A 57,671-nucleotide genomic window follows, 5' to 3' on the forward strand; every position below is an offset into this window, starting at 1 on the left:
GACGCGATGTCGGGCCAGGTCACCGAGAGCACCGAGTCCGGTGCGTGCTGCACGCCCGTGCCGAGCCGCACCTCCAGGAAGTCCGCGTCGGCGCGTCCGCGTTCCCACATGCGGGGGCCGCCGATGATGGCGCCCAGGCCGCGCGGGTCGGAGTGCACCGAGTTCTGCCATTCACGCTGCGCGCACACCGCGGACTGGATTTCGTCGCGGTTGCCGTCGAGGTCGCGCAGGTAGCGGCGACGGCCCTTTTCCATTTCGCCCCAGGTGATCTTGCGGGCTCGGCCGAAACGGCCGGAGAACGCCAGCATGCTGAACGCGCCGATGCCCATCAGCGGGAAGAAGCCGGTGGTCAGGCTGCGGACGCCGGAGACGTAGAGCATGACGATGGTGCCGATGAGCGCGACGATCAGCGCCGGCACACCGATCATCACCCAGATGTTGCGCGGCTCGCGTTCCGGCAGCGCGATCGGCGCGCTGGGTGCCACCCGAACCGGTTTCGGTGGCTCGATCCTGACGCGGTTGATGGGGAACGCTTTCTTGGACATTCTCTAGCCTCCCGGCTTCGCCGATGTCGTCACCACAGCCACCTTGCCCAGCGCCGGCACGGTGTCACGCTCCAAAAGCGCTGCCTCCCTGGACAACGCGGGCCCCGATGCGAAAGTCCGCAGCAGCGGCCAGGGCGCCTGCACCGCCGACCCCGGGTCAAGCCCGAGCGCCCGCAGCGTCGTCTCGTCGTTGGCGATCCCGAACCGAACCCCGTTGTCGGACACCCAGAACAACGATTCGCGGGAGTCCGAGGTGACCACGCCGCTGGTCGATGTCACGAAGTTCGCCGCGCCCGGCAACACCAGCACCTGGTTGGCGACCACCGATGCCGGGTCGCGGTCGTCACGCACCAAATGAACGATTCTGTTGTCCAGGTAGGACGGCGTCGGCAGGCCGCGCCCGTTATAGACGACGACGCGGGCCCGCGGATCCGTCGAGGCCTTCTCCCAGCCGACGCAGGTGGTCGGATCGGCCGCGGTGTCAATGAAATTCAAGCGTTTGGTCGGGTAGTAGTCGACGGCCAGCGAGGTCACCTCGGGGATGTTGACCAACACGTCGGGGGTCACCACGCGCGGCGCCGTCGACCCGTAGGAGTTGGCGCTGCGCAACAGGTCGGCCACGAAGCTGGTGACCTTTTGCACTCCCTCGGGCAGCAGGACGTAGAACTGCTTTCCGCCGCTGGCGGTTTGGGCCTGCAGCACCGCTCCCACCTGTGAGCCCGAGACCCACGTCGACGGGGTGCCCGCCAGGGGTACTTGCGGGACGTCGAGCGGTTCGGTCGCGGGCAGCGCGTCATACAGGGCGCGCGAAATCTCCACCGGCAGCGTCACTCCCGGGTCGAGCCCCAGACTGAGCGTGACCGCCCGGTTGACCGGATCGATCTGGGATCGTTTGCCGCCCCAGATGACGTAGGTGTTGCCCTCGAACGTGACCAGCAGCCCGGCGTCGTCGCGCAGCGGTGTGGCGCGGTCATAGGCGTCGAGCTGGCCGGCGATCGAGGTCACCACCGGCCGTTCGGGGCTGCGCGGACGTCCCGCGGTGTCGCACACCGCCCAGGCCGAGGTCGCACCCCGATGCACCGGCATCGCCGCCGGCGCCCCCGGGATACCGACCAGCGGCCCGGTCGGATACTTCGCTATCTCGGCGGGTTTCACCCACGTCGGCTGATTCGCCGTCCCCGTCGCCAACCGTGCGGACGTCAAATTCAGCGCCGGGTAGAGCCGGCCGTCGATCTTGGCGTAGATCGCCCCGGAATCACGGTCGCCGATGATCGCCGAATCACCCACGATGCCAGTGGGTTTCAGCACATTCAGCAGCAGCATCCAGCCCGACGCGATAGCCACGAGGAGCACTGAGAGCACAAGCGCGGCCGTCTGCTTGCGGTCATCGTGTTTCATGCGCACCGAGAAGCGGGTGGTCGCCGCCCGCAGCCGCCGGTTGTAGAACAGGTGCCCAGAGTTCTGGTCGCGATTAGACAAACTCAGCGGCATGCTCAGTACCCCTTGGGTGCTCGGTGAGGATCGGCCTGCTGAATCCGATCGGCGAGGTTCGACGCGTCGGCGGCAACCCCGTAACGGCCCATCGCATAGTTGATGAACGCGCACGCCTGCGCCACCAGGTTGTGAATGTCGCGAGAGGTGCCCGGCTGGTGATAGGCCGCGAACGTCGGCGCGATGAATTGCCAGGCGCCCTTGCTGGGGGTTCCCCGCGCCGCGTTGGAATCCCAGTTGTTGACGGCGCTGGCGTTGTAGTTGGACTCGCGGCGGGCCACCAGATCCATGCCGCGTTCCCAACGGGCGCGCGCCGCCGGGTTATGAATGCCTTTGATATCCAAAGCTTTACGGATGGCCGCCAAAACCGCCGCGCGTCCGCCGGCGTGATTTCTGTGCATCGACCGCCTCTGCGGGTAGTGCAGGCGTCGCAGCCGCCGCGCGAGCAGCCTTGCCCGCCGTCGTGATGTGGTGATGTGGCGGTGCTGGGACCGCAGCCGTTTCGCCGTGCGCGCCATGGCCTCACGTCGCCCCATCGGCGTATCGGCGGCCGGAGTTACGTCCGATTCGGCGGCCTCCAACACCGTGCGCGTCGCCGCCCGTCCGTGCGCGTGATCGGCTCGCGCGGCCGCGAGGATGGCTCCCAGCGTGCGGTCGGCGTGGCGTGAGTGGCTTAGCAGCTTTATCGAGGCGCCCGACCGTGCAAACGCTGCCTCCGGTAGCCCCGCGTGGTGCGATGTCGCGTCCGTCTGCTCGGCGACGTCACCGATGCGCGGACTGACGGGAGTGCCCGCGAACAGGTTGTGGGCGCGGGCCAGCGCCGCGACAGCTTGCATTCTCAGGGGATCGGTCATCGACCTCCCCGCCCCAATCCACCTGTGCGCCGCCACGGCGCCGCATCCTTGCCGGACACTCGAGCTAGTACTCCCACACCCTCCTGGCCGCGGATTCCGCGGTCGCTGCAGACGTACCTCATAGCATGCACGTATCGACAGTTCTGCTGTCAATAACGGGCAATCCAATATGACTTGGGATCGGCCGGCCGCGATTACGTAGCGACACTACTGCCGGGCGATCTACCCGACCACTCACCTCTTGGCGGACTGGGGTTAGTCCTTCGGCTCGTCCTCGGACGGCATGATCACGATCCGCCGGTTGGGCCTGTTGGTGACCACCGTGGGCTTGGCCTCGCCGGATTTGCTGCCCGGCGCGCTGGGCGGGACCGTCAGGCGGCCCTTGACCGGCTGGCCGTTGGGCACGCCCGGAGCGGTCACCCGCTTCTCGACAGGCTTGGCCTTGTTGCCGCCTTCGCCACCGGCGCCCATCGCGCCCGGCGGCATCATCGGCATCCCGGTCATTCCCGTCTGTCCGGGCATGGCGGGCATGCCGCCGGTGGCCGGCATTATCGGAGCCTTGGCGCCTGCGGGGGTGGTCGGTGGCGACGATGTCGGCACCGGCGGCGGGCCCAGCGAGCTGGCCGGAACCGTGCCGCCACCGCCGAGGCCGGCGCCACCGCCGGAACCGCCGCCGAGGCCGGCGCCGCCGGCTCCGACACTGTCGACCAGGTGCGCGCTGTCGGCGAGGGACGCCGCGCCGTGAGCGCCCTGAACCGCGCTCATCAGGGGCTGGAGGGCGCTCTGGCCGGCCTGCATCGCCTGCTGGGGAAGCTGGGTCATCGGCCCCATGACGCCGCCCATCGCGCCGCCCATCGCGCCCGTAACGCTGGACAGCATTTGCTGGATCATCTGCATCTCTTGCTGCCCGTTTGCTTCATTGGCCGGGAACTTCGCCGCGGCGTCGGCGGCATGTGCGCGCCGGTCCGCATCGGCTGCTTCGGCGTCTGCGGCGTCTTGCGGGACGCCGGCGTTGCCGGCTGCTCCGACTACGCCCTGCATACCGCCGACGGGCGATGGGTCACCTGGCGCAGCAGGACCCGGCCTCGGGATCGACGCTGGCGGCCCGCTGCCCAGCCCCAAGGTAGTTGGCAAATCAGATCGGATGGATCCGCCGGGACCGCCCACGATCGCACCTCCGCCCCATTCGCAGCGCCCGCAACCGTCCGGTGCCTATTCAGGCAGTTTCGATTGCTCGTACCGTCATTTTGGCATAAGACGCCGCGAACGGTATTCACCCGACATTGGGGCGCGCTACGAACCACCGCGGTGGCTGATCGCCTCGAACCAGGCCAGGTGGTAATTCGTGAGGTACTCGTGGCCGTCGATCAACGCCTCGATCGAGGCTAAAAGCATCCAATCGCCGACGGCCGCTGGATCGTGATTGGGATATGCGGTCATTACCGAGTGCTGAATGTCGGCGACGCATTCGCGCAACATCTCGATTTCGCTTTCCAGCACACCCGTCTTTCGCACCGCCGGCGCGGCGACGGCCTGCGCAATCCGCGGCAGACCGTCTCGCCGGCGCACCGCTTCGACCAACGTCGGGCCGAGCTCATCGACGTGCGGCGCGGCCGAGCGAGCCGGCCGATCGCCGCTGAGCGCGGGTTCGTCGGAACCCGGCTCTGCGACATAGGTGTTGGCGTGGTGGGCGGCCGCGACCGTGATGGCGCCGAGCAGGTCGACGACGTTGGCGTCATGCCGTCGCGCCGACGGCTCGAGCAGCGTGACGTGGGCGGGCAACCGGACATGGGGCGGAATCCAGCCACCGGCGAGGTCGGTGACCAGCAGCGTGGTGGTGCCGTCATCGCGGAGGCCGGCCGCCCATGACAGTCGCGGCTCCTGACGAGCGACCGCATCGACGAGCCGCTGGAGCCGCTGCTGTTCGGCGTTCCTTGCGGACGCCGCGCCGGCGGTCGCGCCCGTTGCCGCGGACGCTGCCGATGCGCTGACCATCGCAGACGAGCCCGTGCCGGCCTGCGCGGCGGCCCCGGACGCAGTCCGCTCCACCGGCGAGACCAGCGGCCCACCCGCCGACGGGGTCGACGCCGGCGACGGCGCTACCGGCGCACCCGAAATCGGACCAGCGGGGGCGGACGGCATGGATGGCGGCGCCACAACAGGTGGACGTAGGTCAGATCCGTAGGCGGGCAACGATCCCGACGGAATGGACGGGCCGCCACCGACGGTCGCGGCGGGCGACGACCACGAACCTCCGGTCATGACCGCCGGCGCTACCGAAGTGGCTCCGCCAGTTGTCATCGGCGCGGGCGCTGCGGGCGGCGGTGCGTCCGGAGGTGTCGCCGCGATGAATGCTCCGGCGCTGGGCACGGTCGGCGTAACTGCCGGTGCCCCCTGCGCGGTTTGCGGCGCCCCGCCATCGAAGGCATTCAGCGGACCGCCCGAAAGCGCTTGCCCACCAGGGCCTGTCGCTTGGCCGGTCGCGAAGCCGGACGTGAAGGATTGAGCCAGGTTGGGCTGACCGCCTGGGCCGAGGCCGGCTGGCGACATGGACATACCGCCGCTTTGAACACCTGGCATCCCTGGCGAGACCGTGCCGCCGCCGGCAGGCATATGCACACCGCCCGACGCTGCTGGCGATGCCGGCATAGGTCCACGACTATCCATAGCTCCTGGACTAATTACCGCAGAAGACGGCCCATGCGAACCGGCGGAATGAATATTTCCCGCTCCCTCGCGCCCCCCGGGGTTAAATGCTGCCGGCGCCGAGCCTGGCTGTGCATGTAAGGGGCCGCCGGGGCCGTCACTGGTGCCGTGTCCACCGGGGCTGAAGGCGGCTTTACCCAGGTCCTCTTCGGTGATCGGACTCGGTGATGCTGGTTCGTCGAGATTGAAACCGTTTGCACGCGCCCAACTTCGAGCTTCGCCGCCGTTTCCTTCAACATCGAGGATCTTTTGCGTCGCGGTCATCATCTTGTCGACAGCGTCGCGGCTAGCGTTCGCAGCATCTGCGTTGCAGCGAAGTTGAACCGCCTGTATTTCCGCTAATTGCTGCGGAGGCAGCTTCTTCGATGCCAGGATTTCGTTGATTTCTCTATTACCTGTATTCGCGATGTCTGACAATCGACTACGTAGATAGTCGGTCGCATCAGCCGCCGAACTGAAGGCCGATGCCTTTGTCTGGTACTTCTCCGCGAGGTCCAGGTGAAACTTCTCGCCCTGCTGGAATCGGTTTATCAGGTCGTCCGCAGTATGACCCTGATTGTGCGCAGCGAATAACGTCCACTGGGTGCGCAAGGTCTGCGAATAAAGCTGCTGCTCCGCACACGCTTCATTCCAATGTCCGGCGCCGGCGCGTAGAGCCGTCGAAGGCGCCGGCCACCACGGACCAATTAGTGCCGCCGTCCAGGTACCGGGAGGAAGGTCAACCGCCACCGCATGCCTTTTTCATTGCAGCATCCTTCGCGATGACGTCATCAAGCGCTGACTGAAACTCGGCGTCGGTCGCGACACCGTAAGTGCTCTTTGCCGTAACTGTCAGGTACGCAGACTCTAAGGCGCGTGCGGTGTCGCGGAGGCTCGCGTCAAGCGCCGGATTGCGCGCCGCCATATCGAGCATCAGGGCGCCATTAGTGGTAGCGATGCGAGCCAGCGCTTTGTCAGTACCAGCTGTGTCGACCTGGACCGACTGAGCGGCCAGCTTGTATGTATCGCATAGTTTCTGATGGGCGGTGGCGATCTCCGCAGGAGTATAGGTGGGCGTCGTAGTCGTGGTGACCGGCGGATGTGGAGGCGTCGGTCGCGTCAGCGCCACGACCAGTGCAGCGACAGCCAGCGCGGCTGCCAGCACTACCGCAAACGCCATCCATGGGTGTGAGCGCGTCGCGGGCTGCCTGACGACGTTTGGTGGCCAGTTCCCCACGGGCGGCTGCGCGGCTGGCCCCTGACCAAAGCCCGCGGACGGGTCTCCCACCATCTGTCCTCCTATCGTCAGCAAACACCTTGCGCCGCACCTTGCAATCCGTCACTGGCGTGTCAGCCCACGGTTGGCCCATGCCCTCCTTCACTAGTGGAGCAGGCAACCCGACGCGAGGGCAATTCACCGCGCATTACGATCCTCCATCCGCCGGATCACTTGATCCGGAGGACGATTATCCGACGCGCAGTTAGTTCAAGCAGCCGATGCAGAGTGTGGCAACTATCGAGCGCCGCCGTAGCGCCGACCACGACATTGTCTGACGCCGCGATCCCCGTAAGACGGCAACCGCGGCCAACGCGATCGCTGGCCATACCCGTCGTGGGACGGGGCGGTCGCTGCTTGGAAAAGGCGGTGCCCACTGCATTGAACTCGGCCGCGGACCGGTAATTAGGCCATCCCCAGCAGGTGGAGGGCAAATCCAGCGCCATGTGCCCTCCATAGTTGACAAGTAGCTATCCCAGACAGAAGCCTAATTGCGTGGTGCGCATCGCCAACCCAATGGACCAGCCAATCGAGCGAGGGCAATCATCCCGGCTCAGTGCGTTCGAAATCACTCGCCGCCGCATACCTCTTTCATCGCAGCGTCCTTTGCATTGGCATCATCTAATGCTGCCTGCCATCGTAAATTATCGTTCAAGCTAGCGACAGCTGCGACGTTGCTATATGCGTCAGCTAACGCCAGCGCGGTCGCGTGGTCACTAGGTGTAAGTGCAGGCGCTGCATTTACTACGCGTCTTAACATCATCGCCCCATTCACCTCTGCAATGCCTGCCCGCTCCGGGCTCGGCCCGTGCGTCTCTATTTGGACTGCGCGCGCAGCGAGCTTGTAAGCGTCACACAACTTTTGGTGTGCCGCGGACACTTCGGCGGCGCTGTAGGTAGGCACGGCCGTGGTAGGCAAGGAGTCAGAGGCCGGCGATCGGGTCGTAGCCATAACCAGTGCGGCGACGGCCACTATCGTCGCGACCACGGCCATAACAATCGCGCTCAGCGCGATTGTCGGCCAGAACCGGGAGCGCCGCGGCGTCGGAGGCGGATAGCCCGGCGCCCACTGCCCGAAAGGCGGACCTGCAACCGGATTAGAGGGGTGCTCTTCCGCCACGCGCCTTCCTCAGGCGTTCAGCGCCGACGGGCCCGAACTCGGCCGCACCGCCTTCAGCTCGGCAGCGTTGTGCTGATCCATATTGGTGAATCCGTTGGCCGCGTGGTGTGCCTTCGTCCCGACACTGGTGAGCGTCTCGCTGTGTCCCTGCAGATTTTTAACGTGCTGCCCGTGCGCGGCGGTCACAGCATTGTGGAAGGAGTCTGCCGCTTCGAAGTCGCCGAACATCCCTGATGCCAGAGTCCCGCCGGCGAGGTGATCGGCCCCCTCTTGGGCGTGCCCACCCGCGCGGTGAGACTGGTTGCCTCCCGAGTGCAATTGCTCCGTATTGACGAACATCAGCACTCCTTCCGAACTTCGACCGACACGGCCGCTAGTGGCCTCATAACCTTTTGACCAGCCTAAACGCCCGATAGCTAGCGGTCAATTCACCGGGTGTCGGTCCGGCGAATCGCCGCCTCGATCGCTCCTAGAACCCATGGCCGTTGGTGACGGTGCGCGCCGGGCGATCCCATTCCGGGTCGACGGATATGGGCATTCGAATCTCGACATGGGGCAGCGAAACAGTTCCCAAGGGAGTGTGGAGCTGACGAGGAATCGCGATCCGCGCCTGGGCCCGGTCGGCAGCCAACATGCCTTCGGCCGCCAGCCGATCGCCATGCCCGGTGACGATTTCGGTCACGTTGTGCAGCGCTTCGCTGCCGACGTCGTAATAGCGCGCGTGGTCGGTGAACCACGGGGTGAGGCTGTGCGAGCCGGCGACTTCGGCGCGGAAGCGCACCGCCCCGAAACCCTCATGAGCCGGGTCGGCGCCCAGTCCGGCCCACGGGCCCAGCGGTCCGCCGAGTGTCTCGTTGAGCCCATTCGGAAGCCCGCTGCCCGTCTCCCCGATCCAGCTGATCGCATCGGTCGACGCAGCGCCCACATACAACCTGCCGCCGTCGAGATGGAAGTCTGCGGCACGATGCGCCAAATCGGTTCCCGGGCAACCGGTTAGCACCGCATCGTTGGCGCGCATGCCGCTGTGGACGAACGCGTCGGCCACCGTCGTCGACCCGTAGGAATGCCCAAGGACGGTCACATGACTCGGTGCCGACGCGTCATGGGTTGACGCGAGACCGTTGACGTCGGCGGCCAGCAGCGCAGCGGCCTGCCGCGCCCTCCACGGAGTGCCGACCTGTTCCAGTTTGGCGGGGTCGGTGAGCGCCTGCTCCCAATGCGGATGATCGAATTCTGGTGCGTCATAGCCCATCCACGCCAGCACCGCGGTGGAGTGAAAGGGGTCAGCCTTCAACGACTGCTGGTAGAGGCTGATGGCGTCGTCGGGCCCATCGGACATCCACCCTCCCCTGACGCTGCTGTTGGTCCCTGGAACCATGACGGCCGTGTTGCGGGACTTGTCCGGGTTTCCGATCGCGATAGCCGCCCTGCCCTTGCCGCCGAACGCCAGCGGATCGTAAGCCCACAGCATGGGCGGGAGCCCCCGATCGAGCCCGGATCCCTTGTCGCGGGTGAGGAAATCGTTGGTCTTCGCCGCATTCTGGTATCTGGCGATGTCCGTGCCGCATAGACCGTATTCCCATGGGCGGGTGAACACATCGGCATCCCGGTTGTTGAGCGCGTTGTCGCGCAACGCGTCCGGCGCTAACCCGCGCTGCCGTGCGGCATCTTCGACCCTCTGCAAGTCGTCGTTCATTACAGCCCGATTCGCCACGTCACGCACGTCGGCCGGAATCCCGTTGAGGTTGCCCAACTCGCGCGGGTCTTGATCGGTCAAAAGGCGCTTCTGGTCGGTGCTCAACGAGTCCCACCAGCGTTTCACCAGGTCCGGGTTGGCATCCGACGGTGGGATCAGCAGCTCGTCGACGCCGCTGATGTCGATCGGGTCAGCGCCGTCCGCTCGCAAAGCGCCCAGCGCCGCCCGGAGCACCGTCGCATATCGGTCACGTATCTGGCCGAGCACGAACATGATTGCCTTCGTCTCGTCGACCGCCTCCCCGCGCAGATCATCGACGCCGCAGTGGTCTCCGTCTGCAAAGGCTTCGCAAATCTCGTCGTCGATGTCTTGCAGGTCGTGCTCCAGCGCGGTGATGTACCGCGCGGAGATTCGTTGGGCTTCGGCCAGGGTCGCGGCGATCTTCTCCAAATCGACTGCGATTTTCGGTAATTGCTCGGTCTGCAGGCCCAGCGACCGGGACACGCGTTGCACTTCGGCGGAGTCGTTGATGGGATGCTCGCCGTTTCGGTGATTCCACGCCGCCTCGAAGCGACGGCGGGCTGCCTCAAAGGCGGCGGCGGCCTCCTTTGTGCTGGCTCCGGCTGCACGGAATGCTCGCGCTAAATCCGAGATCCGCGCCGGACGACCAGATTGCAGGCCTGCGTTGGTCGACCACGGATCACCACCGGACTCAGCGACGAGGAACGGGATGCTGATGTAGCGCAGTTCCATCGCGGCGGCCCTGGGAACGAAATCGCTACGCTAGCAACCTCATAGGGAATTCGCGCCGTCGGCGAGACCGTCGCCGTCGGTGTCGGTCAGCCGGACGTTCCATTTGCCGTCGCCGTCGGTGTCGACGTATCCGGTCACACCGTTGTCGTCGGAGCGCAGCACCCGATCAGCCAGCCCGTTGCCGTCGGTATCGAGGAGCCGGTCATCGGAGCGCCCGTGGCCGTCGAGATCGACCAGCGGACCGCCGGTGTGCTCGACGCCGTCGAGGCCGAACCAGCGCAGTTGGCCGCCGCGGTCCACGGCCACCGCCCACGTTCCGGATCCGTCGTCGGTGAAGTAGGCCTCGGGAGTGCCGTCGTTGTCGAGGTCGAGCACCGCGTGATCGACGAGGCCGTCGCCGTCGAGATCGGCGAGCGCGTCGTCGCGCAGTCCGTCGTGGTCAAAGTCCATTCCGACCGATTCGAAGCGGCCATCGCCGTCAAGGTCGAGGTCGGGTTGCCCGTGCCAAATGGCGGCGCCGTTGTCGCCCGCGAGACAGTAATCCATGCGTATTCGGACGCGCGGGTGCCGCTAACCGTTCCCCCGAGACTGCCACCACACCAACAGTTCCGCGGTCGCCTCGTCGGTGTCCAACGGGCCGCGTTCCAGGCGCAACTCTTTCAAAAATCGCCACGCCTCCCCGACTTGCGGACCCGCCGGGATGCCGAGCAACTCCATGATCTGGTTGCCGTCCAGGTCGGGGCGCACCCGCGCCAAATCCTCCTGGGCGGCCAGTTCCGCGATCCGCGTCTCGAGTCGGTCGTAGCTGGCCTGCAGGCGGGCGGCCCGGCGTTTGTTGCGGGTCGTGCAGTCGGCGCGCACCAGTTTGTGCAGCCGCGGCAGCAGCGGCCCGGCGTCGGTGACATAGCGGCGCACCGCGGAGTCGGTCCACTTCCCATCGCCGTAGCCGTGGAACCGCAGATGCAGATAGACCAGCTGCGAGATGTCCTCGACCATCTGCTTGGAATACTTCAAGGCGCGCAACCGCTTTCGGACCATTTTGGCGCCGACGACCTCGTGGTGGTGGAAGCTCACCCCGCCGTTGGCTTCGTGGCGGCGGGTGGCGGGCTTGCCGATGTCGTGCAGTAGCGCGGCCCAGCGCAGCACCAGATCCGGGCCGTCGTCTTCAAGGGCAATCGCCTGGCGCAGCACGGTCAGCGAGTGCTGGTAGACGTCCTTGTGCTGGTGGTGTTCGTCGATGGCCATCTGCATGCCGCCGACCTCGGGCAGCACCACCTCACCCATACCGGTTTGCACCAGCAGGTCGATCCCGGCCGTCGGGTCATCGCCGAGGACCAGTTTGTCCAACTCGGCGGCCACCCGTTCGGCACTGATCCGGCCCAGCTGCGAAGCCATCTGTTCGATCGCCTCCCGCACCCGCGGCGCGACGGCGAAGCCGAGCTGCGAGACGAATCGCGCCGCCCGCAGCATGCGCAACGGGTCGTCACCGAACGACACCTCCGGCGCCGCCGGGGTGTCCAGCACCCGCTCGCGCAGCGCCGCCAAACCACCTAGCGGGTCCAGGAATTCGCCAGGACCTTCGGACGTGATGCGTACGGCCATCGCGTTGGCGGTGAAGTCGCGGCGCACCAGATCGTCCTCGAGGCGATCGCCGTACTGCACCTCGGGATTTCGCGACACCTGATCATAGGTGTCGGCGCGGAACGTGGTGATCTCCAGCCGATGGTCGCCCTTGCCGACTCCGACCGTGCCGAATTGGATGCCGGTGTCCCACAGGTTGTCGGCCCATCGCCGCAAGATGCTTTGCACCTGCTCGGGGCGCGCGTCGGTGGTGAAGTCGAGGTCGGGACTCAACCTGCCCAGCAAGGCATCCCGTACCGAACCGCCGACGAGATAGAGCTCGTGGCCCGCGGCGTCGAACGCGGAACCCAGCTCCCGCAGCATGGGCGCATGCCTATTGAGCGCGACCGCGGCGGCGGTCAGCAGCTCGGCATCCTGGGCGGCGTCAGGCACGTTCGATCAGCCTAGTCGGCCAGTCCCGAAAAGCCCGTGTGAGGAGCCTCGCACCTGCGCGGGCGATGTCTAGTGGGCATTGAAGGTGAGTTGACCTGGCCATTCGCGGTAGTAGCGTTACGCGCGACGAGAAGGGTGAGCGACGGGACGATGCGGTGCATCTCCGATACATAAGCAAGGCCGCGCTGATCATGTTCGCCGGCGGCGACCCGTGGAAGATCAACAGCACGTTGCAGAGCGGCCGGCCAGCACAGATCTCGAACCTTGCGAAAGCGTTTCATGACGCAGGCCAGTCGACGGCCGAAGCCGAAGCCGCATTCAGTCAGGCGCGGGACCGCTTCGCTCGGGCCTGGACGCACGAGAACGGTGAGAATCCCATCAACGATTCCGCCGAAGTCCAGCGCGCCAAAACTTCACTCGGGGTGCAAGCGGCACAGCTTCCCAAGATCGCGGCTGATCTGCAAAACATCGCGGCCGCTCTGGCCGAAGCCCAGCGATCCGGAAATGATGAAATTTCGGCGCTCGAAGGCGGGCTACAAGGTCTCGACGATCAGATTGGCGAGGCCATCGAGCTCGAGCAGGACCCCCGCTTAACGGACTCGGACAGGAAACTGCTCGATAACTACATCAACGGGCTCGAACAGCATGCGATCGACGACACCAAGGCGTCGATAACCAAGCTCACCGGCATTCGCAATCAATATTCGCGAAGCCTCCAGGCTTCAATGACCAATCTGCGAGCACAGGACGGATACGAGGCACCGATCCAGGCCCTCGATGGCGACATCCCGGAGGCGCCCCCGCGAGACGTGCCAGACGACCAACGCCGTCACAACCAGATCGAGGCATTTAAACAGGTCTTTGGTCGGGAACCGACATCGCGAGCTGATTGGGCGACCGCTGCGGCTCTGGACCCTCAGACCTACGACCCGAAGTTCAAAGGCGCCAAATCGCAGATCGCGGTAGTAAAGATTCGGCCAGTGCCCGGCCAGGGGGTCGTCCGTGTCTCGCAGTGGATCGAACAACGGGACGTGACAAGTTCTCCTTTTGGGAACCGGGATCTTGGGAACAATCGTGGAGCGAACATAAACTTTGACCCAGAGGACACCAAGGTAACGACTTATATCGACTACGAAAACGGTCTCGTGATCCTGCGTCAGAACCCCTCCGTCGAGGAGACTTCAACCGGCGCTCCAGGCGCCGTCAAGGTTGGCACACCAAAGGGCAGCGTTACCCAGCTCTCTGATGGATCGGTGCGTATCAAATACGATGCCGGGAATCCTTTCGCGCCTGGGTTCACAGCCGATCCAAACAGTCCGTTGGCTGGGCACACAATCACTGTCAATGGCGACCTCGTGTTCACGCCGGGACCGGAAGGCGTCCAAGTGAATGGCACACGCACTAACTACCCCTCCCTCGAGGCTTATCAAGACCTCCCAGGTGGCGGGACGCGCACACTGTTGATTGACCCCGCAAGGTCGGGTAGCTCAGCGGGTCCTGCTTTGAACCTATTCCGGCATCACGATGTAGGTCCCTTGGGCGGCAACGCGTTTGCGCCATTCGACAGTGGCGGATGGAATCAGCAATATGACGTGCCCACTCCTCTACCCGCCACGGAAGTTGGACCTACTACCAGCCCACCCTCAGTGCCACCGATAAACACGGGCAGCCTTGTCCCAGCATGACCGTCAAATGACAGAAAGCAAGGACATGGGGTCTTCTGCCCTGCAGCATTTCTTCGATGCTGGCGCCTGGCGCACGGCCACATGGTCAGCGCCGTTTGTCGTCCAACCCGTCTTAGGGATATTGCTGATCGTCATGTGGCTGCTGGGCAAGTGGCCGTTCGACTCTCATAGTGCGTACGGCGGTGAGCGCACTTGGATGTTCACGTCCACTGTCATCACGACTCTGGTGTCGCTGGGGGCGGGCGTCCTGTTGCTCCGGTCGCCGTCGTCGCGCAATCGCGGCCTTGGTCTCAGCCTCGCGAGCTGTTCAGTCGTTGTACTCGCGGGCGGAACGATTTTCGCCTATTTGGTGCTGCGCTGATGACCGACAAAGAAATAGTGGACACATCGACGGGCCTGTATGGTCCCCTGACTTTTGCAGTAGCCATGGCCCACGTTTTCGTAGTCGACCTTGCCACGTGGCTGTTCGTTCTGCCGATGTGGCCCTTCGTATTTATCGTTCTTCCCATAACGCTGGCGTACATCGGCGTCAGCGCGCTTATTGGTAGGGCACCAGGTACGTGGGGCCAGGTTGGCCGCGGAATGATGATTGGCGGCCTGTCCGGACCACTCTCACTCTTGGTCTTCATTCCTGCTTTCATCATCGCCGGGGCGATAGGCCCGCTCTGACGAGACGCATTCCGTTATGACCACCGCGCACTCACCCAGCGGCGAGTATGTCCAGGAGAGCATGCCGTGCCAGCTACTATCGCTTGGGTGTCGGACGGCGAACAAGGCAAACCACGTCGGCGCCGGGGGCGGCGCCGCGGTCGTGGCGCTGCGGCTTCGTCCGAGAAGCAGACCAACGGTCAAGTAACCGGCGATTCGACAGCCACCAAACCCCGCCGATCCCGTTCGTCTCGCCACGGGCCGGATCGGCTGCGCACCGTGCACGAGACGTCCGCCGGTGGGCTGGTCATCGACGGCCTGGACGGACCGCGCGACTCGCAGGTCGCCGCGCTGATCGGCCGCCTCGACCGCCGCGGACGGATGTTGTGGTCGCTGCCCAAGGGCCACATCGAACTGGGTGAGACCGCCGAACAGACCGCTATTAGAGAAGTCGCCGAAGAGACCGGAATCAGCGGCAGCGTGCTGGCAGCGCTCGGGCGCATCGACTACTGGTTCGTCACCGAAGGCCGCCGCGTGCACAAGACCGTGCACCACTACTTAATGCGTTTCTCCGGCGGAGAGCTCTCCGACGAGGACCTCGAGGTCGCCGAGGTGGCCTGGGTTCCGATGCGGGAACTGCCGTCGCGGCTGGCCTACGCCGACGAACGCCGCCTGGCCCGGGTGGCCGATGAGCTGATCGACAAGCTGCAAAGCGACGGCCCGGGCGCGCTTCCTCCGCTGCCGCCCAGCTCGCCGCGGCGCCGCCCGCAGACGCATTCGCGGACCCGGCATTCTGACAAACCGGCCACGGGCCGGAAGAACGGCCACGGACCGGGGCCGTGACGGCGCCACTTCTCTGGGCCGGCTTGTTGCGCATCGCGGCCGTGCTCGGCATCGTGGCCGGACTCGCGGTACTCGCCGGGCCGGTGGTTCCCCCCGCGGCCGCGGGCGAGCCGGGGGTGACGCCGTTCGTCCGGGTGCGCATCGATCAAGTCACCCCGGACATGGTCACCACGACCAGCCCGCCCGTCGTGACCGTCAGCGGCATGGTGATCAACATCGGCGACCGCCCCGTCCGCGACGTCATGGTCCGCCTCGAACACGCCGGCGCGATCACCAGCTCCGCGGGCTTGCGCACCACCCTGGACGGCGACACCGACCGGTACGAGGCGGCCGCCGATTTCCTCACCGTGGCTCCCGAACTGCAGCGCGGGCAAAAAGTCGGCTTCACCCTGTCAGCCCCGCTGCGCGCGCTGACCAAGCCGTCGCTGGGAGTGGAAAAGCCCGGCATCTATCCGGTCCTGGTCAACGTCAACGGCACGCCCGACTACGGCGCTCCGGCCCGGCTGGACAACGCGCGCTTCCTGCTGCCCGTCGTCGGGGTGCCGCCCGACCGCGCCGACGACGTGGGCTCCGCCGTCGCGCCCGACACCTCCAAACCCGTGTGGATCACCATGCTGTGGCCGCTGGCCGACCGGCCCCGGCTGGCGCCCGGCGTACCCGGGGGGACCATCCCGGTCCGGCTGGTCGACGACGACCTGGCCACCTCCCTGGCCAGCGGTGGCCGGCTCGACATCCTGCTGTCGGCGGCCGAGGTCGCGACCAGTCACGACGTCGACCCCGACGGCGCCGTCGGCCGCGCGCTCTGTTTGGCGATCGACCCCGACCTGCTGGTCACCGTCAACGCGATGACCGCCGGCTACGTCGTGTCCAATTCCCCCGACGGCCCGGCTCAACTCCCCGGCACCCCGACCCACCCCGGCACGGGACAGGCCACCGCGGCCGAATGGCTGAACCGCCTGCGCGCGCTCGCGCACCGGACCTGCGTGGCCCCGCTGCCCTACGCGCAAGCCGACCTGGACGCCCTGCAGCGCGTCAACGATCCCGGCCTCAGCGCCAGCGCCACCACCACCGGCAACAGCATCGTCGACAAAATCCTGGACATCTCGTCCGCCCGCGGCGCCACGCTGGTGCCCGACGCCCCGCTGACCAGCCGCACGGTCAAGCTGCTCAACGCCAACGAGGGCACGGTCGCGATCGCCGCCGCCGACCTGTCGGCCGCCGACGCGCAAGGCTCCACCGAGACCAGCGTCGACACCGCGCCCCGCCGGTTGTCCCCGCAAGTCACCGTCGCCCCGTTCGATCCGGCCGTCGGGGCCGCACTGGCCGGAGCGGGATCGAGCCCCGAAGCGCCCACCTACCTGGACCCCTCCCTGTCGGTCCGGTTGGCGCACGATTCGGTGACCGCGCGCCGCCAGGACGCCCTGGGCTCGATCTTCTGGCACGCGCTGCAGCACGACGAGCCGCGCACGCAGATCCTGGTCCCGCCGGCCACCTGGAACCTGCAGGCCGACGACGCGCAGGTCATGCTCACCGCGCTGAGCACCACCATCCGCTCCGGTCTGGCGGTGCCGCGCCCCCTGCCGGCGGTGGTCGCCGACGCCGCCACGCGCGCCGAACCCCCGGAGCAGCCCGGCGCCTCCACCGCCGCGCGCGGGCAATTCAACGACGACGTCACCACCGGGATCGCCGGGCAGGTCGGCCGGTTGTGGGGTTTGACCTCCGCGCTGATGACCGATGACCGCACCGGGCTGACCGGCATCCAATACACCGCGCCCCTGCGCGAGGACATGCTGCGCGCCCTGAGCCAGTCCGAACCGCCTGATTCGCGCAACGGGTTGGCGCAGGAACGGCTGGCCGTGGTCGGTAAGACGATCAACGACCTGTTCGGCGCCGTCACGATCGTCAACCCGGGCGGCTCGTACACGCTGGCCACCGAGCACAGCCCGCTGCCGTTGGCGCTGCACAACGGCCTGAGCGTTCCGATCCGGGTGCGGGTGCATGTGGACGCCCCGCCGGGGATGAACGTCACCGACGTCGGGCAGATCGAACTGCCGCCTGGTTACCTCCCGCTGCGGATTCCGATCGAAGTCAACTTCACCCAACGCGTCGCCGTCGACGTGACGCTGCGAACGCCGGACGGTCTGCGGCTGGGCGAGCCGGTGCGGTTGTCGGTGCATTCCAACGCCTACGGCAAGGTCCTGTTCGCGATCACACTGTCCGCCGCCGCGGTGCTGGTGCTGCTGGCGGGGCGGCGACTGTGGCACCGTTTCCGCGGCCAGCCCGACCCCGCCGATCTGGACCGCCCCGACCCGCCCCACCCCCGGCACGCCGCCGAATCCGGCGCCACGCACGACGGCGCCGACCACCGGGTCGAACAAGAGCACAGAGTATGACCCCCGCCTACCGGCAGGCCCCCTCCCACCACCACCGCCTGCCAGAGCCGCCGCGGCGTTCCCGGATGCAGGGCTCGCCACCCACCGGACCGCTGCCGCCCGTGCCCGCCGGGATCGATCGTCGGCGCCCGGAACTGTCCGATGCCGCGCTGGTCTCGCGGTCCTGGGCGATGGCCTTCGCGACCCTGATCAGCCGGCTCACCGGCTTCGCCCGGGTGGTGCTGCTCGCCGCGATCCTGGGCGCCGCGCTGTCCAGCGCGTTCTCCGTGGCCAATCAGCTGCCCAACCTGGTGGCGGCCCTCGTCCTGGAGGCGACGTTCACCGCGATCTTCGTGCCGGTGCTGGCGCGCGCCGAGCAGGGCGACCCCGACGGCGGCGCCGCGTTCGTGCGCCGCCTGGTCACGCTGACGACAGCGCTGCTGATCGTCGCCACCGCGGCCTCGGTGCTGGCCGCCCCGCTGCTGGTGCGGCTGATGCTGGGCCGCACCCCGCAGGTCAACGAGCCGCTGACCGTCGCGTTCGCCTACCTCCTTCTCCCCCAGGTCCTCGCCTACGGCCTCACCTCGGTGTTCATGGCAATCCTCAACACCCGCAACGTGTTTGGGCCCACCGCGTGGGCGCCCGTCGTCAACAACGTCGTCGCGCTGGTCACCCTGGCGATCTATGCGGCCGTCCCGGGCGAGCTGTCGGTCGATCCCGTCCGGATGGGCAACGCCAAGCTCCTGGTGCTCGCCATCGGCACCACGCTGGGCGTCTTCGTGCAAACCGGGGTGCTGCTGGTCGCGCTGCGCCGGCAACGGGTCGACCTGCGCCCGCTGTGGGGAATCGACGAGCGCCTCAAACGCTTCGGCACCATGGCCGCCGCCATGGTGCTCTACGTGCTGATCAGCCAGCTCGGCCTGGTGGTCGGCAACCAGATCGCCAGCACCGCGGCGGCATCCGGGCCCGCGATCTACAACTACACCTGGATGGTCCTGATGCTGCCGTTCGGCATGATCGGGGTGACGGTGTTGACGGTGGTGATGCCGCGGCTGAGCCGCAACGCGGCCGCCAACGACACCCAAGCCGTGCTCGCCGACTTGTCGCTGGCCACCCGGCTGACCTTGATCACGCTGATCCCGATCGTGGCGTTCATGACGGTCGGCGGCCCGGCGATGGGCAGCGCGCTGTTCGCCTACGGCCATTTCGGAAATGTCGACGCCGGATACCTGGGCGCCGCGATCGCACTCTCGGCGTTCACCCTGATCCCCTACGGCCTGGTGCTCTTGCAGCTGCGGGTGTTCTACGCGCGCGAACAGCCCTGGACGCCGATCGTGATCATCCTCGTCATCACCGCGGTCAAGATCCTCGGCTCGGTGCTGGCGCCCCACTTCACCGACGACCCCAAGCTGGTGGCCGGTTTCCTGGGCTCGGCCAACGGTGTCGGCTTCCTCGCCGGCGCGCTCATCGGCTACCTGTTGCTGCGACGCACGCTGCTGCCCGCGGGCGGCCACCTGATGGGCGTCGGCGAGCTGCGGACGATCCTGGTGACGCTCACCGCATCCATGCTGGCCGCCTTGATCGCGCACGTCGCCGATCGGTTGTTCGGGCTGGACCGGCTGACGGACCACGGCGGCGCCGGCTCCCTGCTTCGCCTGTTCGTGCTGGGGCTCATCATGCTGCCGATCACGGCCGCGGTCATGCTCCGCGCGCAGGTTCCCGAGGCCCGGGCCGCGTGGGATGCCCTGCGGTTCCGCATCACGGGCCGGGGGCCGCGGCCGCGCAAACCGAAGGCAGCGGATCGATCGTCTCACCGGCGCCCGGTCACGTACCCTGAGCAGAGGAATTCGTCCCCGCCTGGGGTCAATGCGGTCCAGGAGCCGATCCGGCGCAGGCCTCCGGAGCGGGCAAACCGAGCCCGGCTAGCGAAAGGACCGGAGGTGACCGACCGCCCGATGGAGAGCCCCGCATCCAGCGCCGGGCCCGGCACAGGGTCAGGGACTTCGCGGCCGGTCGCCGACGACTTCCAGCCCGACATTCCCGCCGACGAGCCGCAGCGGTCGACGCCGCGCTCGGCCGAGCCGCGCCTGCCCGACCCGGCCAACGGCGACCTCGCCGGCGAATCCCGCCGCGGGCCGGCCGCTTTCGATGCGCCCCGCGAGCGCGCCGCGGATTCGTCGGGCGACGACGTCCATCTGGTGCCCGGCGCCCGGATCGCCGGCGGCCGGTACCGATTGCTGGTGTTCCACGGCGGCGCCCCGCCGCTGCAGTTCTGGCAGGCGCTGGACACCGCGCTGGACCGCCAAGTGGCGCTGACCTTCGTCGACCCGGACGGCGCCCTGCCCGACGAGGTGCTGCAGGAGATCCTGTCCCGCACGCTGCGGCTCAGCCGCATCGACAAACCCGGCATCGCCCGCGTGCTCGACGTGGTGCACACCGGCTCCGGTGGCCTGGTGGTCTCCGAGTGGATCCGGGGCGGTTCGTTGCAGGAGGTCGCCGACACTGCCCCCTCACCGGTGGGCGCCGTGCGGGCCATGCAGTCGCTGGCCGCCGCCGCCGACGCGGCCCACCGCGCCGGCGTCGCGCTGTCGGTCGACCACCCCAGCCGCGTGCGGGTCAGCATCGAAGGCGACGTCGTGCTGGCCTACCCGGCGACCATGCCCGACGCCAACCCCCAAGACGACATCCGCGGCATCGGAGCCGCGCTGTACGCCCTGCTGGTCAATCGGTGGCCGTTGCTGGAGAGCGGGGTGCGCAGCGGGCTCGCGGCGGCCGACCGCGACTCCTCGGGCAACCCCGTCGAACCCATGGTCGTCGACCGCGACATCCCGTTCCAGATCTCCGCGGTCGCCGTCCGCGCGGTCCAGGAGGACGGCGGAATACGCAGCGCCTCAACGCTTTTGAACCTGCTGCAGCAGGCCACCGCGGTCGCTGACCGCACCGAGGTGCTCGGCCCGATCGACGATTCGCCCTCGCCGTCGACCGCGCTCGTCCCGCCCGAGCAGGAGGCGACCCTGGCGCGTCGGCGGCGCAACGTGCTCATCGGCGCCGGCGCCGGCCTGGCCGTCATCGTGGTCGCCCTGCTGGTACTGGCATCGGTGGTGAGCAAAATCTTCGGCAACGTCGGCGGTGGTCTCAACAAGGACGAACTCGGACTGAACGGCCCCTCGTCGTCAACGTCGGCGCCGTCGACCACCACGTCCGCCGCCGCCGGCAGCGTCGTCAAGCCCACCAGGGCAAGCGTCTACTCCCCCGACGGCGAGGTCGACAACCCGGGCACGGCCGGGCAGGCGATCGACGGCGACCCCACCACGGCCTGGGCAACCGAGGTCTACACCGACGCCGTCCCCTTCCCCAGTTTCAAACAGGGTGAGGGCCTGATACTCCAACTCCCGAGCCCCACCGTCGTCGGCCAGGTCAGCATCGACACGCCCAGCAGCGGGACCAAGGTCGAGATCCGCGCGGCGTCCTCGTCGTCGCCGGCCTCCCTCAACGACACCAAGCTGCTGGCTCAGGGCTTCACGCTCAAGCCCGGCCACAACGTCATCCCGGTCAGGGCCGGGTCGCCGACGTCGAATCTGCTGGTCTGGATCTCCACGCTGGGAAACACGAACGGCAAAAGTCAGGCCGGCTTTTTCGAGATCACGGTCCAGGCCGCGTCCTGATCCGCGGAGCCTTCCACAGACTCACATGACCGCTGCCGAGTGAAGTGCCGCCCGATACCGGATTGGTTAATGTCCGGCCGTGGGCTTCGGGGGAAACGTCAAGCGGGACCGCAGCGACGCCGAGCTGCTGGCAGCCCATGTGGCGGGTGACCGCTACGCCTTCAGCGAGCTCTTCCTGCGGCACCAGCGCCACCTGCACCGGCTTGCCCGGCTCACCACCCGCACCCCCGAGGACGCCGAAGACGCGCTGCAAGACGCCATGCTCTCCGCGCACCGCGGCGCCGGCGCGTTCCGGCATGACGCCGCCGTCGGCAGCTGGCTGCACCGCATCGTCGTCAACGCCTGCCTGGACCGACTGCGCCGCACCAAGGCCCACCCGACCGTTCCGCTGGAGGACGTCTACCCGGTCGCCGATCGGACCGCCCAGGTCGAGACGACGATGGCGGTGCAGCGCGCCTTGATGCGGCTTCCCGTCGAGCAGCGCGCGGCGGTGGTGGCCGTCGACATGCAGGGATACTCGGTGGCCGACACCGCCCGGCTGCTCGGCGTCGCCGAGGGCACGATCAAGAGCCGGTGCGCCCGCGCCCGCGGCCGCCTCGCCGAACTACTGGGCTACCTCAACGCCGGCGCCCACGCCACACCGGAGGGCGCCACCGGTCAGGCCTGACCAATCCACCACGCGAGCCCATCCGTGGCCATCCGTTGGCGCATGACGGACACTGGGTCCGATGGATGCGGCGGAGAACGATGGGGCGGATCACCGCAAGGCGGAATCAGACCCGCCGCTGACCGTCGAACTCCTCGCCGATCTGCAGGCCGGCGCGCTCGACGACGACGCGGCCGCCCGGGTCCGCCGGCAGGTTCGGGCCGACCCGCAGGCCGCCGGTGTGCTCGCCGCGCTGAACCGTGTCCGTCGCGATGTCGCCGCCGTCGGCGCCGACCCGGCCTGCGAGCCGGACCCGCCCCCGCAGGTTGCCGCCCGCATCTCCGCGGCGCTGCGATCCGCGGAGCCCCCGCCCGGCACAGCCGCCGGACGGGCCGCTCACTCCGCGCGCCCGCGTCTCCGGCCGGCCCGCGTAATTGCGGCGGTCGCCGGTTTGTGCGCGGCGCTGGCCGCGATCGGCTTCGGCACGGTCGCACTCCTGAACGCTCCCGAACCGTCCCCGAGCACCCCGGACGACGTCCAACACATCACGGTGTCGACACCGCCGATGGAGGTCCCGCTCTCCCCCAACGAGATCCTCGGCCTGCTCGACCGCGCTCCCGACTTCGGCTCTTCCGCAGGCACCCTCGGCGACCCCGCGCGGCGCGCCTCCTGCCTCACCGGCCTCGGCTATCCGGCCGCCACACAGGTACTGGGTGCGCGTCCGGTCGAGATCAACGCCAGACCCGGCATCGCTCTGGTGATACCCGGCGACAGCCCGCACGTCCTGGCCGTCTACGTCGTGTCTCCGACCTGCAGCTCCGCCGACACCGGGCTGCTGGCCAATACCCAGGTGCCGCGCCCCTAATGTGGTGCCATGGGCGATGCCCGTGTTGTTCCGAACACCAGGGAACAGCCGTGCCTACGCTGGCGTTTATACGGGTCCAGAGACGATCGCTCGAAAGGTTTTCATGACACCCGACACTGTGCACGACGTGATCATTGTTGGTTCGGGTCCTGCGGGGTATACCGCGGCGTTGTATACGGCGCGGGCGCAGTTGGCGCCGGTGGTGTTTGAGGGGACGTCGTTTGGTGGGGCGTTGATGACGACGACCGAGGTGGAGAATTATCCGGGTTTTCGTGACGGGATCACGGGTCCGGAGTTGATGGATCAGATGCGTGAGCAGGCGCTGCGGTTTGGGGCCGATCTGCGGATGGAAGACGTGGAGTCGGTGTCGTTGCGGGGTGCGGTGAAGTCGGTGACCACCAGCGAGGGCGAGACGGTGCGCGCGCGGGCGGTGATTTTGGCGATGGGCGCCGCCGCCCGCTATCTGGGCGTGGCTGGTGAGCAGGAGTTGTTGGGGCGTGGGGTGTCGTCGTGTGCGACTTGTGATGGGTTCTTTTTCAAAGATCAAGACATCGCGGTGATCGGTGGTGGGGATTCGGCGATGGAGGAGGCCACGTTTTTGACCCGTTTTGCCCGCAGTGTGACTCTGGTGCATCGCCGGGAGGAGTTTCGGGCGTCGCGGATCATGTTGGAGCGTGCGCGGGCTAACGACAAGATCACGTTTGTGACCAATAAGGCGGTCGAGGCGGTGCAGGGTGCCGAGACGGTCACCGGGTTGCGGCTGCGTGACGCGGTGACCGGTGAGGAGTCGACGCTGGCGGTGACTGGGGTGTTCGTGGCGATCGGTCATGATCCGCGCTCGGAGTTGGTGCGCGAGGTGCTCGAGACCGACGCCGATGGGTATGTGTTGGTGCGTGGGCGTACCACCAGTACCTCGATCGAGGGGGTGTTCGCCGCCGGGGATCTGGTGGATCGCACCTACCGCCAGGCCGTCACCGCCGCCGGCAGCGGCTGTGCGGCCGCCATCGACGCCGAACGCTGGCTCGCCGACAACGAAGAGTCCAGCGCCGCCGCCCAAGGCGACGCCACCGAATTTCCGGGCAGTACCGACACATTGATTGGAGCACCACAATGACCGATGCCGAAAAGGCCGGGGCCACAATAGAAGTCTCGGACGCATCATTTTCGACCGAGGTGTTATCCAGCAATAAGCCTGTGCTCGTTGACTTTTGGGCTACTTGGTGTGGACCGTGCAAGATGGTTGCGCCGGTACTCGAGGAGATCGCCGGCGAGCGTAGCGATCACCTCACCGTCGCCAAGCTCGACGTGGACGCCAACCCGGAAACCGCCCAGAACTTCCAGGTGGTCTCCATCCCCACCATGATCTTGTTCAAAGACGGTCAGCCGGTGAAGCGGATCGTCGGCGCCAAGGGCAAGGCGGCGCTGCTGCGCGAGCTTTCGGACGCCGTGCCGGGCCTCAGCTGATCGCCATTTGATCTCGTCGCACCACACCCCGGTGCATAGCCTGGGGTTTTCTGGAATTTGCGAAGCGTCTGCGACAATACGGTGAGCTGTTGCCTCTAAATGAGCCTTTGTCCCGGAGGGCCCTTGGTATGTCGAGTCCGCGCCGCGAATACGGCGACGCGCTGCGCTGTGGTGACCGCAGCGCCGCTGTGACCGAGATCCGGGCCACGCTGGCCTCATTGGGCCTGCTGGATGGCTCCGACGAGGATCTCAGTACCGGCCGGCAGGTGGCCCTGGAACTCTTTGACGCCGAACTTGACCAGGCAGTTCGTGCTTTCCAACAGCATCGCGGCCTGCTCGTGGACGGCATTGTCGGCGAGGCTACCTACCGCGCACTCAAGGAAGCGTCGTACCGCCTTGGCGCGCGCACGTTGTATCACCAATTCGGCGCCCCCCTCTTCGGTGACGACGTCGCCACGCTGCAGGCGCGGCTGCAGGATCTCGGCTTCTACACCGGCCTGGTCGACGGCTACTTCGGGTTGCAGACGCACAACGCTTTGATGTCATATCAGCGCGAATACGGGCTGTCCGCCGACGGCATCTGCGGCCCGGAAACGTTGCGGTCCTTGTACTTTCTGAGTTCACGGGTCACCGGCGGCTCGCCCCACGCTTTGCGCGAAGAAGAATTGGTGCGCCGCTCGGGCCCCAAACTGTCCGGCAAGCGGATCATCATCGATCCGGGCCGCGGCGGCGCCGACCACGGCCTGATCGTGCACGGTGCGTCGGGACCGGTCAGCGAAGCAGATGTGTTGTGGGACTTGGCCAGCCGACTCGAGGGCCGCATGACCGCCATCGGGATGGAAACCTTTTTGTCCCGTCCGGTCAACCGCAGCCCCCTGGACTCCGAACGCGCGGCCACCGCCAACAATGTCGGCGCCGACCTGATGATCAGCCTGCGCTGCGAGAATCAGCTCAGCACCGCGGCCAACGGGGTGGCGTCCTTTCACTTCGGCAACTCCCACGGTTCGGTGTCCACCATCGGCCGCAACCTCGCCGACTTCATCCAGCGAGAAGTGGTGGCCCGCACCGGTTTACGCGATTGCCGCACGCACGGCCGGACGTGGGATCTGCTGCGTCTGACCCGGATGCCGACGGTCCAGGTGGACATCGGATACATCACCAACCCGCGCGACCGCGCAATGCTGGTCTCCACCCAGACCCGCGATGCCATCGCCGAGGGAATCCTCGCCGCGGTCAAGCGGCTCTACCTGCTGGGCAAGAACGACAGGCCCACGGGCACATTCACTTTCGCCGAGCTGTTGGCCCACGAATTGTCGGTGGAGCGCACCAGCCAGCTGGGCGGATCGTAACCAACCGCTAACCACCCAGGGTGGTCCCCGACGCATTCCCCGCCGTAGAGCCGGCCCCGACGGGCTGCTCCAGATGCGCGCTTTCCAGCAGACGCTCCAAGGCCGCCTCGACTTCGGCCTTCCATCCCAGACCTTTGTCGAGCTCGAGCCGCAACCGCGGGAAGTACGTATGTGGTGCCACCACAACGAAACCCGTGTCCTTCAAGAACTCCGCATCCATCACACAGCGGTCCACCGAGCAATCGCCGACGGCTTCCAAGACCGCCCGCACATCGGGGCCCACCAGTCGGGGATCCTGCAATTCCGAAGCCGCCGGGGTGCGGCCGAACGCCTCGAGCGCCCGCACGCCGCGTCGCACCAACTCGTCGATGACCCGTGCGATCAAGCCGTGCGGTAGGTCGTCGGCGGCCGGGCCGGGTTCGATGCCCATCGACGTCAACAACACCGCGTCCGCGGACACCGGTCCGGTCGGGAATCGCTGGGCCCGCGGCACCGCGCGCGGCGGCGCGTAGAACACATAGCCAAGGCACGGCGGCTCGGCCTGGCTTCGCTCGTCGGGGACCGCGGTCGCCACCTGACCGCACGAGCCCCACTCCAGCATCACCATCGACAACCACGCTTCTTTTTCGAATTCGGGGTCGGTGAGGTGATCCTGGTTGCCGAGAGTCGCCGGATCGACTTCCCAGAAGACGCACCGGCGCGCGTGCTTGGGAAGCTGCTCGAAGGCCTCGAGCCGCAGCGGCGTGATTCGAGCGGACACTAGCCTCCTGCTCCTGGTGCGGTACTGCAGCCATCTGCACCGACAACCCCTCCAGGATAGGAGAGGTGGTCGTGATCGGGCCAGCTTTAACCTGCCGACGCGGGTTCGGGCGCTCGAACCGCCGACATGCGGGCGGTTGCTGGGCGTCCTTTCCCGAAAGTCGTTGCTACTCATGCAATTTCGTTAAGCCGTGACGCCGGGGCAGGGGTCATTTCCGGCCGAATCCGCCCCAGTGTCACAGTGACGTAATTACACCGTGTCCTAGGTCAGGCCTTGGGCGGCGTCATGACGTCGATGATTCGCTGTAGATCGTCCACCGACCCGAACTCGACGACGATCTTGCCCTTGCGTTTGCCCAGGCTCACGGTCACCCGTGTATCGAAGGCGGTCGAGAGCCGGTCAGCAACATCTTGTAGGCCGGGCATCTGGATCGGCTTGCGCCGCGGTGTCGTCGGCGTGGCGGCGCCGGACCTGTTGGCCAGCGTGACCGCCTCCTCGGTGGCCCGCACCGACAGCCCCTCCGCGACGATGCGGGTGGCCAGTTCTTCTTGGGCGTCGGGACCGGCCTCCAGGGACAGCAGTGCGCGGGCATGGCCGGCGGACAGCACGCCGGCGGCCACCCGCCGCTGCACCGCGATCGGCAGCTTGAGCAACCGGATCATGTTGGTGATCAACGGCCGCGACCGTCCGATGCGGGCCGCCAGTTCATCGTGGGTGACACCGAACTCGTCGAGCAGCTGCTGGTAAGCGGCCGCCTCTTCCAAGGGGTTCAGCTGCACCCGGTGGATGTTTTCCAACAGGGCGTCGCGCAACAGGTCGTCGTCGCCGGTCTCACGCACGATCGCCGGGATGGTCGCCATCCCGGCCTCTTGCGCCGCCCGCCAGCGCCGCTCCCCCATCACAATCTGGTAGCGCGCACCGCTCGCCGAGTCCTTGACGGCCCGCACCACGATCGGCTGCAAGAGCCCGAACTCGCGGATGGAGTGCACCAGTTCGGCCAGCGCTTCCTCGTCGAAGACCTGCCGGGGCTGACGCGGGTTGCGCTCGATGTCGGCCGGCGCGATTTCACGGTAGACCGCGCCCATGGAAGCCGTGGCCGAGGCGTCCTGGGGCGGCGGTCCCCCGATCAAGACGTCGGCGGCCGCGTCCCCCATCCGGGGACCGAGGGTCGCCGGTCCGGAATCACCGTCTGCGGGACCGGTGGGAATCAGCGAAGCCAGGCCCCGGCCGAGGCCACCTTTTTTGCGTAACGGCTGCGTCATGGTCGTCCCTTCACGGATGGTGGTCAATCGCGCTCGGCGAGTTCGCGGCTCGCATCGAGGTAGCTCATCGCCCCGCGGGAACCGGGGTCGTAATCGATGATGGTCATGCTGTAGCCCGGCGCCTCGGACACCTTCACGCTGCGCGGAATCACCGTCCGCAGCACCTTGCTCCCGAAGTAGCGGCGCACCTCCTCGGCGACCTGGTCCGCGAGCTTGGTGCGGCCGTCGTACATGGTCAGCACCACGGTGCTCACCTCGAGCTTCGGGTTGAGGTGCGCCTTCACCATCTCGATGTTGCGCATCAACTGCGAGACGCCCTCGAGGGCGTAGTACTCGCACTGGATCGGGATCATGACTTCCGGTGCGGCGACGAGCGCATTGATGGTCAGCAGGCCGAGCGACGGCGGACAGTCGATGAAGACGCAGTCGAAGTCGAGGCTGTCGAGGTCGGCCAGGGCCGTGCGCAACCGATTCTCGCGCGCGACCATGCTCACCAATTCGATCTCGGCGCCCGCCAGGTCGATCGTCGCGGGGATGCAGAACAGGCGCTCGTTGTGCGGGCTCTGCCGCAGGGCGTCGTGGACGGAGACCTCGCCGAGCAACACCTCGTACGACGACGGCGTTCCCGACTTCCGGTCGGTGATGCCCAGCGCCGTGCTCGCATTGCCCTGGGGGTCGAGGTCGATGACGAGAGTCTTGAGGCCTTGCAGCGCGAGGGCGGCGGCGAGATTGACCGCGGTGGTCGTCTTGCCCACGCCGCCCTTTTGGTTGGCGACGGTGAAGACCCGGCGACGGGCCGGCCGGCGCAGGGGCGGATACGTGGTGTGCAGGACCCGCATGGCCCGCTCGGCGGCCGCCCCGATCGGGGTATCGAATTCGGCCGTTGTTTCACGTGAAACATTGGGCTGCGCCGGGGCGGCTACCGGCCGGGACGGGGAGCCCTCCACCGGCGACCCGGGCCTCGCCGCCGGGGCGGCCTCGGGCGCCGGTGAAGTCATGGGCCCATCTCCTGGAGATGTCATCGCGTTCGGGCCTTCCCGGTCCGTGCCGACTTGGGGTGCGGCGGCTGTCCGCGTCGCGCTGAAACTACGGTTGCGGGGGGACGCAAATAGGTCGCGCCACATGTCACCACCCTGACATCAGCGGCGCCCGATGCTGCCATCACACGCCGGAATTGTTCAACTTCCTCGGACGCCCGCTCCCCCTTGATGGCGAGCATCCGACCACCCGGGCGTAGCAAGGGCATGCTCCACTTGGTCAGCTTGTCCAACGCCGCAACCGCTCGTGACACCGCCGCATCCCTCTCCCCGAACCGGCGGCGCACCTCCGGCTCTTCCGCACGCCCGCGGACCACCTCGACGGCCAACCCTAGTTCGTTGACGACCTCGTTGAGAAATTCGCTGCGGCGCAGGAGGGGCTCGAGCAACACCACCTCGAGATCGGGCCGCGCGATCGCCAGCGGGATCCCGGGAAGGCCCGCGCCGCTACCGATGTCGATCACGCGCTCGTCTGCGCCGAGGAGCTCGGCCGCCGCGGCGCTGTTCAATATGTGGCGGTCCCAGATGCGGTCGACCTCCCGCGGTCCGAGCAGCCCACGCTCGACGCCCGCACTGGCAAGGAGCGTGGCGTACCGCCGCGCGATCCCGAGGCGGTCGCGGAAGACCGCGGCGGCCACATCCGGCGGGGCGCCGACGGCGGCGCCGGTGCCCGCGGGCTCCCCCGCGGCTTCGACCGGACCGCCATGTTTCACGTGAAACATCCTCTAGTTGGCTCGTGCACTTTCAACCTTCGGACGCCCTCCGGACCAGAAGAACTACACCGTTGTAACTCTGGGGAACGTCAGTCGTGCAGCACGACCACGCGGCGCGACGGCTCGACGCCCTCGCTCTCGCTGTGCACCCCGGAGACCGCGGCGACGGCGTCGTGCACGATCTTGCGTTCGAACGGCGTCATCGGCGCCAGCTCTTCGCGCTCCCCCGATTCGAGCACCCGCCGCGCCACCTTGTCGCCCAGCGCCGCCAACTCTTCGCGGCGGCGCCGGCGCCAACTGGCGATGTCGAGCATCAACCGGCTCCGCACGCCAGTCTTCTGGTGCACCGCCAGCCGGGTCAGCTCCTGCAGCGCGTCGAGCACCTCACCGCCGCGCCCGACCAACTTGTTCAGGTCGTCGCTGCCGTCGATGCTCACGACGGCCCGGCTCCCCTCGACGTCCAAGTCGATGTCGCCGTCGAAGTCGAGCAGGTCCAACAGCTCCTCGAGGTAGTCGCCGGCGATCTCGCCCTCGGCGACCAACCGCTCCTCGAGGTCGTCGCTTTCCTCGACGTCGCCCTGGGCGGTGTCCTCGGCCGGCGCCGGCGTCTCGAGTTCCGTGTCCACGTCGCGTTCGGTGGTGTCGGCGTCTGTCATGTCTTTCTCTCCCTCATCCATGGGTCTGAGCCCAGTTGGGGCCGCCCTGCCAAGGGTCGCCCCGAAAGCTTGTCCGCCCGTGTCAGCGTTTGCGTTTCTTCGGCCTCGCCCCCGGCCGCGGGGTGCGATTGCTTGGCGTCTCGGTGGTTTCCGTCGCCTGCGCGTCGGCGCCCTCGGAATCCACCTCGGCGGGGCCGGGCGCCTCGGCGTCCGCGCCGGCCTTCGCCGAACCGTTCCCGTCCGGCGGCGCCGTCTTCGGGTTCCGCTTGGGTTTGGCTCCCGGAGCCGGTGCGTTCGCCGCCCGTCGCGCGATCGCTTCCTGCTTCTTGGCTTCGTCCTCTTTTTCGATCATCCCGAACACGTAGTGCTGCTGGCCGAAGGTCCAGATGTTGTTCGCGAACCAGTACAGGATGATCGCCAGTGGAAGGAACGGGCCACCGACCACCACGCCGAGCGGAAACACATACAGCGCAAGCTTGTTCATCATCGCGGTCTGCGGGTTGGCGGCCGCCTCCGGGCTCTGCCTCGCCACCGACGCCCGGCTGTTGAAGTACGTCGCGACGCCGGCCAGGATCATCACCGGTAGGCCAACAGCGATCACGGCCGGTCGGTCGAAGAACGTGAACGCGTCCAGACCGGTGCGCTGCGTCATGAACGCGCCGATCGGTGCGCCGAACAAATTGGCGTCCAGGAAGTGCGCGACGTCCGTCGGGGTGAACACATAGTTTCCCGTTAGACGGTTCTGGGCGACGGTCAGTTGCATCTGACCGAACCCGCCGGTGGTTCGGTTGAACGAGCGCAACACGTGATACAGACCCAGGAACACCGGGATCTGCGCCAGCATCGGCAGGCAGCCGAGAATCGGGTTGAAGCCGTGTTCGCGCTGTAGCTTCTGCATCTCGAGCGCCATGCGCTGGCGGTCCTTGCCGTACTTCTTCTGCAGCGCCTTGATTTGCGGCTGCAGCTCCTGCATCTGGCGCGTGGTGCGGATCTGTCGCACGAACGGTTTGTAGAGCAGCGCGCGCAGCGTGAAGACCAAGAACATCACCGACAGCGCCCAGGCGAAAAAGTTCGACGGGCCCAGCATGGAGGCGAACAGCTTGTACCAAACCCACATGATCCACGACACCGGGTAGTAGACGAAGTCAAGGCTGAAAACGTCAAAGGACAAAGGATTCACTCTCCCCTCGCGTCGCTCGGACGGCCCAAGCGTCGCTGGCATCTTGGCAATTCCCTTGGCAGCCGGGGCGATCCGGTATCGGATCCCATCCACCCTTGTGCCATGGTCCGCACTTGGCGAGTCTGGCCGCAGCCAACCAGCTCCCCCGAATCAGCCCGTACTCGTTCAGCGCATCGACCGTGTACTGGCTGCAGGTCGGAACGAAGCGACAGGTCGCCGGACGTAGCGGCGACACCATATGCCGGTAGAGCTGGATAAGGAAAATCAGTCCCCGCGCAACGGACCTTCCGACGGTGTGGGTGAGCGCACCCACCGGAGACCTTCTCGTCACGGTGCGATTCCCGTCGCAGGCATCCGTCGCAAACACCGCCGCAGTTCCTGCTCCAATCGAGCCGACGACGCGGTCCGGCTACCAGGCAGCGCCCGGATCACCAGCCGATCGGACTCCTGGAGTTCGCCCAGGATCGTGCGGGCCACATGTCGCAGCCGGCGCGCGACCCGGTGACGTTCCACGGCCGAACCGACGGGCTTGCCGACAACCAGTCCGACGTGTGGCGCCATCGCGCCGTCGCCGGCGCCGGTTTCGCGCCGGAAATGAACGACGATGTCGGGCTGTGTCATGCGGATCCCGTGTTTCACCGTCGCGTCAAACTCAATTGACCGCGTCATGCGGTTGCGTGCGGGAAGCACCGCCGAACGACCTGACCCGCGATCAGGCAGATAACGCGCGGCGGCCCTTGCGGCGACGACCGGACACGATCGCGCGTCCGGCACGAGTGCGCATCCGCAAGCGGAAGCCATGCACGCGGGCTCGGCGCCGGTTATTCGGCTGGAAGGTCCGCTTGCCCTTGGCCACGACGTTCTCCTCGTTGTTTGCCATCCGGCCGCTCAGACGTTTCGCTTCGGGCTCGTCTGCGTTCGGACCGGAGGTGGTCTTGCTGCTACTGGCCGGCGCGGTCCCCATGTGGTTCTGGGTCGCAGCCGTATCGCCGACTTTCGGGCGACTGTTTGAGGGTACTGACGAGCCTTCGCCTGGTCAAACCTGGCCTGCCGCAACGCAGCCGCGGGGGGTGGGCGAGAGATTTTCCGTTCCGGTCACACTCACCTCCGACGTGACTACGATGACGAGCCGAACCAAGGCCCCACTGACCCTAAACGACCCGATTGGAATGCAGCGGAACGGTTGGCAGCCGCACGGAAAACTGTTAGCTTCTGCCCAAGTCGTTTTAGACTGAACCAGCGCTCGACAACGAAGCGAGGATGGTGGATCGACTAGCTGCCTAGACAACCTTTTTGGGTTTTCTTCCAGCGCGGAGATCGCGAGCCGTCGCCGGTAGGTTGTGGCTCGCATACGATCACCCTGTCCACACCTGTGTATAACTATGTGGACAGCCGTTTTGTCGCCAGGCGTGAGTTGTACTTCGACCCGGGACGTTCGAGAACCAGGGAGATGCGTCGTTGACCGATGACCCGGGTTCAGGCTTCACGACAGTGTGGAATGCGGTCGTTTCCGAGCTCAACGGCGACCCCACCGCAGACGGCGTGGCCGCCAACCGCACCACCCTGGTTACTCCCCTCACCCCGCAGCAAAGGGCATGGCTGAATCTGGTCCGGCCGCTGACGATCGTCGAGGGGTTTGCCCTGCTGTCGGTACCGAGCAGCTTCGTGCAAAACGAAATCGAACGTCATCTGCGGGCCCCGATCACCGATGCGCTCAGCCGCCGGCTCGGGCAACAGATCCAACTGGGGGTCCGCATCGCTCCCCCACCCGACGATGTCGAGGACGCGTTGATCCCGCCGGCGGAACCTTTCCCCGGGTCCGACGGCTCCGTCCTGGGTGACGACGCCACCTTCGACACCGACGAACCGTTCGACAACGGCGCGGCCGTCGACGGCGCGCAGCCCGGCTGGCCGAACTACTTCACCGAGCGGCCGCACGCCATCGACCCCGCCGTCGCCGCCGTCACGAGCCTCAACCGCCGCTACACCTTCGACACGTTCGTCATCGGCGCCTCCAACCGGTTCGCCCATGCCGCGGCCCTGGCGATCGCCGAGGCCCCGGCCCGCGCGTACAACCCCCTGTTCATCTGGGGTGAATCCGGTCTCGGTAAGACCCACCTGCTGCATGCCGCCGGCAATTACGCGCAGCGTCTGTTTCCGGGGATGCGGGTCAAGTACGTCTCCACCGAGGAATTCACCAACGACTTCATCAACTCGCTGCGCGACGACCGCAAGGTGGCTTTCAAGCGCAGCTATCGCGACGTCGACGTGCTGCTCGTCGATGACATTCAGTTCATCGAGGGCAAGGAAGGGATCCAGGAAGAGTTCTTCCACACCTTCAACACGTTGCACAACGCCAACAAGCAGATCGTCATCTCCTCGGACCGGCCGCCCAAACAGCTGGCCACCCTGGAAGACCGGCTCCGAACGCGGTTCGAGTGGGGTCTGATCACCGACGTGCAGCCTCCGGAGCTGGAAACCCGGATCGCGATCTTGCGCAAGAAGGCTCAGATGGAGCGCCTCGCGGTCCCGGACGACGTCCTCGAACTCATCGCCAGCAGCATCGAGCGCAACATCCGCGAGCTCGAGGGCGCCCTGATCCGGGTGACCGCGTTCGCCTCGCTGAATAAAACCCCGATCGACAAGGCGCTGGCGGAAATCGTGCTTCGCGATTTGATCGCCGACGCGAGCACCATGCAGATCAGTGCGGCCACCATCATGGCCGCCACCGCCGAATACTTCGACACCACCGTGGAGGAACTCCGCGGCCCGGGCAAGACGCGGGCGCTGGCCCAGTCACGCCAGATCGCGATGTATCTGTGCCGTGAGCTCACCGATCTGTCGCTGCCCAAGATCGGGCAGGCCTTCGGCCGCGACCACACCACGGTCATGTACGCGCAGCGCAAGATTTTGTCCGAGATGGCCGAGCGGCGTGAAGTTTTTGATCACGTCAAGGAGCTCACCACTCGCATCCGGCAGCGCTCCAAGCGCTGAATCCTGCGTTTCGAGGCCTCGGCGGCTAATTTTTTCGAGAAACTTCTCGCGCGTCCGTCACATCCGCCACACCCAGGGCTTGTGCGTAGCCTGTGCACACCGCGCTCATACACCGGTGCAATATTGGGCGGTCGGTACACACCTGTCGTTCGTCCCCAACTGGACCCACACACGACTCACACCCGCCGCGCCGCGATCCACATCCCGATCGTCGCGCTAGCTGCACCGGGACGGCTCTGTCCCCAAAATGCACAGGCCTTAATACTGTTACTGAGATCTCTTCATCGGTTCTTCTTTGAAATACAGGCTTGGGGACGTTCGGTGCACACCCCCCGTCAGAGCCATCGTCAGATCGTTTTGTCGGCCTTTGCGATTAGCTTTCAAGATGGCCCCGGAGGATCTACGGTTGTTCTTCGACTGCCGTTACGGTCGTCGTCGGCGCATCGCGTCACCGGCGCTCGTGGCGGGGCCCCGTGCTAGCGGGGGGAGGCTAGCCAAAATGGATTCGAAAACGCTGAAGGTGAAGGGACGCTATGGACGCGGCGACGACAACGGCTGGCCTCAGCGACTTGAAGTTTCGTTTGGTGCGGGAGACTTTCGCCGACGCGGTGTCGTGGGTGGCGAAGAACCTGCCGTCCAGACCCGCGGTGCCGGTGCTGTCCGGTGTGCTGCTGTCCGGGACCGATGACGGCCTGACGATCTCCGGGTTCGATTACGAAGTATCCGCGGAAGCGCAGGTAGCGGCCGAAATCGCTTCTCCTGGAAGTGTTTTGGTCTCCGGACGGCTGTTGTCAGACATCGTCCGGGCGTTGCCGAACAAGCCGATCGATTTCTACGTCGACGGCAATCGGGTGGCGCTGAACTGTGGGAACGCCAGGTTCTCGTTGCCGACGATGGCGGTCGAGGATTACCCGACGCTGCCGGCCCTGCCGGACGAGACGGGGACGCTGCCCGCCGATTTGTTCGCCGAGGCGATCAGCCAGGTGGCCATCGCGGCCGGCCGCGACGACACGTTGCCCATGTTGACCGGCATCCGGGTTGAGATTTCGGGAGACACGGTGGTCTTGGCCGCCACCGATCGGTTCCGGTTGGCGGTTCGCGAGTTGACCTGGTCGGCGGCCTCACCGGACATCGAAGCCGCGGTCCTGGTCCCGGCCAAGACGCTGGCCGAAGCCGCCCGGGCCGGCACCGACGGTTCTGAGGTTCGTTTGTCGCTGGGTGCGGGCGCCGGCGTCGGAAAAGACGGCTTGCTCGGCATCAGCGGGAACGGCAAGCGCAGCACCACGCGCCTGCTCGACGCGGAATTCCCGAAGTTCCGCCAGCTGTTGCCGGCCGAGCACACCGCCGTCGCGACGATCAACGTGTCGGAGTTGACCGAGGCGATCAAGTTGGTGGCGCTGGTCGCCGACCGAGGCGCCCAGGTGCGGATGGAATTCAGTGAGGGATCTCTGCGGCTGTCCGCGGGGGCCGACGATGTCGGTCGGGCCGAGGAAGACCTGGCGATCGATTTCGCCGGCGAGCCGCTGACGATTGCCTTCAACCCGACGTACTTGACCGACGGGCTGGGATCGGTTCATTCCGAGCGGGTGTCGTTTGGTTTCACGACCCCGGGCAAGCCGGCGCTGTTGCGCCCGGCGCTGGACGATGACAGCCACCCGACCGGCACGGGCCCTTTCAGCGCGCTACCGACCGATTACGTCTACCTGTTGATGCCCGTCCGGTTGCCTGGCTAGGTGTACGTTCGGCATTTAGGACTGCGCGACTTCCGGTCCTGGGCACAGGCCGACCTCGACTTGCAACCCGGTCGGACGGTCTTCATTGGTTCGAATGGATTCGGGAAAACGAATCTTCTTGAGGCGCTGTGGTATTCGAGCACCTTGGGTTCACACCGGGTGGGAACTGACGCACCGTTGATCCGGGCCGGCGCCGCCCGGGCGGTGGTTTCCACGATCGTGGTCAACGAGGGCAGGGAATGTGCGGTCGATCTGGAAATCGCTGCGGGGCGGGCGAATAAGGCGCGGCTGAACCGTTCACCGGTGCGCAGCACCCGCGAGGTCATCGGCGTCCTGCGCGCGGTGTTGTTCGCTCCCGAGGATTTGGCGTTGGTGCGTGGTGACCCGTCGGAGCGGCGGCGCTATCTCGACGACCTGGCGACGGTGCGTCGCCCGGCGGTAGCGGCGGTGCGCGCCGATTACGAAAAAGTCTTGCGGCAGCGGACCGCGTTGTTGAAATCCGTGTCCGGGGCGCGGTATCGGGGCGATCGAGGCGCACTGGACACGCTCGACGTCTGGGACAGTCGCCTGGCCGAACACGGTGCCCAATTGATGGCCGCCCGTATCGATTTGGTGAACCAGTTGGCGCCCGAGGTCGAGAAGGCCTATCAGCTGTTGGCCCCGGGATCGCGGGTGGCGTCGATCAACTACCGATCCAGCCTCGGTGCCGACGCCGCGGCGGATGTCGCCGGCGGTGACCGGGAATTCCTGGAAGCTGCTTTGTTGGCGGCGTTGTCGGCGCGCCGCGATGCGGAGTTGGAGCGCGGCATGTGTTTGGTCGGCCCGCACCGCGACGACCTGGAACTGTGGCTCGGTGATCAGCCGGCGAAAGGCTTTGCCAGCCATGGGGAATCGTGGTCGTTCGCGTTGGCGCTGAGGCTCGCCGCCTACGAGTTGCTGCGCGCCGACGAAAGTGACCCGGTGTTGTTGCTTGACGACGTGTTCGCCGAGCTCGACGCCGCGCGGCGCCGCGCGCTGGCCGCGGTGGCCGAATCGGCAGAGCAGGTGCTGGTCACGGCCGCCGTGGTCGAGGACATCCCGGCGGGCTGGGACGTTCGACAGGTCTACGTCGACTTACGCGACAGCGACTCGGGGCGGGTATCGGAGATGCGCGCGTGACCGGCACGGGAGAAGGCCCGGGTCCCGAGGCCGGCGGACCGCCGAGCGAGCTGCGCGGCATCGACTTGGTCAGGCGCACCCTCGAGGAGGCGCGGGCCGCGGCACGGGCCCAGGGGAAAGACGCCGGCCGCGGGCGCGCGGTGTCGCCGTCCCCGCGCCGGGTGGCGGGTCGGCGGCGCAGCTGGTCGGGCCCGGGGCCGGACGTTCGTGACCCCCAACCGTTGGGCAGGGTGGCGCGCGACCTGGCGAAAAAGCGGGGTTGGTCCGCGCAGGTCGCCGAGGGCACCGTGCTGGGCAACTGGACAGCGGTGGTCGGCCACCAGATCGCCGACCACGCGGTCCCGACCTCTCTCAACGACGGTGTGCTGAGTGTGGCCGCCGAATCGACGGCGTGGGCCACGCAGTTGCGGATGATTCAGGCGCAGTTGTTGGCCAAAATCGCCGCGGCGGTCGGCGACGGGGTGGTCACATCGTTGAAAATCACCGGCCCGACCGCGCCGTCGTGGCGCAAGGGGCCGCGCCACATCTCCGGGAGAGGGCCGCGCGACACCTACGGTTAGTGTCGTTCGGGACGCCGTTCGACCCCCGGACAGGGCTTTATCCACAGGCCGCTCAGATCGGCCAGAATCTCGTAGACACCCTTGATGCACGTCGGGACGCGGCCAGAATAAGAAAATCGCCCGCACGGCGCGGTTAGCTGGGTAGAAACGCGGCTAGAAAATCGGTGCGGACGGGGGATCACGCTAGACTAGCCGTGTGCGACTGTTGCGGTGACTGGAACCGCCCGCATGAAACCCCAAGGAGAGCATTCCGACCGTGGCTGCCCAGAAGAAGAAGGCGCAAGACGATTACGGCGCTTCAGCGATCACCGTGCTCGAAGGCCTCGAGGCCGTCCGCAAACGCCCCGGCATGTACATCGGGTCCACCGGCGAGCGTGGCCTGCACCACCTCATCTGGGAGGTGGTCGACAACTCGGTCGACGAGGCGATGGCGGGCTATGCCAACAAGGTCGACGTGCGGATCCTCGATGACGGCAGTGTCGAGGTCGCCGACAACGGGCGCGGCATCCCGGTGGCGATGCACGCGACCGGCGCCCCCACCGTGGACGTGGTGATGACCCAACTTCACGCCGGCGGCAAGTTCGGCGGTGAGAACAGCGGTTACAACGTCAGTGGTGGCCTGCACGGCGTGGGCGTGTCGGTGGTCAACGCCCTGTCGACCCGTCTCGAGGTGGACATCGCCCGCGACGGCCACGAGTGGTCGCAGTACTACGAGAAGGCCGTACCGGGCACCCTCAAACAGGGTGAGGCCACCAAGAGGACGGGCACGACCATCCGGTTCTGGGCCGATCCCGACATCTTCGAAACCACCCAGTACGACTTCGAGACGGTGGCGCGCCGGCTGCAGGAAATGGCGTTCCTGAACAAGGGGTTGACGATCAACCTCACCGACGAGCGCGTCGAACAGGACGAGGTCGTCGACGAGGTCGTCAGCGACACCGCCGAGGCGCCCAAGTCGGCCCAGGAAAAGGCGGCGGAATCGACTGCGCCGCACAAGGTTAAGCAGCGTACCTTCCACTACCCCGGCGGCCTCGTCGACTTCGTCAAGCACATCAACCGCACCAAGAGCCCGATCCAGCAGAGCATCATCGACTTCGACGGAAAAGGCCCGGGCCACGAGGTCGAAATCGCGATGCAGTGGAACGGCGGCTACTCGGAATCCGTGCACACCTTCGCCAACACCATCAACACGCACGAGGGGGGAACCCACGAAGAGGGCTTCCGCAGCGCGTTGACGTCGGTGGTGAACAAGTACGCCAAAGACAAGAAGCTGCTCAAAGACAAGGACCCGAACCTCACCGGCGACGACATTCGTGAAGGCCTGGCCGCGGTGATCTCGGTGAAGGTCAGCGAACCCCAGTTCGAGGGCCAGACCAAGACCAAACTGGGCAACACCGAAGTGAAGTCGTTTGTGCAGAAGGTCTGCAACGAACAACTCACGCACTGGTTCGAGGCCAACCCCGCGGACGCCAAGGTGGTGGTCAACAAGGCGGTGTCGTCGGCCCAGGCCCGGATCGCCGCGCGCAAGGCGCGAGAGTTGGTGCGCCGCAAGAGCGCTACCGATCTCGGTGGGCTGCCCGGCAAGCTCGCCGACTGCCGCTCGACGGATCCGCGTAAGTCGGAACTGTATGTGGTGGAGGGTGATTCGGCCGGCGGCTCGGCGAAGAGCGGCCGCGACTCGATGTTCCAGGCCATCCTTCCGCTGCGCGGGAAGATCATCAACGTCGAGAAGGCCCGGATCGACCGGGTGTTGAAGAACACCGAAGTGCAGGCGATCATCACCGCGCTGGGCACCGGCATTCACGACGAGTTCGACATCACCAAGCTGCGCTATCACAAGATCGTGCTGATGGCCGACGCCGACGTTGACGGCCAGCACATCTCGACGCTGCTGTTGACGCTGCTGTTCCGGTTTATGCGGCCCCTGATCGAGCACGGGCACGTGTTTTTGGCGCAGCCGCCGCTGTACAAACTGAAGTGGCAGCGCAGCGATCCCGAATTCGCCTACTCCGACCGCGAGCGTGACGGCCTGCTGGAGGCCGGGCAGAAGGCGGGCAAGAAGATCAACAAGGACGACGGCATTCAGCGCTACAAGGGTCTCGGCGAGATGGACGCCAAGGAATTGTGGGAAACCACAATGGATCCCACCGTCCGGGTGTTGCGCCAAGTCACGCTGGACGACGCCGCCGCCGCCGACGAGCTGTTCTCGATCCTGATGGGCGAGGACGTCGACGCGCGCCGCAGCTTTATCACCCGTAATGCCAAGGACGTTCGCTTCCTGGACGTCTGAGCGATCATCGCCGCACCGGACTGGACCCTGCTGACCGACCAACGAGGAATACATGACTGACACCACGCTGCCGCCAGGTGACGACTCCGTCGACCGGATCCAGCCGGTTGACATTCAGCAGGAGATGCAGCGCAGCTACATCGATTACGCGATGAGCGTGATCGTCGGCCGCGCGCTGCCCGAGGTGCGCGACGGTCTCAAGCCGGTGCACCGCCGGGTGCTCTATGCGATGTATGACTCCGGGTTCCGCCCGGACCGCAGCCACGCCAAGTCGGCGCGGTCGGTGGCCGAGACGATGGGTAACTACCACCCGCACGGCGACGCCTCGATCTACGACACCCTGGTGCGGATGGCGCAGCCGTGGTCGCTGCGCTATCCCTTGGTCGACGGGCAGGGCAACTTCGGTTCGCCCGGCAACGACCCGCCGGCGGCCATGAGGTATTGCGTCACGGCGGATGCATTGGTGCGGTTGCCATTCGGGCAATCCGTGCGGATCGGCGACGTCGTCCCGGGCGCAAAGCCGAATACGGACAACGTGACTGAGTTGAAGGTTCTCGATCGGCACGGCAATCCCGTCGCCGCTGATCGCCTGTTCCATTCGGGCGACCATCAGACCTACACAGTGCGCACCGCCGAAGGTTACGAGGTGACGGGCACAGCGAATCACCCGCTGCTGTGCCTGGTCGACGTCGGTGGCGTACCGACCCTGCTGTGGAAGCTGATCGAAGAGATCCGACCCGACGACTGCGTAGTGTTGCAGCGCACTCCCCCAATGGAAATCGGTCCCGCCGACTGGCAGCCGACCATGGAGGCCCTGCTGCTCGGGGCATTCATCAGCGAGGGCTTCGTATCCGAAGCGCGCGCTGGTTTCAACAATCTCGATCGCGACTTCTTCAACACGGTGGTCACCGCGTATGACGCCGTCGTGGGCGGCACCCGTTATGTGTCGGAACGGACGATTGCGTCGGGATCGCTGCTGTACGAACTCGATATCCACAATGTCGACGCCCTGCGGGGTAGCCGTCTTTGGGATGTCGTCGGACAGCGTTCAGCCGACAAGGCTGTACCGGAATGGCTTTGGCAGGCGCCGGCCAGCGTCAAGCGCGCGTTCCTGCAGGCGCTGTTCGAAGGCGACGGGTCGTGCTCCGTACTGCCCCGCAACACGATTCAGATCTCGTACTCGACGCGCAGCGAGCGGCTGGCAAAAGACGTCCAGCAGGTGCTGCTGGAATTCGGCGTCGTTTCGCGCCGCTACCGGCACGCCGTCGGGGAGCACAAGATCGTCGTCACGAACCGTGCCCAGGCCGAACTGTTCGCCGCGCAAATCGGTTTCGGCGGTGCCAAACAAGCCAAGCTCACCAGTATCCTGAGCGCGATGCCGCCGTGTGCCGGTATGGACAGCGACCACGTTCCCGGGCTGGCGCGGTTCATCCGCCGACACTGCGGCAGCCGCTGGGCCGACAAGGACTGGTTGAACCGCCACAACATCGACCGCATCCAGCGGTGGCGCACACGGGGCGCGGAGATCCTTTCGCACATCGCCGACCGGGATGTCCGCGCAATCGCAACGGAACTCACCGACGGACGCTTCTATTACGCGAAGGTCGCCTTTGTCACCGAGGCCGGCGTCCAGCCGGTGTACAGCCTTCGCGTCGACACCGAGGACCATGCGTTCCTCACCAACGGTTTCGTCAGCCACAACACCGAAGCGCGGCTGACGCCGCTCGCGATGGAAATGCTGCGCGAAATCGACGAGGAGACAGTCGATTTCATCCCCAACTACGACGGCCGGGTGCAGGAACCCACCGTCTTGCCCAGCCGGTTCCCCAACCTGCTGGCCAATGGGTCCGGTGGCATCGCCGTCGGAATGGCGACCAACATCCCGCCGCACAACCTGCGCGAGCTGGCCGAAGCCGTCTACTGGTGCCTGGACAATCACGAGGCCGACGAGGAGGCCACGCTGGCCGCGGTCCGCGAGCGGGTCAAGGGCCCCGACTTCCCCACCCACGGCCTGATCGTCGGGTCGCAGGGCATCCACGACGCATACACCACGGGGCGCGGCTCGATCCGGATGCGCGGAGTCGTTGAGATAGAAGAGGATTCACGCGGACGCACCTCGCTGGTCATCACCGAGCTGCCGTACCAGGTGAACCACGACAACTTCATCACCTCGATCGCCGAGCAGGTCCGCGACGGCAAGCTCGCCGGCATCTCCAACATCGAGGACCAGTCCAGCGACCGGGTCGGCTTGCGCATCGTCGTGGAGATCAAGCGCGACGCCGTCGCCAAGGTGGTGCTGAACAACCTCTACAAGCACACCCAGTTGCAGACGAGCTTCGGTGCGAACATGTTGGCCATCGTCGACGGGGTGCCGCGCACCCTGCGCCTCGATCAGATGATCCGCCACTACGTCAATCACCAACTCGACGTCATCGTCCGGCGCACCACCTACCGGCTGCGCAAGGCCAACGAACGCGCGCACATCTTGCGCGGTCTGGTCAAAGCGCTCGACGCGCTGGACGAGGTCATCGCGCTGATCCGCGCGTCGGAGACCGTGGACATCGCGCGTGCCGGCCTGATCGACCTGCTGGATATCGACGAAATCCAGGCCCAGGCCACCCTGGACATGCAGCTGCGCCGGCTGGCTGCCCTGGAGCGGCAGCGCATCGTCGACGACCTCGCCAAGATCGAAGCCGAGATCGCCGACCTGGAAGACATCCTGGCCAAGCCCGAGCGGCAGCGCCGGATCGTGCACGACGAGCTGTCCGAAATCGTCGACAAGCACGGCGACGAGCGGCGCACCCGGATCATCGCCGCCGACGGCGACGTCAACGACGAGGACCTGATCGCCCGCGAGGACGTCGTCGTCACCATCACCGAGACCGGCTACGCCAAACGCACCAAGACCGACCTGTATCGCAGCCAGAAACGCGGCGGCAAGGGCGTCCAGGGCGCGGGGCTGAAGCAGGACGACATCGTGCGGCACTTCTTCGTGTGCTCGACGCACGACTGGATCCTGTTCTTCACCACGCAGGGCCGGGTGTACCGCGCCAAGGCCTACGAACTGCCGGAGGCCTCGCGTACCGCGCGCGGTCAGCACGTCGCCAACCTGCTGGCTTTCCAGCCCGAGGAGCGCATCGCCCAGGTCATCCAGATCCGTGGCTACGAGGACGCGCCGTACCTGGTGCTGGCCACCCGCAACGGCCTGGTGAAGAAGACCAAGCTGACCGACTTCGACTCGAACCGGTCGGGCGGGATCGTGGCCATCAACCTGCGTGACAACGACGAGCTGGTCGGCGCGGTGCTGTGCTCCTCCGAGGAGGACCTGCTGCTGGTGTCGGCGAACGGCCAGTCCATCAGGTTCTCGGCGACCGACGAAGCGCTGCGCCCGATGGGACGCGCCACCTCCGGCGTGCAGGGCATGCGCTTCAACGCCGACGACTATCTGTTGTCGCTCAACGTCGTCCGTGAGGGCACCTACCTGCTGGTGGCGACCTCCGGCGGGTACGCCAAGCGCACCGCGATCGAGGAGTATCCGGTGCAGGGCCGCGGCGGCAAGGGCGTCTTGACGGTGATGTATGACCGCCGGCGTGGCAGGCTGGTCGGTGCGTTGATCGTCGATGAGGACAGCGAGTTGTACGCGATCACCTCGGGAGGCGGCGTCATCCGGACCGCGGCGGGCCAGGTCCGCAAGGCGGGTCGGCAGACCAAGGGCGTGCGGCTGATGAACCTCGGCGAAGAAAACACGCTGTTGGCCATCGCCCGCAATGCCGAAGCGAACGCGGAAGAAGCGGTCGAGGAAATCGAAGGTGGCGCGGAGTCGGAGAGCTAGTCGGCACGAAGCCACTAGACTCAGCCCGATGACGATGCGGGCCGCGGCGCGGCCCGAGGAGGAATTGGGCATTTAGACTCAGCCCGACCAGACACGACGCGACTGCACCGCCTGCGCGGCCAGGGTAGAAGACCTAAGGAGCCGGGGTGACTTCACCGAACGAGCCGGGCGCCCCCAAAAAGGGAGACGTGCCCAACGGGGATGGTTCGGCCGAGCGTGCCGGGGCGCGCCGCGCGGCGCCGCCCACACAGGGCGGGCGTCCCCAGGAGGCCGGGGACGGTCCGCCGTGGCAGCGTGGCGGAGCCCGGCCCCAGCAGCCCCCGCCCCGCCAGAACGAGCCGCCCACCGAGAAGCGGCCGTCGGGTCCGGCCGGCGGGGTTGAGGCCCGGCTGAACCGCTTCATCTCGGGCACCGCCGCGCCGGGAGCCGGCGCTGCGGCGCATTCGAAAGACGCCGACGCGGCGCCTGCCCGCGGCGAGGGATCTCCCGCCGAGGCCTACGCCAGCGAATTGCCGGATCTGTCCGGCCCGGTGCCGCGTGGCCCGCACCGCAAGCCCGCACCCGAACAACGGACGTCGGAGGCTTCGTCGGCGCCCGGCCGTCCGGCACCGGCGGAAGGCCGGGAGGGCCGGGAAAACCGCGACCGGGTGCAGGTGTCGCGGCGGACGCGAGGCCCGGTCCGGGCCAGCATGCAGATCCGCCGGGTTGATCCCTGGAGCACGTTGAAGGTGTCGCTGCTGCTCTCGGTGGCGTTGTTCTTTGTGTGGATGATCGCCGTCGCGTTCCTCTACCTCGTGCTCGGCGGCATGGGTGTGTGGTCGAAGTTGAACAGCAACGTCGGTGACCTGCTGAACAACACCAGCGGCAGCAGCGGCGAACTGGTATCCAGCGGCACGATTTTCGGCGGCGCTGTCTTGATCGGGCTGGTGAACATCGTGCTGCTGACCGCGATGGCGACCATCGCTGCGTTCGTCTACAACCTGACCACCGATCTGATCGGCGGCATCGAAGTCACTCTGGCCGATCGCGACTAGCTGATGGCTAGCTCTGGTGCTGCGTTTTTGGGAGTCGGGCGGCTGGTGCGGTAATCTCGTCGCTCGGCCGTACGCGAGTACGGGCCTATAGCTCAGGCGGTTAGAGCGCTTCGCTGATAACGAAGAGGTCGGAGGTTCGAGTCCTCCTAGGCCCACAACCATGTGCCCGTCAAGACGTTGCGTACGACTCGCACTGCCACTGGGACTGATCGCCGTGTTGGCAGCGGTGGCGCGGTCACGACGTGGAGTCGAGGTCTGGCACGTGGCTGTGGATGACCCAGGTCAACCACACAGTCACGATGAGGGGCCTTAGCTCAGTTGGTAGAGCACCGCCTTTGCAAGGCGGGTGTCAGGGGTTCGATTCCCCTAGGCTCCACAAACCGATCCCCCTTTTCGCGCTGTTCAATTCGCCCTTTTCCTCGAGGTGTAGGACGAGCCGAGGAAGCGTTGCACCAACTCCCGTTCCGCGGCCGGGTCCTTGAGGGGCCAACCCCATAGCGCCAGGAAGACGCGGATCAGCCACTGCGCGGCCAGCGGATCATCGGTGTCGGGCCCCAGCATTTCGGCGGCCAAGCTCGTCACGGTGGGCGAGCTGATCACCCAGTCGCTGACCGGAGCCGCGTGGATCGACCGCATGAGCTGGGCCAGTGGGTCAGACCGCAGGCGCTGCAAGGCGATGATCGTGGCGGCGACGACGCGATCCGGGCCGCGAAGGTCCTTGATGGCTTCCCGTGTGGCGTCGACGATGCGAGCCGCGTGAATACCGACGACGGCGTCGCGGATGGTTGACTTGCCGCCGGCGTGACGGTAAATCGTCGCGGGTGAGCAATGCACACGAGCGGCCAAGGCTTCGATCGTGAAGCCTTCATAACCTCGGCGGGCGATGAGGTCGGCCGCCGCGGTGTAGATCCGCTCGGTGGCTTCGCTGCCGCGATCGCGGCCCACCAACCAGTCGTCACGTGGCATCCACCCATCCTCCCCTACGCTGCGGGGCGCCGAAATACTTCTCGCAGCGTGAGAAATTTCAGAGCCTTTCTTTCACCCGAATGCGCAGCTTGTGACCGGTCCACGTCTTTGTCCCCGATCACGGTCGGTCGCGAGCGCTCATCAACTTCTCCGCGGTCCATTGACCCCGCGGCGAGGCGCACCGGAGCCTGAGACGCGTGACGGCCTTGGACAGCGCGACCCGGTTCTTCGGTAGCGCGGCGATACAGGATCCCTACCCGCTGTATGACCGGATGCGGGCCGAGGCGCCGGTGCACCGCATCGGCGATTCCGTCTTCTACGCCGTGTGCGGTTGGGACGCAGTGCAAGAGGCCGTCGAGCGGGTCGAAGATTTTTCGTCGAACCTCACCGCGACCATGGTCTTCCACGACGACGGCTCCGTCACCCCGTTCGACATGGGGCCACCGGGTGGCCCGACCCAGGTGTTGGCCACCGCGGACGATCCGGTACATGCCATGCACCGGAAGATCCTGCTACCCCATTTGTCGGCCAAGCGCGTCCGGATCATCGAGGAATTCGCGGTCCGGACCGCCGACCGCCTCTGGGAACAGAACCTGCGCGACGGTCAGATCGAATGGATGAGCAGCGTCGCGAATCGGCTGCCGATGATGGTCGTTTGCAAGCTCCTGGGTCTCCCCGACGACGACGTCGACAACCTCATTCGGCTCGGCTACGCCACCACGACATTGCTAGATGGAATCGTCACGTCCGAACAACTCGAGCAGGCTGGGCTCGCCGCGATGGAGCTATCCGGCTATGTGCTGGAGCATTTCGAAAAGGCAAGCGGCAAGCCTGAATCCGGCCTGATCGCCGACCTGGCCGCGCGCTACGCCTCGGGTGAACTAGAGCAACTGCCGGCGCTGGGAATCATGCTGACCCTCTTCAGCGCGGCCGGCGAGTCGACGGCGTCTCTGCTGGGAAGCGCGGCGTGGATCCTCGCCGATCGCCCCGCGATCCAACAGCAGCTCCGCGAAAAGCCGGAATTGCTGAGCGCTTTCATCGAAGAGACCCTGCGCTTCGAGGCCCCGTTTCGGGGCCATTACCGACACGTGTGGCGCGACACCACGCTCGGTGGGGTCGCGGTGCCGGCCGACTCACATCTGCTGTTGATGTGGGGAGCGGCCAACCGCGACCCGGCGCACTTCGAGGCCCCGAACGAATTTCGCCTCGACCGCGTCGCCGGCAAAAGTCACGTCACCTTCGGCAAGGGCGTGCACTTCTGCGTGGGGGCCGCACTGGCACGCTTGGAGGCCCACATCGTGTTGCGGATGCTGCTCGAGCGCACCACTTGGATCAGCGCGGCCGAGGTCGGAGAATGGCTGCCGAGCATTCTGGTTCGGCGCCGCGAGCGGCTGCAGCTGGCCGTGCGGCGACCCTAGGGCCGCGGTTGCACATCCACGCTCGGCGGCCGCGACTGCGGCTCCTGAGGCTTCGCCCGCACCGAGCGCCGGGCGATGCTGAACGCCGCGGCGCCGCCGGCGAGGGCCGCGACGGCAATGCCCGCAATGATCAACGGGCGCTTGCCGCGACGCTGCGCGCGCCGCGCATCCTGCAGCGCCTGCGGCAGGCCGGCGACCACTTCCTGCGCGGCGGCCAACTCCTGGGCGAGTGCCTCCTGGGCGGCCGCGATGTCGGCGGCCAGGCGCCCCTCCTGATACCGGCGACGCAGCTCCGAGGCGGTCGACCGCGCGGACTCGACGCTGAGGCCCACGACTCCGCGGGTGACGTCCACCGGTCCCCTCGCCGAATAGCTCAGGCCGCGGGCCAGTCGCTCCCGCGGGGTGAGCCGGGATTCCGTCTTCGCGCTCATCTGCCGCCCTTCTGTTCCGCTGGTGACGCCTGTCGTGACCCGGCCCGACGGCCGGCCCGATATCTGAACAGACTGCCAGCATAGGGACGTCGGGGGCCGCGATGTGTGTTCGCGGCGTTTTCGTCAGCGGTTCGGATTGGGTGGCACCGCGTGCGGGCGCGCTGACGCGTAGTGGCAGACTCTGGTGCCGTGACTAACAGCCCCTTTCAGACTGCTACCGCCACGCTCCACACCAACCGCGGCGACATCAAGGTCGCGTTGTTCGGAAACCACGCGCCCAAGACCGTCGCCAACTTCGTCGGCCTGGCGCAGGGGACCAAGGAGTACTCGACCCAGAACGCATCGGGAGGCTCCTCCGGCCCGTTCTACGATGGCGCGGTCTTTCACCGGGTGATCCGGGGCTTCATGATCCAGGGCGGCGACCCGACCGGGACCGGCCGCGGTGGCCCGGGGTACAAGTTCGCCGACGAGTTCCACCCCGAACTGCAATTCGACAAGCCCTACCTGCTGGCGATGGCGAACGCGGGCCCGGGCACCAACGGCTCGCAGTTCTTCATCACGGTCGACAAGACGCCGCACCTCAACCGGCGCCACACGATCTTCGGCGAAGTGACCGACCCGGACTCGCAGCAGGTCGTCGAGGCGATCTCGACGACGAGCACCGACGGCAACGACCGTCCCTCCGAGCCGGTCGTCATCGAGTCGATCACCATCTCGTAACCGGGCCCCGCCCGCCCGGGGCCGTTCAGGGCTGCGAACGGCCCGCGTAGCCGGCCGCGGTGAGCGCGTCGAGCACGTCCAGCGGGTCGGTCCCGAGGTCCCAGCGGGAGAACAGGACGAGGTCGCCGTCGGCCGCTTCGACCTCCAGTAACCGCACCCTGCGTCCGTAGCGGCGGAACTCGATGATGCGGATGATCTTGATGTCGGATTGCTGCAATAGCTGCGTCCGGAACCAGCCGCGCAGCGCCAGGCCGTCGGGCGTGATTGCCAGCTTGGGGCGCGCGCGCCAAGACATTCCCGCAAACAAGATCAGACCCACTGCGGCAACGCCCGCCAGAACGCGCCCCGGCAGGTCTGTGATCAGGGTCACAGCGGCGATAGCCATCAGAACGCCTACGGCTCCACAACCTGCGATTCCGGCCGGGTGCGGCTCCCATTGTGTTTGCTGCATGCGGTCCTTAGCCCCTCCCACCACTGCCGATGCAGTTATCCACAATCTCTATCAACAGTGGGGATAAATCACACGCGTGTGATTGGGTGGTCAGAAAGTTGCTGGCGCAGTGACAAATCAGCCCAAAAATGAATTCATTACGTCGGCCGTGCCGCTCAGTGCCAGCGCATCGTGAGCAACAAACCGGTGATCATGAAAGCGAACGCGATGGCGTAGTTCCAGGGGCCCAGTTGCGCCATCCAATTGAGGGCCGTCGGTGCCTGGGTTCCGACCGCGGCCAACTGGAACACCATCAGCCAGACGAGACCGATCAGCATGAGGCCGATGAACAGCGCGACGAACCACACGCTCGACGGTCCGACCTTGACCTTCACCGGGGTGCGGCTGACCGCGCTGACGGTGAAGTCGTTCTTCTTACGGACCTTGGACTTGGGCATGATTACCTCGCGGATTACCTCAACAACACGGTGAGCGGGACGGGGTGCAACGATGGACACGGCAGCTGCACCCATAGCTTGGCTACGAGACTAACGCACCTGGGACGGTGACCAGGAAAGGGAGACTCGATGATCCAGACGCGCCAGTCGCCATGGCGCTTCGGCGTCCCGGTGGTGTGCGTGCTGGCCGGATTGCTGCTCGCCGCCACGCACGGGGTTTCCGGCGGCGCCGAGATCCGCCGCAGCGACGCCCCGCGGCTGGTGGACCTGGTCCGTGATACCCAGTCGTCGGTGAACCGGCTCAACGCCGAACGTGAGGAATTGGCGAAGAAAATCGACGCGGCGCACGGGCGCTCGTCGGACGCCGCGCTGGCCGCGATGTTGCGGCGCTCCGCGGAGCTCGCCGGCCAGGCGGATATGAGCCCCGTGCACGGCCCGGGCCTGGTGGTCACCCTCGAGGACGCGCAGCGCGACGCCAACGGCCGGTTCCCGCGCGACGCGTCACCCGACGACCTGGTGGTGCACCAGCAAGACATCCAGGCCGTGCTCAACGCGTTGTGGAGCGCGGGCGCCGAGGCCATTCAGATGCAGGACCAACGGCTCATCGCCACCTCAGTGCCCCGCTGCGTGGGCAATACCCTTCTGCTCAACGGGCGCACCTACAGCCCGCCGTACACGATCACCGCGATCGGTAACTCCGCAGCCATGCAAGCCGCGCTCGCCGCCGCTCCCCTGGTGACGCTCTACAAGCAGTACGTGGTCCGGTTCGGGCTCGGCTACCGCGAAGACGTCAAGTCCGACGTGCAGGCCGTCGGTCACTCCGAGCCCGACCGGCTGCATTTCGCGCAGCCCAACGGCCCCATTGGCTATTGAGGCCCACTGACCAGCAGAGCGCGTACCACCGGGCGGTAACCTGGCACGATGCGGATCCTGGTTGTCGACAACTACGACAGCTTCGTGTTCAACCTGGTGCAGTACCTCGGGCAGCTGGGTGTGGACGCGGACGTCTGGCGCAATGACGACGCCCGGCTCTCCGACGAGACCGCGGCCGCCCGGCAGTTCGACGGCGTGCTGCTCAGTCCGGGGCCGGGCACCCCGGAGCGCGCGGGCGCTTCCATCGGGATGGTTCGCGCGTGTGCCGCCGAGAAGACTCCGCTGCTCGGGGTCTGCCTGGGGCACCAAGCCATCGGCGTCGCATTCGGCGCCACCGTCGACCGCGCCCCCGAACTGCTGCACGGCAAGACCAGCCGCGTCCACCACACCAATGTCGGTGTGTTGCAAGGACTTCCGGATCCCTTCACGGCGACCCGCTACCACTCGCTGACCATCCTGCCCGAGTCGCTGCCGCCGGTGCTCGAGGTCACCGCCCGCACCGACAGCGGTGTGATCATGGGGGTGCGCCACGCCGACTTGCCCATTCACGGGGTGCAGTTCCATCCGGAGTCGATCCTGACCGAGGGCGGCCATCGCATGCTGGCGAACTGGCTGGCCGTGTGCGGGTTGGTGCGCGATGACACGCTGATACGCCGACTCGAGAACGACGTGCACGCCGCGGTGCGGCCGTATTTCCCGGCCGACCCGGCGGCTACTGACCGAACTTCAGCGTGATGATCCCGTCCCGGTTCACCCCGGCGCCGGCCGGCGGGTTCTGATACACGACGCGGTGGGACTGGGAGCCGCCGGCGTCGACGTCGGCGCCCTTGTCCAGGATGCCCGTCCAGCCCAGCGCCCGTAGCCGCGGCTCGGCGTCCGTCCAGAACATGCCGGACAGGTCGGGCATGACGAACTGATTGCCCTTGGACACCTGCAGCTCGATGACCGAGTCCACCGGAATCATCTGTCCCTTGGGCGGATTGGTCCCGATCACCTCACCGGCCGGCCGGGGGCTGTCCACCTGCACCTGGGTCACCTTGCTGAAGCCGTAGACGGTGAGGTTCCGCTGCGCGATGTCCACGGTCTGGCCCGCGATGTCGGGAACCTGCTTGGTCTCCGGCCCGGAGCCGACGATGACGGTGATGACGTTGGTGATCGCCGACGTCTGGTTGGCCGGCGGGTTGGTCCCGATCACCTTGCCCAGCAGCTCCGGCGTCGACGGCGAATTGGCCTGCTTGAACTTGGTGAATCCCGCGGCTTTGAGCTTGCTGACCGCGTCGGAGTAACTCAACGAGGAAACGTCGGGCACCTCGCGTTGCTCCGGGCCGGTGGAGACGTTGACGGTGATCTCGTCGCCGGCGCTGATCGAGGCGTTGGCGCCGGGGTCGGTGCCGATGACGTGGTCGGGCGGGATGATCGAATCCGGCTTTTGCAGCGTGCGCGTTTTGAAGCCGCGGTTTTGCAGCGCCGCGATGGCATCGGCGGACACCTGCCCGCGCACGTCGGGCACCTGAACGTCACGGGCACCGCCGCCGAAGGTGTTGAACGCGATGACCACCACGATCGTCAGGACGGCCAGCGCGGCCACCGCGACGATCCAGCGACCGACCGAACCGACGGTGCGGTCCTCACCGGCGTCGGCGAGAACCTGGCGAGGCAGCGGATCGGTCCGGGGCGGGCCCGCGCTGCCGGGGCTCGACGACAGCAACGAGGACCGGTCGGCGTCGGTGAAAACCTTGGGTGCTTCGGGCTTCTCGCCGTTGTGCACCCGCACCAGATCGGCGCGCATCTCCGCCGCGGTCTGATAGCGGTTTTCCGGATTCTTGGCCAGCGCCTTGAGCACGACGGCGTCGAGGTCGGGCGAGATGCCTTCGTGGCGTTGCGACGGCGGGACCGGGTCCTCGCGAACATGTTGGTAGGCAACCGCGACCGGCGAGTCTCCGACGAAAGGTGGTTCGCCCGTGAGGATTTCGTAAAGAACGCAGCCCAGCGAGTACACATCGGAACGGGCGTCGACGGCGTCGCCGCGGGCCTGCTCGGGCGAGAGGTACTGCGCGGTTCCGATCACCGCGGCCGTCTGGGTGACGCTGTTGCCGCTGTCGGCGATCGCGCGGGCGATGCCGAAATCCATCACCTTGACCGCGTTGGTGGTGCTGATCATGATGTTGGCCGGCTTGACGTCGCGGTGGATGATGCCGTTCTGATGACTGAAGTTCAGCGCCTGGCACGCGTCGGCGATGATCTCGATCGCCCGCCGCGGCGGCAGCGGCCCGTCGGTGTGCACGATGTCGCGCAGGGTGACGCCGTCGACGTATTCCATGACGATGTAGGGCAGCGGCCCGGTGGGCGTCTCGGCCTCGCCCGTGTCGTAGACCGCGACGATGGACGGGTGATTCAGCGCGGCGGCGTTTTGCGCCTCGCGCCGGAAGCGTAGGTAGAAACTGGGGTCGCGGGCCAGATCCGCGCGCAGCACCTTGACCGCGACATCGCGATGCAAGCGGAGGTCGCGGGCCAGGTGAACCTCGGACATCCCCCCGAAGCCGAGGATCTCGCCCAGCTCATAACGGTCGGACAGGTGCTGCGGGGTGGTCACGGCGATGCCCCGTGTCGCGGCGGTCCGCTACGGAATCCCGACATTCCTATCGTGCCGTCGTCCGGCCAATCGAGCCGCATGCCCGGGCGCGCCGCGGATCCGCTCGGGGTGTTGGACGGCGGCGGCGCCGACGCCGGCGGTGTGCCGGTGTCGGTGACCGTCGGGGGCTGTTGCTGCTGATCCCCGCGGGAATTGATGACGATGAGAACCGCGATGATGATCGCCAGCGCGCCGAGGACCCCGGCGGCCCACAGCAGCGCGCGCTGCCCCGACGAGAAGGTGCGCCGGGCCGGCGGCGGGCGGTGCCCGCCGGTGTTCGGACGGGATCGGCGCGGCGCGGCGGTGCGGGGCGACACCGCGGCCGCCCGGGTCGTCGGGCTGGACGGAATCGCCGCCGGCGACGCCCGGCCCGGAGGCAGTGACTGGCTGGGGCGGGGCGGTCGGCGACCGGCGCGCACCGCGGCCACGGCGTCGGCGAACGGTCCCCCGCTGCGGTAACGCATCGCCGGGTTCTTGACCAGCGTGATCTCGATGAGTTCGCGCACATTGGGCGGCAGCTCCGCGGGCAGCGGCGGCGGAGGTTCCTTGATGTGTTTCATCGCCACCGTCAATGCGCCGTCACCGGTGAACGGCCGCTTGCCCGAAACAACCTCGTAGCCAACAACTCCCAGCGAGTACACGTCGCTGGACGGGGTGGCGTCGTGTCCAAGGGCCTGTTCGGGCGCGATGTATTGGGCGGTGCCCATCACCATGCCGGTCTGGGTCACCGGTGCGGCGTCGACGGCCTTGGCGATGCCGAAGTCGGTGATCTTCACCTGGCCGGTCGGGGTGATCAAGATGTTGCCCGGCTTGACGTCGCGGTGGACCAAACCGGCGGCGTGCGCGACCTGCAGCGCGCGACCGGTCTGCTCGAGCATGTCCAGGGCGTGCCGCAGCGACAGCCGGCCGGTGCGTTTGAGCACAGAGTTCAGCGGCTCGCCGTTGACCAGTTCCATCACCAGGTAGGCGGTGCGGCCCTCCCCGTCCAGCTGGCTCTCGCCGTAGTCGTGGACCGCCGCGATCCCGGGGTGGTTGAGCATCGCCGTGGTCCGCGCCTCAGCGCGGAAGCGCTCGATGAACTCGGGGTCCTGGGAGAACTCCTGCTTGAGCACCTTGACCGCGACGCGCCGGCCCAGGCGGCTGTCTACCGCCTCCCAGACCTGACCCATGCCGCCGGTGGCGATCAGGCGCTGCAGGCGGTATCTGCCAGACAGCGTCACACCAACTCGCGGGCTCATGGTCCTCCCTGTAGCGCGGCCTGGATCACAGCCCGTCCGATCGGCGCGGCGAGTGCACCCCCCGTCGCGGACAGGCGGTCGGCGCCATTCTCCACCAAGACCGCCACGGCGACCTTCGGGGTCTGTGCGGGCGCGAAAGCGATGTACCAGGCGTGCGGCGGTGTGTGCCGCGGATCGGTCCCATGCTCTGCGGTACCCGTCTTGGATGCGATCTGCACGCCGGGAATGGCCCCTTTCTGCTGTGCGACCTTCTCGGCGCCGACCATCAGCTCTGTTAGCTTAGCGGCGACCTGCGGCGACACCGAGCGCCGCTGCTCATAAGGTGCCGTGGTGCTGATCGTGGTCAGGTCCGGTCCCTTGAGGCTGTCGATCAGGTAGGGCTGCATCGTCACCCCGCCGTTCGCGATGGTCGCGGCGATCTCGGCGTTCTGCAGGGGCGTCATCGCGACATCCTTCTGGCCGATGCTCGTCATGCCCAGGGCCGCGGCGTCCGGGATGATCCCGATGGTCGACTCGGCGACCTGAAGCGGGATGACGCTCGGGGTGCTGTCCAGGCCGAATGAGCGCGCCATGCTGCGCAGCGCGTCGGATCCGGTCAGGAGGCCGAGTTGGACGAACGCGGTGTTGCAGGACAGGGCGAAGGCCTGCTGCAGGGACACGGTCGGCTCGTTGCCACACGCCTGTCCACCGTAGTTCTCCAAGGTTGCGGTGCTGTTGGGCAGCGGAATGGAGGGCGCGGCGGTCAGCTGCTCGGTGTCGGAGGCGCCCGCCTGCAGCGCGGCCGCGGTGGTGATGACCTTGAAGGTGGAGCCGGGTGGGTAGGTCTCCGAGATGGCTCGGTTGGTCATCGGGTTGTTGGGATCGTCGCGCAGCCGCTGCCAGGCCTTGGCCTGCACGTCGGGATCGTGCGACGACAACAGGTTGGGGTCGTAGGACGGTGACGACACCATCGCCAAGATCTTTCCGGTGGACGGTTCGAGGGCGACGACGGCGCCCTTGCACGGCGGACCGCCGCAGCCCTGCTGCATCCCGTCCCAGGCGGCCTGCTGGACTCGCGGCTTGATCGTGGTGTCGACGTTGGCCCCGCGCGGGTCGCGGCCGGTGAAGAAGTCGGCCAGCCGGCGCCCGAACAGCCGCTCGTCGGAGCCGTTCAACAGCGGGTCCTCGGCCCGTTCCAGTCCGGTGCTGGAATAACGCAACGAGTAGAACCCGGTGACCGGCGCGTACGTCGCGGGGTTGGGGTAGACGCGCAGGAAGCGGAAGCGGTTGTCGGTGGCGACGGAGTAGGCCAACAGCTGTCCGCCCGCCACGATCTGGCCGCGCTGGCGCGAATACTCGTCGAGCAGGACGCGCTGATTGCGCGGGTCGGCGCGCAGCGAGTCCGCGGCGAAGACCTGCGTCATCGTGGCGTTGATCAACAGCAGCACGATCAACGCCATCACGGTCACCGAGATCCGGCGCAGGGAGGCGTTCATACTTTCTCGATCACCTCGGTGCCGGCCGCCGCGATCGGCGGCTCGTGGCGCGCGGCGGTGCGCAAGGGACGACGGGCGCTGTGCGAGATCCGCGCCAAGATGGCCAACAGGACATAGTTCGCCAGCAACGACGAACCGCCGTAAGACATCCACGGGGTGGTCAACCCGGTCAACGGAATGAGTTGCGTTACCCCGCCGACGACGATGAACAGCTGCAGGGCCAGCGTCGACGCCAGGCCCGCCGCCAGCAGCTTGCCGAAGCTATCCCGGGTGGCGATCGCCGTCCGCATGCCCCGCACGATGACGATGGTGTAGAGCATCAGGATGCTCGCCAGGCCCACCAATCCCAGTTCTTCGCCGAACGCCGCGATGATGAAGTCGGTCGACGCGGCGGGCACGGTGTCGGGCTGACCGTTGCCGAGCCCGGTGCCGAAAATCCCCCCGGTGGCAAAGCTGAAGAGCGACTGCACAATCTGATAGCCACTGCCGTCGGGGTCCGAGAACGGGTCCCACCACATCTGCACCCGCACCCGGACGTGGCTGAAAATGTAGTACGCGACAACGCTTCCCGCGGCGAACAGCACCAGGCCGATCCCCACCCAGCTGAAGCGTTGGGTGGCGAGGTAGACCACCACCAAAAATGACGTGTACAGCAATAGCGAAGTGCCAAGGTCCTTTTCGAAGGCCATCACGCCGACCGAGATCACCCAGGCCGCCAGCAGGGGCGCGAGGTCACGGGGGCGGGGCAGCGTCAGACCCATGAAGTGCTTGCCGACGCTGGTGAACAGGCCGCGTTTGGCGATCAGCACCGCGGAGAAGAAGATCAGGAGCAGAATCTTGGAGAACTCGGCGGGCTGAATTGAGAAGCCGGGCAAGCGAATCCAGATCTTGGCGCCGTTTTGTTCGGACAGCGATGCCGGCAACAGGGCGGGAATCACCAAAAAGATCAGGCCGACGAGCCCGCAGATGTAGCCGTAGCGCGCCAGCTGGCGATGGTCTTTCAAGAAGGTGACCACCAATGCAAAGGTCACCACACCGACCAGGGTCCACAACATCTGCTGGGTCGCGCTGGGGTGGTGGCGGCCGCTGAGTTGATTGGTGACCAGATCCAGCCGGTGAATCATCACCAACCCAAGTCCGTTGAGTAATGCCACGATTGGCAGCAGCAGCGGATCGGTATACGGCGCGAAGCGCCGGATGGCCATGTGCGCCGACCCGAACACGACGAGAAACACCAGCCCGTAGTTGATCGCGTCCCAGTGCAGATCGCGGGTTTGATTGGCCTCCACTATCAGCAGCGCGGCGACGGTGATCAGCGAGGCGAAGCCCAGCAGCAACAACTCGGCATTGCGCCGGGTAGGAAGAGGAGGCGTGACCGCGACCGGTGGCTGAAGCTGTGTTGTCATGCCACCGTCCGGCAATCGATGCCCGGTTGGGGTGGGGGCCCGGGGAGCGCGGTCACCGTTTGCGACGTGGTCGTCGGACCTGCCGGTGATGAATTCGCGGGGCCGTTGGAGGCGCTCGTGCTGGGTGGGGGGCTGGCGCTGGTGGAACTGGTGGGTGGTGATGGCGATGCGGTGGCGCTGGGCTGGGGAGTTCCGCCGCCGGTGGACGGGGATCCGGGCGGCGGCGAGGTGGCGCGCGGTGGCGGACAGATCGGCAGCAGGTATTCGGCCAGCAATTGGCGCAGCTGCGATTCCGCTTGGTCCAAGCTGCCGCCCGGCAGCCCGGTTTGGACCTGGACCTGTCCGGGCCGGCGCAGATCCTGCAGGGTCATCAGCTGGCAAGTGGAGTGGCCGCCGGATTGCCCATAGCTGACCAGGGACAGCTCGTTGCGCGCGTTGAGGCAGC

Annotated in this window: 50 protein-coding genes and 2 tRNA genes (2 of these 52 only partly in view); 24 read left to right on the forward strand and 28 right to left on the reverse strand. The window is 66.8% G+C overall.

Features of this window, described 5'->3' with window-relative positions:
* The 10 genes from eccCa to AC0KTM_RS24715 form a co-directional block, all read right to left on the reverse strand.
* Positions 1–545, reverse strand: the beginning of a protein-coding gene (gene eccCa, locus AC0KTM_RS24670) for a type VII secretion protein EccCa (protein ID WP_238957220.1). It extends 3,670 nt beyond the left edge of the window; the window shows 545 of its 4,215 coding nt (coding positions 1–545); it begins with the start codon at positions 543–545; the stop codon falls past the left edge of the window.
* 3 nt (positions 546–548) lie between these two features.
* Positions 549–2,036 (reverse strand): type VII secretion protein EccB, encoded by a 1,488-nt coding sequence (gene eccB / locus AC0KTM_RS24675; RefSeq protein ID WP_238957221.1) that lies wholly within the window; start codon positions 2,034–2,036, stop codon positions 549–551.
* Positions 2,037–2,038: 2 nt separating this feature from the next.
* Positions 2,039–2,890 (reverse strand): transglycosylase SLT domain-containing protein, encoded by an 852-nt coding sequence (locus tag AC0KTM_RS24680; protein ID WP_472416933.1) that lies wholly within the window; start codon positions 2,888–2,890, stop codon positions 2,039–2,041.
* A 255-nt stretch (positions 2,891–3,145) separates the two neighbouring features.
* A complete protein-coding gene (locus AC0KTM_RS24685) occupies positions 3,146–3,931 on the reverse strand; it encodes a hypothetical protein (RefSeq protein ID WP_255642041.1) in 786 nt (261 codons plus the stop codon).
* A gap of 252 nt (positions 3,932–4,183) precedes the next feature.
* Positions 4,184–5,152 (reverse strand): DUF5631 domain-containing protein, encoded by a 969-nt coding sequence (locus AC0KTM_RS24690; protein WP_472416935.1) that lies wholly within the window; start codon positions 5,150–5,152, stop codon positions 4,184–4,186.
* 1,162 nt (positions 5,153–6,314) lie between these two features.
* A complete protein-coding gene (locus AC0KTM_RS24695; protein WP_472416937.1) occupies positions 6,315–6,866 on the reverse strand; it encodes a hypothetical protein in 552 nt (183 codons plus the stop codon).
* A gap of 1,114 nt (positions 6,867–7,980) precedes the next feature.
* Entirely contained in the window at positions 7,981–8,310 is a 330-nt protein-coding gene (locus AC0KTM_RS24700; RefSeq protein ID WP_472417555.1) for a DUF2563 family protein, read from the reverse strand.
* A gap of 130 nt (positions 8,311–8,440) precedes the next feature.
* On the reverse strand, positions 8,441–10,420 hold the full coding sequence (locus tag AC0KTM_RS24705; RefSeq protein WP_472416939.1) for a putative alpha/beta hydrolase: 1,980 nt from the start codon (positions 10,418–10,420) through the stop codon (positions 8,441–8,443).
* 39 nt (positions 10,421–10,459) lie between these two features.
* Positions 10,460–10,966 carry a pullulanase gene (locus tag AC0KTM_RS24710; RefSeq protein WP_472416941.1) on the reverse strand — a complete coding sequence of 169 codons (507 nt, stop codon included), beginning with the start codon at positions 10,964–10,966 and terminating at the stop codon, positions 10,460–10,462.
* A 24-nt stretch (positions 10,967–10,990) separates the two neighbouring features.
* Complete coding sequence (locus AC0KTM_RS24715) at positions 10,991–12,433, reverse strand: CCA tRNA nucleotidyltransferase (RefSeq protein WP_472416943.1); 1,443 nt, start codon at positions 12,431–12,433, stop codon at positions 10,991–10,993.
* A 191-nt stretch (positions 12,434–12,624) separates the two neighbouring features.
* Between AC0KTM_RS24715 and AC0KTM_RS24720 the strand changes: the two genes are divergently transcribed.
* From AC0KTM_RS24720 to AC0KTM_RS24770, 11 genes are all read left to right on the forward strand, one after another.
* On the forward strand, positions 12,625–14,118 hold the full coding sequence (locus AC0KTM_RS24720) for a putative alpha/beta hydrolase (RefSeq protein ID WP_472416945.1): 1,494 nt from the start codon (positions 12,625–12,627) through the stop codon (positions 14,116–14,118).
* A gap of 118 nt (positions 14,119–14,236) precedes the next feature.
* Positions 14,237–14,479: a hypothetical protein gene (locus AC0KTM_RS24725; protein ID WP_472417557.1), complete on the forward strand. Its 243-nt coding sequence runs from the start codon at positions 14,237–14,239 to the stop codon at positions 14,477–14,479.
* Positions 14,480–14,544: 65 nt separating this feature from the next.
* A complete protein-coding gene (locus tag AC0KTM_RS24730) occupies positions 14,545–14,787 on the forward strand; it encodes a hypothetical protein (protein ID WP_308011551.1) in 243 nt (80 codons plus the stop codon).
* Positions 14,788–14,874: 87 nt separating this feature from the next.
* Positions 14,875–15,609, forward strand: a complete 735-nt coding sequence (locus AC0KTM_RS24735) for an NUDIX hydrolase (RefSeq protein ID WP_225327984.1) — start codon at positions 14,875–14,877, stop codon at positions 15,607–15,609.
* On the forward strand, positions 15,606–18,002 hold the full coding sequence (locus tag AC0KTM_RS24740) for a hypothetical protein (protein ID WP_472416947.1): 2,397 nt from the start codon (positions 15,606–15,608) through the stop codon (positions 18,000–18,002). The genes AC0KTM_RS24735 and AC0KTM_RS24740 overlap by 4 nt, the downstream gene beginning before the upstream one ends.
* A gap of 65 nt (positions 18,003–18,067) precedes the next feature.
* The gene (locus AC0KTM_RS24745) at positions 18,068–21,646 is read left to right on the forward strand and encodes a murein biosynthesis integral membrane protein MurJ (protein ID WP_472417559.1); all 3,579 of its coding nucleotides are present in this window, start codon (positions 18,068–18,070) and stop codon (positions 21,644–21,646) included.
* Positions 21,647–21,725: 79 nt separating this feature from the next.
* The gene (sigM, locus tag AC0KTM_RS24750; protein ID WP_225327986.1) at positions 21,726–22,313 is read left to right on the forward strand and encodes an RNA polymerase sigma factor SigM; all 588 of its coding nucleotides are present in this window, start codon (positions 21,726–21,728) and stop codon (positions 22,311–22,313) included.
* A gap of 61 nt (positions 22,314–22,374) precedes the next feature.
* Positions 22,375–23,157, forward strand: coding sequence for a hypothetical protein (locus AC0KTM_RS24755; RefSeq protein WP_472416949.1), 783 nt, complete (start codon positions 22,375–22,377; stop codon positions 23,155–23,157).
* A 103-nt stretch (positions 23,158–23,260) separates the two neighbouring features.
* The gene (gene trxB, locus AC0KTM_RS24760) at positions 23,261–24,271 is read left to right on the forward strand and encodes a thioredoxin-disulfide reductase (protein ID WP_472416951.1); all 1,011 of its coding nucleotides are present in this window, start codon (positions 23,261–23,263) and stop codon (positions 24,269–24,271) included.
* A complete protein-coding gene (gene trxA / locus AC0KTM_RS24765; protein WP_008262471.1) occupies positions 24,268–24,621 on the forward strand; it encodes a thioredoxin in 354 nt (117 codons plus the stop codon). The genes trxB and trxA overlap by 4 nt, the downstream gene beginning before the upstream one ends.
* A gap of 128 nt (positions 24,622–24,749) precedes the next feature.
* On the forward strand, positions 24,750–25,970 hold the full coding sequence (locus tag AC0KTM_RS24770) for an N-acetylmuramoyl-L-alanine amidase (RefSeq protein WP_472416953.1): 1,221 nt from the start codon (positions 24,750–24,752) through the stop codon (positions 25,968–25,970).
* Between the two features lie 7 nt (positions 25,971–25,977).
* Here the strand turns inward: AC0KTM_RS24770 and AC0KTM_RS24775 are convergent, their stop codons facing one another.
* From AC0KTM_RS24775 to rpmH, 9 genes are all read right to left on the reverse strand, one after another.
* Entirely contained in the window at positions 25,978–26,730 is a 753-nt protein-coding gene (locus tag AC0KTM_RS24775; protein WP_238957235.1) for an acetyltransferase, read from the reverse strand.
* Positions 26,731–26,996: 266 nt separating this feature from the next.
* Entirely contained in the window at positions 26,997–27,992 is a 996-nt protein-coding gene (locus tag AC0KTM_RS24780) for a ParB/RepB/Spo0J family partition protein (protein WP_238957236.1), read from the reverse strand.
* Between the two features lie 23 nt (positions 27,993–28,015).
* Positions 28,016–28,990: a ParA family protein gene (locus tag AC0KTM_RS24785; RefSeq protein ID WP_238957237.1), complete on the reverse strand. Its 975-nt coding sequence runs from the start codon at positions 28,988–28,990 to the stop codon at positions 28,016–28,018.
* Positions 28,991–29,010: 20 nt separating this feature from the next.
* Positions 29,011–29,751, reverse strand: a complete 741-nt coding sequence (rsmG, locus tag AC0KTM_RS24790) for a 16S rRNA (guanine(527)-N(7))-methyltransferase RsmG (RefSeq protein ID WP_238957238.1) — start codon at positions 29,749–29,751, stop codon at positions 29,011–29,013.
* Positions 29,752–29,831: 80 nt separating this feature from the next.
* Positions 29,832–30,398 carry a Jag family protein gene (locus AC0KTM_RS24795; RefSeq protein ID WP_238957239.1) on the reverse strand — a complete coding sequence of 189 codons (567 nt, stop codon included), beginning with the start codon at positions 30,396–30,398 and terminating at the stop codon, positions 29,832–29,834.
* Between the two features lie 82 nt (positions 30,399–30,480).
* Positions 30,481–31,620 carry a membrane protein insertase YidC gene (gene yidC / locus AC0KTM_RS24800; RefSeq protein ID WP_472416955.1) on the reverse strand — a complete coding sequence of 380 codons (1,140 nt, stop codon included), beginning with the start codon at positions 31,618–31,620 and terminating at the stop codon, positions 30,481–30,483.
* The gene (yidD, locus tag AC0KTM_RS24805) at positions 31,559–31,909 is read right to left on the reverse strand and encodes a membrane protein insertion efficiency factor YidD (RefSeq protein ID WP_472417561.1); all 351 of its coding nucleotides are present in this window, start codon (positions 31,907–31,909) and stop codon (positions 31,559–31,561) included. The genes yidC and yidD overlap by 62 nt, the downstream gene beginning before the upstream one ends.
* Positions 31,906–32,268, reverse strand: coding sequence for a ribonuclease P protein component (gene rnpA, locus AC0KTM_RS24810; protein ID WP_472416957.1), 363 nt, complete (start codon positions 32,266–32,268; stop codon positions 31,906–31,908). The genes yidD and rnpA overlap by 4 nt, the downstream gene beginning before the upstream one ends.
* Positions 32,269–32,290: 22 nt before the next feature.
* On the reverse strand, positions 32,291–32,434 hold the full coding sequence (rpmH, locus tag AC0KTM_RS24815) for a 50S ribosomal protein L34 (RefSeq protein WP_003874369.1): 144 nt from the start codon (positions 32,432–32,434) through the stop codon (positions 32,291–32,293).
* 602 nt (positions 32,435–33,036) lie between these two features.
* Between rpmH and dnaA the strand changes: the two genes are divergently transcribed.
* The 9 genes from dnaA (at position 33,037) to AC0KTM_RS24860 (ending at position 45,555) form a co-directional block, all read left to right on the forward strand.
* The gene (gene dnaA, locus AC0KTM_RS24820) at positions 33,037–34,572 is read left to right on the forward strand and encodes a chromosomal replication initiator protein DnaA (protein WP_472416959.1); all 1,536 of its coding nucleotides are present in this window, start codon (positions 33,037–33,039) and stop codon (positions 34,570–34,572) included.
* 533 nt (positions 34,573–35,105) lie between these two features.
* Positions 35,106–36,305, forward strand: a complete 1,200-nt coding sequence (dnaN, locus tag AC0KTM_RS24825; RefSeq protein WP_225329878.1) for a DNA polymerase III subunit beta — start codon at positions 35,106–35,108, stop codon at positions 36,303–36,305.
* Complete coding sequence (gene recF / locus AC0KTM_RS24830) at positions 36,306–37,463, forward strand: DNA replication/repair protein RecF (protein ID WP_472416961.1); 1,158 nt, start codon at positions 36,306–36,308, stop codon at positions 37,461–37,463.
* The gene (locus AC0KTM_RS24835) at positions 37,460–38,023 is read left to right on the forward strand and encodes a DUF721 family protein (protein ID WP_225329880.1); all 564 of its coding nucleotides are present in this window, start codon (positions 37,460–37,462) and stop codon (positions 38,021–38,023) included. Before recF ends, AC0KTM_RS24835 begins: the two co-directional genes overlap by 4 nt.
* Positions 38,024–38,279: 256 nt before the next feature.
* Positions 38,280–40,313: a DNA topoisomerase (ATP-hydrolyzing) subunit B gene (gene gyrB, locus AC0KTM_RS24840; RefSeq protein ID WP_225329881.1), complete on the forward strand. Its 2,034-nt coding sequence runs from the start codon at positions 38,280–38,282 to the stop codon at positions 40,311–40,313.
* Positions 40,314–40,365: 52 nt separating this feature from the next.
* Positions 40,366–44,145: an intein-containing DNA gyrase subunit A gene (gene gyrA / locus AC0KTM_RS24845; protein ID WP_472416963.1), complete on the forward strand. Its 3,780-nt coding sequence runs from the start codon at positions 40,366–40,368 to the stop codon at positions 44,143–44,145.
* A gap of 146 nt (positions 44,146–44,291) precedes the next feature.
* The gene (locus AC0KTM_RS24850; protein WP_225329883.1) at positions 44,292–45,179 is read left to right on the forward strand and encodes a DUF3566 domain-containing protein; all 888 of its coding nucleotides are present in this window, start codon (positions 44,292–44,294) and stop codon (positions 45,177–45,179) included.
* Between the two features lie 81 nt (positions 45,180–45,260).
* Positions 45,261–45,334, forward strand: a tRNA-Ile gene (locus tag AC0KTM_RS24855).
* Between the two features lie 148 nt (positions 45,335–45,482).
* A tRNA-Ala gene (locus AC0KTM_RS24860) sits at positions 45,483–45,555 on the forward strand.
* 26 nt (positions 45,556–45,581) lie between these two features.
* Here AC0KTM_RS24860 and AC0KTM_RS24865 read toward each other — a convergent pair.
* Complete coding sequence (locus tag AC0KTM_RS24865) at positions 45,582–46,145, reverse strand: TetR/AcrR family transcriptional regulator (protein WP_225329884.1); 564 nt, start codon at positions 46,143–46,145, stop codon at positions 45,582–45,584.
* Between the two features lie 197 nt (positions 46,146–46,342).
* Here AC0KTM_RS24865 and AC0KTM_RS24870 point away from each other — a divergent pair, with 197 nt between their 5' ends.
* Complete coding sequence (locus tag AC0KTM_RS24870; protein WP_472416965.1) at positions 46,343–47,563, forward strand: cytochrome P450; 1,221 nt, start codon at positions 46,343–46,345, stop codon at positions 47,561–47,563.
* Here AC0KTM_RS24870 and cwsA read toward each other — a convergent pair.
* The gene (cwsA, locus tag AC0KTM_RS24875; protein WP_225329886.1) at positions 47,560–47,994 is read right to left on the reverse strand and encodes a cell wall synthesis protein CwsA; all 435 of its coding nucleotides are present in this window, start codon (positions 47,992–47,994) and stop codon (positions 47,560–47,562) included. The genes AC0KTM_RS24870 and cwsA overlap by 4 nt on opposite strands.
* Positions 47,995–48,165: 171 nt before the next feature.
* On the opposite strand from cwsA, the gene AC0KTM_RS24880 reads away from it, so the two are divergent.
* Positions 48,166–48,714 carry a peptidylprolyl isomerase gene (locus AC0KTM_RS24880; protein WP_238955273.1) on the forward strand — a complete coding sequence of 183 codons (549 nt, stop codon included), beginning with the start codon at positions 48,166–48,168 and terminating at the stop codon, positions 48,712–48,714.
* A gap of 25 nt (positions 48,715–48,739) precedes the next feature.
* On the opposite strand, the gene AC0KTM_RS24885 is transcribed toward AC0KTM_RS24880, so the two are convergent.
* Together AC0KTM_RS24885 and crgA are read right to left on the reverse strand one after the other, a co-directional pair.
* On the reverse strand, positions 48,740–49,165 hold the full coding sequence (locus AC0KTM_RS24885) for a PH domain-containing protein (RefSeq protein WP_225329888.1): 426 nt from the start codon (positions 49,163–49,165) through the stop codon (positions 48,740–48,742).
* Positions 49,166–49,320: 155 nt separating this feature from the next.
* Positions 49,321–49,602, reverse strand: coding sequence for a cell division protein CrgA (crgA, locus tag AC0KTM_RS24890; protein WP_225329889.1), 282 nt, complete (start codon positions 49,600–49,602; stop codon positions 49,321–49,323).
* Between the two features lie 129 nt (positions 49,603–49,731).
* Here crgA and AC0KTM_RS24895 point away from each other — a divergent pair, with 129 nt between their 5' ends.
* The gene (locus AC0KTM_RS24895; RefSeq protein ID WP_238955276.1) at positions 49,732–50,475 is read left to right on the forward strand and encodes a DUF881 domain-containing protein; all 744 of its coding nucleotides are present in this window, start codon (positions 49,732–49,734) and stop codon (positions 50,473–50,475) included.
* Between the two features lie 48 nt (positions 50,476–50,523).
* Positions 50,524–51,210: an aminodeoxychorismate/anthranilate synthase component II gene (locus tag AC0KTM_RS24900; protein WP_472416967.1), complete on the forward strand. Its 687-nt coding sequence runs from the start codon at positions 50,524–50,526 to the stop codon at positions 51,208–51,210.
* Here AC0KTM_RS24900 and pknB read toward each other — a convergent pair.
* The 5 genes in view from pknB to AC0KTM_RS24925 are tightly spaced (each overlapping or abutting the next) and all read right to left on the reverse strand, a layout consistent with a single transcriptional unit that may run on beyond the window.
* Entirely contained in the window at positions 51,188–53,068 is a 1,881-nt protein-coding gene (gene pknB, locus AC0KTM_RS24905) for a Stk1 family PASTA domain-containing Ser/Thr kinase (protein WP_225329892.1), read from the reverse strand. The genes AC0KTM_RS24900 and pknB overlap by 23 nt on opposite strands.
* Positions 53,065–54,345, reverse strand: coding sequence for a serine/threonine-protein kinase (locus tag AC0KTM_RS24910; RefSeq protein WP_472416969.1), 1,281 nt, complete (start codon positions 54,343–54,345; stop codon positions 53,065–53,067). The genes pknB and AC0KTM_RS24910 overlap by 4 nt, the downstream gene beginning before the upstream one ends.
* Entirely contained in the window at positions 54,342–55,820 is a 1,479-nt protein-coding gene (pbpA, locus tag AC0KTM_RS24915; protein WP_225330560.1) for a D,D-transpeptidase PbpA, read from the reverse strand. Before pbpA ends, AC0KTM_RS24910 begins: the two co-directional genes overlap by 4 nt.
* The gene (locus AC0KTM_RS24920; RefSeq protein WP_225330559.1) at positions 55,817–57,226 is read right to left on the reverse strand and encodes an FtsW/RodA/SpoVE family cell cycle protein; all 1,410 of its coding nucleotides are present in this window, start codon (positions 57,224–57,226) and stop codon (positions 55,817–55,819) included. The genes pbpA and AC0KTM_RS24920 overlap by 4 nt, the downstream gene beginning before the upstream one ends.
* Positions 57,223–57,671, reverse strand: the 3' portion of a protein-coding gene (locus tag AC0KTM_RS24925) for a PP2C family protein-serine/threonine phosphatase (protein WP_225330558.1). Its footprint extends 1,063 nt past the window's final position; 449 of the gene's 1,512 nt are visible here — the last part of the coding sequence; the start codon falls outside the window, past its right edge — the gene reads right to left on this strand; the stop codon is at positions 57,223–57,225. The genes AC0KTM_RS24920 and AC0KTM_RS24925 overlap by 4 nt, the downstream gene beginning before the upstream one ends.

The organism is Mycobacterium sp. NTMscope_Eco_3, from assembly GCF_976985685.1.

Excerpts from the sequence above, each read along its gene's own strand:
- AC0KTM_RS24785 (WP_238957237.1), bottom strand. The coding sequence starts at position 28,990 with ATGACTTCACCGGCGCCCGAGGCCGCCCCGGCGGCGAGGCCCGGGTCG.
- AC0KTM_RS24680 (WP_472416933.1), bottom strand. The coding sequence starts at position 2,890 with ATGACCGATCCCCTGAGAATGCAAGCTGTCGCGGCGCTGGCCCGCGCC.
- AC0KTM_RS24900 (WP_472416967.1), top strand. The coding sequence starts at position 50,524 with ATGCGGATCCTGGTTGTCGACAACTACGACAGCTTCGTGTTCAACCTG.
- crgA (WP_225329889.1), bottom strand. The coding sequence starts at position 49,602 with ATGCCCAAGTCCAAGGTCCGTAAGAAGAACGACTTCACCGTCAGCGCG.
- AC0KTM_RS24745 (WP_472417559.1), top strand. The coding sequence starts at position 18,068 with ATGCAGGGCTCGCCACCCACCGGACCGCTGCCGCCCGTGCCCGCCGGG.
- AC0KTM_RS24770 (WP_472416953.1), top strand. The coding sequence starts at position 24,750 with ATGTCGAGTCCGCGCCGCGAATACGGCGACGCGCTGCGCTGTGGTGAC.
- cwsA (WP_225329886.1), bottom strand. The coding sequence starts at position 47,994 with ATGAGCGCGAAGACGGAATCCCGGCTCACCCCGCGGGAGCGACTGGCC.
- AC0KTM_RS24685 (WP_255642041.1), bottom strand. The coding sequence starts at position 3,931 with ATGCAGGGCGTAGTCGGAGCAGCCGGCAACGCCGGCGTCCCGCAAGAC.
- AC0KTM_RS24895 (WP_238955276.1), top strand. The coding sequence starts at position 49,732 with ATGATCCAGACGCGCCAGTCGCCATGGCGCTTCGGCGTCCCGGTGGTG.
- eccB (WP_238957221.1), bottom strand. The coding sequence starts at position 2,036 with ATGCCGCTGAGTTTGTCTAATCGCGACCAGAACTCTGGGCACCTGTTC.
- AC0KTM_RS24865 (WP_225329884.1), bottom strand. The coding sequence starts at position 46,145 with ATGCCACGTGACGACTGGTTGGTGGGCCGCGATCGCGGCAGCGAAGCC.
- trxA (WP_008262471.1), top strand. The coding sequence starts at position 24,268 with ATGACCGATGCCGAAAAGGCCGGGGCCACAATAGAAGTCTCGGACGCA.
- dnaN (WP_225329878.1), top strand. The coding sequence starts at position 35,106 with ATGGACGCGGCGACGACAACGGCTGGCCTCAGCGACTTGAAGTTTCGT.
- AC0KTM_RS24700 (WP_472417555.1), bottom strand. The coding sequence starts at position 8,310 with ATGTTCGTCAATACGGAGCAATTGCACTCGGGAGGCAACCAGTCTCAC.
- trxB (WP_472416951.1), top strand. The coding sequence starts at position 23,261 with ATGACACCCGACACTGTGCACGACGTGATCATTGTTGGTTCGGGTCCT.
- yidC (WP_472416955.1), bottom strand. The coding sequence starts at position 31,620 with ATGCCAGCGACGCTTGGGCCGTCCGAGCGACGCGAGGGGAGAGTGAAT.
- AC0KTM_RS24695 (WP_472416937.1), bottom strand. The coding sequence starts at position 6,866 with ATGGTGGGAGACCCGTCCGCGGGCTTTGGTCAGGGGCCAGCCGCGCAG.
- AC0KTM_RS24710 (WP_472416941.1), bottom strand. The coding sequence starts at position 10,966 with ATGGATTACTGTCTCGCGGGCGACAACGGCGCCGCCATTTGGCACGGG.
- AC0KTM_RS24705 (WP_472416939.1), bottom strand. The coding sequence starts at position 10,420 with ATGGAACTGCGCTACATCAGCATCCCGTTCCTCGTCGCTGAGTCCGGT.
- AC0KTM_RS24910 (WP_472416969.1), bottom strand. The coding sequence starts at position 54,345 with ATGAGCCCGCGAGTTGGTGTGACGCTGTCTGGCAGATACCGCCTGCAG.
- rsmG (WP_238957238.1), bottom strand. The coding sequence starts at position 29,751 with ATGTTTCACGTGAAACATGGCGGTCCGGTCGAAGCCGCGGGGGAGCCC.
- gyrA (WP_472416963.1), top strand. The coding sequence starts at position 40,366 with ATGACTGACACCACGCTGCCGCCAGGTGACGACTCCGTCGACCGGATC.
- AC0KTM_RS24885 (WP_225329888.1), bottom strand. The coding sequence starts at position 49,165 with ATGCAGCAAACACAATGGGAGCCGCACCCGGCCGGAATCGCAGGTTGT.
- AC0KTM_RS24690 (WP_472416935.1), bottom strand. The coding sequence starts at position 5,152 with ATGACCGGAGGTTCGTGGTCGTCGCCCGCCGCGACCGTCGGTGGCGGC.
- AC0KTM_RS24755 (WP_472416949.1), top strand. The coding sequence starts at position 22,375 with ATGGATGCGGCGGAGAACGATGGGGCGGATCACCGCAAGGCGGAATCA.
- AC0KTM_RS24780 (WP_238957236.1), bottom strand. The coding sequence starts at position 27,992 with ATGACGCAGCCGTTACGCAAAAAAGGTGGCCTCGGCCGGGGCCTGGCT.
- AC0KTM_RS24730 (WP_308011551.1), top strand. The coding sequence starts at position 14,545 with ATGGCCCACGTTTTCGTAGTCGACCTTGCCACGTGGCTGTTCGTTCTG.
- AC0KTM_RS24920 (WP_225330559.1), bottom strand. The coding sequence starts at position 57,226 with ATGACAACACAGCTTCAGCCACCGGTCGCGGTCACGCCTCCTCTTCCT.
- AC0KTM_RS24720 (WP_472416945.1), top strand. The coding sequence starts at position 12,625 with ATGTTCGCCGGCGGCGACCCGTGGAAGATCAACAGCACGTTGCAGAGC.
- pbpA (WP_225330560.1), bottom strand. The coding sequence starts at position 55,820 with ATGAACGCCTCCCTGCGCCGGATCTCGGTGACCGTGATGGCGTTGATC.
- AC0KTM_RS24795 (WP_238957239.1), bottom strand. The coding sequence starts at position 30,398 with ATGACAGACGCCGACACCACCGAACGCGACGTGGACACGGAACTCGAG.